50 protein-coding genes and 3 pseudogenes are annotated in these 44,331 nt (G+C 40.4%); 40 read left to right on the forward strand and 13 right to left on the reverse strand.

The window, feature by feature from the left end:
• From J8L73_RS17295 to J8L73_RS17310, 4 genes and pseudogenes are all read right to left on the reverse strand, one after another.
• Nucleotides 1-209, reverse strand: a pseudogene (locus tag J8L73_RS17295) (hypothetical protein); the annotation flags it as partial.
• Nucleotides 209-535, reverse strand: a complete 327-nt coding sequence (locus tag J8L73_RS17300; RefSeq protein ID WP_008135639.1) for a phage holin family protein — start codon at nucleotides 533-535, stop codon at nucleotides 209-211. The gene J8L73_RS17300 and the pseudogene J8L73_RS17295, both read right to left, overlap by 1 nt.
• Complete coding sequence (locus J8L73_RS17305) at nucleotides 532-1,599, reverse strand: phage portal protein (RefSeq protein WP_211018950.1); 1,068 nt, start codon at nucleotides 1,597-1,599, stop codon at nucleotides 532-534. The genes J8L73_RS17300 and J8L73_RS17305 overlap by 4 nt, the downstream gene beginning before the upstream one ends.
• Nucleotides 1,599-3,380 (reverse strand): terminase family protein, encoded by a 1,782-nt coding sequence (locus tag J8L73_RS17310; RefSeq protein WP_211018952.1) that lies wholly within the window; start codon nucleotides 3,378-3,380, stop codon nucleotides 1,599-1,601. Before J8L73_RS17310 ends, J8L73_RS17305 begins: the two co-directional genes overlap by 1 nt.
• A 205-nt stretch (nucleotides 3,381-3,585) precedes the next feature.
• On the opposite strand from J8L73_RS17310, the gene J8L73_RS17315 reads away from it, so the two are divergent.
• The 22 genes and pseudogenes from J8L73_RS17315 (at nucleotide 3,586) to J8L73_RS17420 (ending at nucleotide 21,008) form a co-directional block, all read left to right on the forward strand.
• Nucleotides 3,586-4,467, forward strand: coding sequence for a GPO family capsid scaffolding protein (locus J8L73_RS17315; RefSeq protein ID WP_211018953.1), 882 nt, complete (start codon nucleotides 3,586-3,588; stop codon nucleotides 4,465-4,467).
• Nucleotides 4,468-4,510: 43 nt separating this feature from the next.
• Complete coding sequence (locus J8L73_RS17320; protein ID WP_211018956.1) at nucleotides 4,511-5,548, forward strand: phage major capsid protein, P2 family; 1,038 nt, start codon at nucleotides 4,511-4,513, stop codon at nucleotides 5,546-5,548.
• Between the two features lie 84 nt (nucleotides 5,549-5,632).
• Entirely contained in the window at nucleotides 5,633-6,361 is a 729-nt protein-coding gene (gene gpM / locus J8L73_RS17325) for a phage terminase small subunit (protein ID WP_211018958.1), read from the forward strand.
• 111 nt (nucleotides 6,362-6,472) lie between these two features.
• Nucleotides 6,473-6,910: a head completion/stabilization protein gene (locus J8L73_RS17330; RefSeq protein WP_211018960.1), complete on the forward strand. Its 438-nt coding sequence runs from the start codon at nucleotides 6,473-6,475 to the stop codon at nucleotides 6,908-6,910.
• Nucleotides 6,907-7,380 carry a phage tail protein gene (locus J8L73_RS17335; protein ID WP_211018962.1) on the forward strand — a complete coding sequence of 158 codons (474 nt, stop codon included), beginning with the start codon at nucleotides 6,907-6,909 and terminating at the stop codon, nucleotides 7,378-7,380. The genes J8L73_RS17330 and J8L73_RS17335 overlap by 4 nt, the downstream gene beginning before the upstream one ends.
• On the forward strand, nucleotides 7,373-8,005 hold the full coding sequence (locus J8L73_RS17340; RefSeq protein ID WP_211018964.1) for a phage virion morphogenesis protein: 633 nt from the start codon (nucleotides 7,373-7,375) through the stop codon (nucleotides 8,003-8,005). The genes J8L73_RS17335 and J8L73_RS17340 overlap by 8 nt, the downstream gene beginning before the upstream one ends.
• A gap of 21 nt (nucleotides 8,006-8,026) precedes the next feature.
• Nucleotides 8,027-9,127: a DUF2586 domain-containing protein gene (locus tag J8L73_RS17345; RefSeq protein WP_182738608.1), complete on the forward strand. Its 1,101-nt coding sequence runs from the start codon at nucleotides 8,027-8,029 to the stop codon at nucleotides 9,125-9,127.
• A gap of 10 nt (nucleotides 9,128-9,137) precedes the next feature.
• Complete coding sequence (locus J8L73_RS17350; protein WP_149614051.1) at nucleotides 9,138-9,587, forward strand: phage protein; 450 nt, start codon at nucleotides 9,138-9,140, stop codon at nucleotides 9,585-9,587.
• Nucleotides 9,587-10,219 (forward strand): hypothetical protein, encoded by a 633-nt coding sequence (locus J8L73_RS17355; RefSeq protein ID WP_149614050.1) that lies wholly within the window; start codon nucleotides 9,587-9,589, stop codon nucleotides 10,217-10,219. The genes J8L73_RS17350 and J8L73_RS17355 overlap by 1 nt, the downstream gene beginning before the upstream one ends.
• Nucleotides 10,209-10,496: a putative phage tail assembly chaperone gene (locus J8L73_RS17360; RefSeq protein WP_007378140.1), complete on the forward strand. Its 288-nt coding sequence runs from the start codon at nucleotides 10,209-10,211 to the stop codon at nucleotides 10,494-10,496. The genes J8L73_RS17355 and J8L73_RS17360 overlap by 11 nt, the downstream gene beginning before the upstream one ends.
• Nucleotides 10,497-10,666: 170 nt before the next feature.
• A complete protein-coding gene (locus J8L73_RS17365) occupies nucleotides 10,667-13,213 on the forward strand; it encodes a phage tail tape measure protein (RefSeq protein WP_211018966.1) in 2,547 nt (848 codons plus the stop codon).
• Entirely contained in the window at nucleotides 13,213-13,539 is a 327-nt protein-coding gene (locus tag J8L73_RS17370; protein WP_149614048.1) for a DUF2590 family protein, read from the forward strand. The genes J8L73_RS17365 and J8L73_RS17370 overlap by 1 nt, the downstream gene beginning before the upstream one ends.
• Nucleotides 13,529-14,677: a baseplate J/gp47 family protein gene (locus tag J8L73_RS17375; RefSeq protein ID WP_211018968.1), complete on the forward strand. Its 1,149-nt coding sequence runs from the start codon at nucleotides 13,529-13,531 to the stop codon at nucleotides 14,675-14,677. Before J8L73_RS17370 ends, J8L73_RS17375 begins: the two co-directional genes overlap by 11 nt.
• Nucleotides 14,670-15,377 (forward strand): hypothetical protein, encoded by a 708-nt coding sequence (locus J8L73_RS17380; RefSeq protein ID WP_211018970.1) that lies wholly within the window; start codon nucleotides 14,670-14,672, stop codon nucleotides 15,375-15,377. Before J8L73_RS17375 ends, J8L73_RS17380 begins: the two co-directional genes overlap by 8 nt.
• Complete coding sequence (locus J8L73_RS17385) at nucleotides 15,374-16,804, forward strand: phage tail protein (protein ID WP_211018972.1); 1,431 nt, start codon at nucleotides 15,374-15,376, stop codon at nucleotides 16,802-16,804. The genes J8L73_RS17380 and J8L73_RS17385 overlap by 4 nt, the downstream gene beginning before the upstream one ends.
• On the forward strand, nucleotides 16,801-17,169 hold the full coding sequence (locus J8L73_RS17390) for a phage tail assembly chaperone (RefSeq protein ID WP_211018974.1): 369 nt from the start codon (nucleotides 16,801-16,803) through the stop codon (nucleotides 17,167-17,169). The genes J8L73_RS17385 and J8L73_RS17390 overlap by 4 nt, the downstream gene beginning before the upstream one ends.
• Before the next feature lie 4 nt (nucleotides 17,170-17,173).
• Nucleotides 17,174-17,803, forward strand: coding sequence for a hypothetical protein (locus tag J8L73_RS17395; protein WP_211018975.1), 630 nt, complete (start codon nucleotides 17,174-17,176; stop codon nucleotides 17,801-17,803).
• Complete coding sequence (locus tag J8L73_RS17400) at nucleotides 17,800-18,285, forward strand: hypothetical protein (protein WP_149614043.1); 486 nt, start codon at nucleotides 17,800-17,802, stop codon at nucleotides 18,283-18,285. The genes J8L73_RS17395 and J8L73_RS17400 overlap by 4 nt, the downstream gene beginning before the upstream one ends.
• On the forward strand, nucleotides 18,282-18,986 hold the full coding sequence (locus tag J8L73_RS17405) for a hypothetical protein (protein WP_211018976.1): 705 nt from the start codon (nucleotides 18,282-18,284) through the stop codon (nucleotides 18,984-18,986). The genes J8L73_RS17400 and J8L73_RS17405 overlap by 4 nt, the downstream gene beginning before the upstream one ends.
• Nucleotides 18,959-19,906 (forward strand): hypothetical protein, encoded by a 948-nt coding sequence (locus J8L73_RS17410; protein ID WP_211018978.1) that lies wholly within the window; start codon nucleotides 18,959-18,961, stop codon nucleotides 19,904-19,906. Before J8L73_RS17405 ends, J8L73_RS17410 begins: the two co-directional genes overlap by 28 nt.
• Nucleotides 19,907-20,126: 220 nt before the next feature.
• A complete protein-coding gene (locus J8L73_RS17415; RefSeq protein ID WP_149614040.1) occupies nucleotides 20,127-20,306 on the forward strand; it encodes a hypothetical protein in 180 nt (59 codons plus the stop codon).
• A gap of 363 nt (nucleotides 20,307-20,669) precedes the next feature.
• Nucleotides 20,670-21,008, forward strand: a pseudogene (locus tag J8L73_RS17420) (hypothetical protein).
• 556 nt (nucleotides 21,009-21,564) lie between these two features.
• On the opposite strand, the gene J8L73_RS17425 reads toward J8L73_RS17420, so the two are convergent.
• Entirely contained in the window at nucleotides 21,565-22,023 is a 459-nt protein-coding gene (locus tag J8L73_RS17425; RefSeq protein ID WP_211018980.1) for a hypothetical protein, read from the reverse strand.
• A 127-nt stretch (nucleotides 22,024-22,150) separates the two neighbouring features.
• Between J8L73_RS17425 and J8L73_RS17430 the strand changes: the two are divergent.
• From J8L73_RS17430 to J8L73_RS17500, 15 genes and pseudogenes are all read left to right on the forward strand, one after another.
• Nucleotides 22,151-22,520 (forward strand): annotated as a pseudogene (locus J8L73_RS17430) (alpha/beta hydrolase); the annotation flags it as partial.
• Nucleotides 22,521-22,708: 188 nt separating this feature from the next.
• Nucleotides 22,709-23,113, forward strand: a complete 405-nt coding sequence (locus J8L73_RS17435; protein ID WP_210999580.1) for a hypothetical protein — start codon at nucleotides 22,709-22,711, stop codon at nucleotides 23,111-23,113.
• Between the two features lie 156 nt (nucleotides 23,114-23,269).
• Entirely contained in the window at nucleotides 23,270-24,523 is a 1,254-nt protein-coding gene (locus J8L73_RS17440) for a sodium:proton antiporter (RefSeq protein ID WP_211018982.1), read from the forward strand.
• Between the two features lie 278 nt (nucleotides 24,524-24,801).
• The gene (locus J8L73_RS17445) at nucleotides 24,802-25,209 is read left to right on the forward strand and encodes a hypothetical protein (RefSeq protein WP_211018984.1); all 408 of its coding nucleotides are present in this window, start codon (nucleotides 24,802-24,804) and stop codon (nucleotides 25,207-25,209) included.
• Nucleotides 25,210-25,493: 284 nt separating this feature from the next.
• Nucleotides 25,494-25,832 (forward strand): hypothetical protein, encoded by a 339-nt coding sequence (locus tag J8L73_RS17450; protein ID WP_058548935.1) that lies wholly within the window; start codon nucleotides 25,494-25,496, stop codon nucleotides 25,830-25,832.
• Nucleotides 25,825-27,168 carry an SPFH domain-containing protein gene (locus tag J8L73_RS17455; RefSeq protein ID WP_210999577.1) on the forward strand — a complete coding sequence of 448 codons (1,344 nt, stop codon included), beginning with the start codon at nucleotides 25,825-25,827 and terminating at the stop codon, nucleotides 27,166-27,168. The genes J8L73_RS17450 and J8L73_RS17455 overlap by 8 nt, the downstream gene beginning before the upstream one ends.
• Nucleotides 27,169-27,354: 186 nt before the next feature.
• A complete protein-coding gene (locus J8L73_RS17460) occupies nucleotides 27,355-27,621 on the forward strand; it encodes a YrhK family protein (RefSeq protein WP_210999576.1) in 267 nt (88 codons plus the stop codon).
• A gap of 74 nt (nucleotides 27,622-27,695) precedes the next feature.
• On the forward strand, nucleotides 27,696-28,211 hold the full coding sequence (locus J8L73_RS17465; protein ID WP_210999575.1) for a M23 family metallopeptidase: 516 nt from the start codon (nucleotides 27,696-27,698) through the stop codon (nucleotides 28,209-28,211).
• Between the two features lie 256 nt (nucleotides 28,212-28,467).
• Nucleotides 28,468-29,121 carry a hypothetical protein gene (locus tag J8L73_RS17470; RefSeq protein WP_247659702.1) on the forward strand — a complete coding sequence of 218 codons (654 nt, stop codon included), beginning with the start codon at nucleotides 28,468-28,470 and terminating at the stop codon, nucleotides 29,119-29,121.
• Between the two features lie 3 nt (nucleotides 29,122-29,124).
• The gene (locus J8L73_RS17475) at nucleotides 29,125-29,799 is read left to right on the forward strand and encodes a Crp/Fnr family transcriptional regulator (protein WP_211019013.1); all 675 of its coding nucleotides are present in this window, start codon (nucleotides 29,125-29,127) and stop codon (nucleotides 29,797-29,799) included.
• Between the two features lie 71 nt (nucleotides 29,800-29,870).
• Nucleotides 29,871-30,278 (forward strand): hypothetical protein, encoded by a 408-nt coding sequence (locus J8L73_RS17480; protein WP_211018988.1) that lies wholly within the window; start codon nucleotides 29,871-29,873, stop codon nucleotides 30,276-30,278.
• Nucleotides 30,279-30,362: 84 nt separating this feature from the next.
• On the forward strand, nucleotides 30,363-30,866 hold the full coding sequence (locus J8L73_RS17485; protein WP_210999572.1) for an Mpo1-like protein: 504 nt from the start codon (nucleotides 30,363-30,365) through the stop codon (nucleotides 30,864-30,866).
• Between the two features lie 26 nt (nucleotides 30,867-30,892).
• The gene (locus J8L73_RS17490) at nucleotides 30,893-31,684 is read left to right on the forward strand and encodes an SDR family oxidoreductase (RefSeq protein ID WP_211018989.1); all 792 of its coding nucleotides are present in this window, start codon (nucleotides 30,893-30,895) and stop codon (nucleotides 31,682-31,684) included.
• A 61-nt stretch (nucleotides 31,685-31,745) separates the two neighbouring features.
• A complete protein-coding gene (locus tag J8L73_RS17495) occupies nucleotides 31,746-32,336 on the forward strand; it encodes a DUF2238 domain-containing protein (RefSeq protein WP_211018992.1) in 591 nt (196 codons plus the stop codon).
• A 31-nt stretch (nucleotides 32,337-32,367) separates the two neighbouring features.
• On the forward strand, nucleotides 32,368-32,820 hold the full coding sequence (locus J8L73_RS17500; RefSeq protein ID WP_211018993.1) for a GNAT family N-acetyltransferase: 453 nt from the start codon (nucleotides 32,368-32,370) through the stop codon (nucleotides 32,818-32,820).
• A gap of 49 nt (nucleotides 32,821-32,869) precedes the next feature.
• Here the strand turns inward: J8L73_RS17500 and J8L73_RS17505 are convergent, their stop codons facing one another.
• From J8L73_RS17505 to J8L73_RS17540, 8 genes are all read right to left on the reverse strand, one after another.
• Nucleotides 32,870-33,235: a hypothetical protein gene (locus J8L73_RS17505; RefSeq protein ID WP_211018994.1), complete on the reverse strand. Its 366-nt coding sequence runs from the start codon at nucleotides 33,233-33,235 to the stop codon at nucleotides 32,870-32,872.
• 100 nt (nucleotides 33,236-33,335) lie between these two features.
• Nucleotides 33,336-33,902: a hypothetical protein gene (locus tag J8L73_RS17510; RefSeq protein ID WP_211018996.1), complete on the reverse strand. Its 567-nt coding sequence runs from the start codon at nucleotides 33,900-33,902 to the stop codon at nucleotides 33,336-33,338.
• 25 nt (nucleotides 33,903-33,927) lie between these two features.
• A complete protein-coding gene (locus J8L73_RS17515) occupies nucleotides 33,928-34,968 on the reverse strand; it encodes a putative phage abortive infection protein (RefSeq protein WP_211018998.1) in 1,041 nt (346 codons plus the stop codon).
• A gap of 131 nt (nucleotides 34,969-35,099) precedes the next feature.
• Nucleotides 35,100-36,056 carry a hypothetical protein gene (locus J8L73_RS17520; protein WP_211019000.1) on the reverse strand — a complete coding sequence of 319 codons (957 nt, stop codon included), beginning with the start codon at nucleotides 36,054-36,056 and terminating at the stop codon, nucleotides 35,100-35,102.
• 644 nt (nucleotides 36,057-36,700) lie between these two features.
• Nucleotides 36,701-37,675 carry a transposase gene (locus J8L73_RS17525; RefSeq protein ID WP_211019002.1) on the reverse strand — a complete coding sequence of 325 codons (975 nt, stop codon included), beginning with the start codon at nucleotides 37,673-37,675 and terminating at the stop codon, nucleotides 36,701-36,703.
• A gap of 457 nt (nucleotides 37,676-38,132) precedes the next feature.
• The gene (locus tag J8L73_RS17530; RefSeq protein ID WP_211019004.1) at nucleotides 38,133-38,546 is read right to left on the reverse strand and encodes a helix-turn-helix transcriptional regulator; all 414 of its coding nucleotides are present in this window, start codon (nucleotides 38,544-38,546) and stop codon (nucleotides 38,133-38,135) included.
• Nucleotides 38,547-39,233: 687 nt separating this feature from the next.
• Nucleotides 39,234-39,413 (reverse strand): DUF6435 family protein, encoded by a 180-nt coding sequence (locus J8L73_RS17535; RefSeq protein ID WP_211019006.1) that lies wholly within the window; start codon nucleotides 39,411-39,413, stop codon nucleotides 39,234-39,236.
• A gap of 152 nt (nucleotides 39,414-39,565) precedes the next feature.
• On the reverse strand, nucleotides 39,566-40,726 hold the full coding sequence (locus J8L73_RS17540; protein ID WP_211019008.1) for a PQQ-dependent sugar dehydrogenase: 1,161 nt from the start codon (nucleotides 40,724-40,726) through the stop codon (nucleotides 39,566-39,568).
• Between the two features lie 258 nt (nucleotides 40,727-40,984).
• Here J8L73_RS17540 and J8L73_RS17545 point away from each other — a divergent pair, with 258 nt between their 5' ends.
• The 3 genes from J8L73_RS17545 to J8L73_RS17555 all read left to right on the forward strand — a co-directional run bounded on the left by J8L73_RS17545 (nucleotide 40,985) and on the right by J8L73_RS17555 (nucleotide 44,271).
• Entirely contained in the window at nucleotides 40,985-42,028 is a 1,044-nt protein-coding gene (locus tag J8L73_RS17545) for an FAD-binding oxidoreductase (protein WP_211019015.1), read from the forward strand.
• The gene (locus J8L73_RS17550; RefSeq protein ID WP_211019010.1) at nucleotides 42,025-43,077 is read left to right on the forward strand and encodes an acyl-CoA desaturase; all 1,053 of its coding nucleotides are present in this window, start codon (nucleotides 42,025-42,027) and stop codon (nucleotides 43,075-43,077) included. Before J8L73_RS17545 ends, J8L73_RS17550 begins: the two co-directional genes overlap by 4 nt.
• A 192-nt stretch (nucleotides 43,078-43,269) precedes the next feature.
• Entirely contained in the window at nucleotides 43,270-44,271 is a 1,002-nt protein-coding gene (locus tag J8L73_RS17555; protein ID WP_348771991.1) for a branched-chain amino acid aminotransferase, read from the forward strand.
• Nucleotides 44,272-44,331: the final 60 nt, after the last annotated feature.

Here is a 44,331-nt window from a genome sequence, read left to right on the forward strand (position 1 = left end):
ACAACCAGTAAGTCATAGTCAGCGTCGTTTTGCTCGGCCTGCATACAGCGTTTTGCTTTGGCTTCAAACTGGGCAATTTTAAAGTTGTTTTCAGCACGTGCTACATCAGCGGCCATTTCTGCCGCGATGCGTTTACGCTCAACATAGCCGCCGGTTAAATCGGCTATTGGGTCTGTGATGAACGATAATACTGATTTAAGCCATCCCATTATTTTATCCCCCGTATAAATTTAATAAAGCTTTTAGGGTCTTTACTAAACGATTTAATTAGCTTGTCGAACCCTTCTAAAATGTGTGGTGCTGCATATGCTGTTACGCCAATCACACCTGTTTTTAGGCTTTCATCAAAGCCGCGCCATTCACAAAACATAGCGGCTAAGTATGCTGCAAAAATAGCAACGAGCACGTTCATACAGTAATGAAAAAACGTAAATTGCTTTTTACTTAAATACATTTGAATAGCGGCTGCTAAAAAGCTCAACATAAATAAACGCCCCCATTGTTTAATAAACTCTGTTACATCTATCCAGCTCATGCGGCTTCCTTAGGTGTTGGGTTTAAGTCTGAATACTCAGGCTCTTTAAATTCAATATGCTGTGCGGCAGGTAAGTAGTTATTAATGCCTAATACGTCTTGTTGGAGTGGCACAACTTCATTGTTGTAATAAGCGCGGGTGATTTTGTCTAAATCACCAAAGCCTGGGCTATCGCCAGATGATTGGCCGCTCAGTGCTTCTTGCGCACGGTGCATGCTGAGCATGTCGTTAAGCGTAATTTTTTTAATGCGCTCAAATTCGTCTTTTGTTGATATGTCGCCCACCGGTGTAATGTTTATCGCTTTTTCAGCATCGGCTTTATTACTGCGAAAATTAAAAAACAAACTTCTAAAGTTACCCACACCTTTGCTGTCGCGTATGGCATTTTTAAGGGCTGTTTCATCATCAGCACTTAAATTAGGGTCAGCCATTGAGAATATAAAACCCATGTGCGCGCCGTTCTTGTAATAGCGACGTCTAAATAAAGTGGCATCTTCATTTAATAATGCTGATTGAATACCGCCGTAATATTGCGGTATGCCATAAATGCCTTGCCCGGGGTCGTATTCTTTTACGTGTATTATTTCGCCCGCATTAAAGTAAACAGGCTCATGACTGCGATTACTTAATTGTGCGTACACACCGCGTTTATCGGTATAACGCATAGTCAACGCAGGCAAATGGCGCAGTTTAATAACTTGCCCAAATGAATTTTTAATAACCTGCAAATAGGCGTTACCGCTCCACAGCAAATCAAACGCAAATTTGCTAAGGGCTTGATGGCTTAAAAGCGGGTTAGGCTTATACCATTTTAAAATCATGTTGCGTTTAAAGTAGAGTATTGGCCCATGCTGGGCATTTACACGCAGCAGTTTAACCAAGCCTTGCAAATTAATGGGCGGGGCGTAAATGCCGTTACTGTCACTAAACACCCCAACGTAATCGGTTAGCCGGTTGTCTAAGCATGGCTCAGGATCGCCAAAGCTAAACGTATCGGTTACCGCTGTGCGTTGGTTGTAGTTTGGCGCTTGGCCGTTACTTACTTGTAATCGTGGTTTACTCATTAAGCTGCAATTCCTACAGATGTTTGACGGCTATGGGCGTTACCGTCGAGTGGTTCAAATAACATGGCGTGCATAATTGCCCACGCAATATCGGCATGGCCTGTTGTCGCGGTGCGGTTTGTCGCATAGGTAATTTGGTCGCCTACCACTTTGCGGCGAATATTAATGAACGAGCTGGCAATATTTACCGCGTCCTGGTCAAACTCAAAGCGGCGGTTTTGAATAACGTTAATGGCTTTAATTACCATGCGGTTTTTAATAATGGGGTTGTAATGAATCGGCTCGGCATTAGGGTAAAACTTAGTAATAAGCTCCCACACACCATAGCCAATGCCAGTGGTATCTACGCCAATATGCACAACGTTGTATTTTTCGGTGAGGTGTTTTATCTCGTTTGCCATTGCTTCAAAGTCGTTGCCGCTTAAATCAAGTGCTTCTAGCAGTAAAAACTTTTCGCCTGGCTTCATGGGTGCACTTAAAATGGCAACACTTGCTTTATCGCCAAAGCGGGCAGGGTCAAAACCAATTACAACAGGGCGCAAGCCAAACGGGCGCTCGTAAGCTAAATCAAAGTCGCTCCACTTAGTCGAGTCGCCCACGCAGTTCATCAATTGTTTAAGGCTAAACGCACTGTGCGCATCATCAATAAACTTACACATAAACAAGTTATTAAACTCATCTACGCTGTATTCGTTTTCAAGTACGCCAATATCAATACGGTCAAAGCCACTGGTTACTACATCGTAAACCGTGAGCATTTGTCGCCAAATACCGTCGTCACACAGTTGGCCGTTTTTTAGGTTTTTATGGCTTACATCTATGGCAAATTCAGGATCGTTACAGGCTTTGGTTTTACGAAACCATTTACCGTTCCAATGATCATACGCTTCGTGGCTGGTAACACTTGGCGTACTAAAGTAGGTAATACGCAAATGCTTATGCGTGGCCATGGCTTGTGCAAGGCCGCGCAGCGTTTTGTATTTAGGTATCCAAAACACTTCATCAATATATAAATCGCCGGATTCTGATTGTGCAGTACGGGCATTGGTTGACTTAAATATTAGTTTAACGGTTTTACCGCCGGCTAAATTAAGCACCATAGGCGAGCCGCTAAGTTCGACATTAAAATGCTCACGCACCAACGCCACAATATTGGCTTTAAATACTTCGGCCTGATCACGGCTCGCCGATATAAATATTTTATTACGGCCATTTAGCACAGCATCGTAAAACGCTTCGAATGCAAAATAAAATGTAGCGCCAATCTGGCGCGGTTTTAATATAAAGCGGGTGCGGTGGTCTTGGTTATCAAACCAATGTTTTTGGTGAGGATAAAGTAATGTGTCTTTAAGCTCGTTGAGCATTTCAAGGGTAATGCCAGAGCAATCGTTTTTCTTTTTCTTCTTCGATTTTTTGTCATTGCCGTTATGACTGTTGCCGCTGTTATTGTTGGCGGGGTTGTCATTACTTGCGCGCTGTTTTGGGGCTGGGGCTAATTTACTTTTATTAAGTGCGCACAACTGGCGCGTGCAAAAGTCGAGCTCTTTATAGTCAGCATCGGTTTTATTGTCTTTATCGGCCAGTACATTAATGCGTTTGCTAAAGGCCATTTCGGCGTTATAGCTTGGGCACATGTCCTCCCACTTGCCAGCCTCCGACCAACGGCGAATGCTACGCGCACTGGGCATGTCGTCAAGCTCGGCTATTTCGTCCACCGTGTAGCCCTCAACAACATACAAATCTTGTGCTTTTTTGCGTATCTCTGGTCCGTAGTTCGCCATCTATTGCGCCGCTTTTATTAATCCATAGCGGCAGTGTATTCGTTATAAAACGCTTAATCTGTCAGTCAAAAACCTGTCCATTCCTAAAAGTTAAATATAGGAATTTCAAAAAGTTAAACCGTTGGAAAGGAATAAAAAGAGGGTGCAAACTGCAATCACTTTAAAGCAATACGCTTAATTTGCACATATTTAAAAAGGGTTGTTTATGCCAGGTCAACTACGTACTAAACCGTTATCGATTGCCGCTGTAGGTATGACCGTTGACGGCCGCGAAATATCAGAGCAAGACGTAGCCGATATAGTAGAAACATACAACCCGCGTAAATACGGTGCACGTATTAATGTTGATCACGAGTTTAATTGGTCAGGTTGGGCCGCTAAAAATCTGCATAACGTAGATATTCCCGGCATGTTGGGCGATGTAGAAAGCGTTGCAGCCTATGAAAACGAAGAGGGCGTTGTGTGCTTATACGCAGTGCTTGCGCCCAATCAAGGGTTTGTAGAGCTGAACAAAGCAGATCAAGCTGTTTATTTTAGTATCGAAATTAGCCGCGATTTTATGGGCACAGGTAAAACCTACCTAACCGGTTTAGCAGTAACCGACTACCCAGCCAGTTGCTATACCGACCGTATCCATTTCAGTAGTAAGAGTAAGCCAGATGACACGGACGTCTCTTTATTAAAAGTTGATTTAGGATCATGTGAGCCTATCGACGCCACACCTAAAAAACCATTTTTTAAACGACTATTCGCAAAGGAAGAACCCGACATGAACGAAACACAATTAGCCACTGCATTAAAAGATGCGCTGGGCACACCGCTTAGTGAGTTTGCTAAAAAACTAGACGGCTTAGCCACAAAGCTTGATTCGTTTTCAACCACAAAAGTGGAAGGTGAAGAAACGCCGCCAGCTGATGATGAAAACACTGAATTAGCTCAAGTAAAAGAAGAGCTATTAAAAACAAAAACAGCATTAGGTGAACTTAACGACAAGTTTACCAAAGCGTTGAAAACACCTGCGGGTGATACCACTGACGCCGACGAAGAACCCGAAGGCGATGAGGGTAAATACAGTAATTTGTACTAATTGCATTCACTCTAACTTAACTTAGCTAAACGCAGGAAAGAATATGAAAACCAGAACTAGAGAATTATTTGTCGCCATTATGGCAGGCATGGCCGTTAATTACGGCGTTACATCAATGAGTGAACAGTTCAACGTTGAGCCTACAACTGAGCAGCATTTATATGATGCTGTTTATGAATCGGCTGAATTTTTACAGATGATCAACACCGTACCGGTAGACGACTTAGTTGGTCAATCGGTGATCATGAGTGTAGACGGTGGTGTTACAGGTCGTGCAGGCGTTGAAACCGACGACACCAAAGAGCGACAAACTCGCGACGTATCAAAGCTCGCTAAACGTGAATACCGTTGTTACCCCGTTGAATGCGACATTCATATCACATGGATAAAAATGGATCAGTGGTCTAAGTTCCCTGATTTTCATAATCGTTATCGCAATCACGTACGCCAGGCTATTGCGCTCGATATTATTAAAATTGGTTGGAATGGTACGCGCGCAGCTGATACCACAGATATTACAGCCTATCCAATGATGAACGATGTAAACATTGGCTGGCTACAACTAATTCGCCGCGATGCACCCGAGCGCGCAATTAGTGAAGGCGCAACCGCTGGCGAAATTCGTATTGGTGCTGGCGGCGATTACGAAAACTTAGACCAAGCGGTGCACGATGCATTGCAAGGTATTCCAGAGCACAAACGTGCAAACATGGTGGCTATTATTGGCGACGAGCTTTTAGCACAAGACAAAAATAAGCTGTACGCGAAGCAAGCACATACCCCAAGTGAAAAAACCAAGATTGAGCTGCAACAGGTGATTGATACCTATGGCGGTTTAATGACATACAAAATCCCTTTTTTCCCTGCTCGTGGCATTTTAGTCACCAGCTTTGACAACTTAAGTCACTACGTACAAACAGGATCAACGCGTACCAGTGTAGAAAACAACGCTAAGAAAAAACGCGTTGAAGACTACCTATCACGAAACGATTGCTACTACGTAGAAGACCTTGAAAAAGTCATGTATTTCGAATCAACCAGTATCAAGTTACCAAATTCAGACGGTAGCGCCTGGGTTTAAATATTCGGTAAATTCCCATTTGGCCGGCTTGTTTAATCCAATTTTCGAGTCGGTCTTTTTAACCACATTAAAGAGTGTTTTTAAATGAGCTTAGTCAAAAAATCATTAGCCAAAGCAGCAGGCAGAGTACCAGCAAGCACTGACAAAAAAGCGCCAACGGTCGTGGCAACAGCCACGAATACCCATGCGCCAACCACTATCACTAAGCAAACCGAGTACCAGCTTTATGCAGCAGCCATCGAATCTGACTTAGCTCAATTAAAAACATTTACTGATATAGCAGATAAAGCAACTTACAAGTCTGAAGCGTTAGAACGCCAAGATTATTTAGGGTATATCAATCAATATCGACTAAGCGGCCAGTGCCACCCGAACACGGTTTTAGCATGGGTGTTTATTTGGTTGGTTGACTTAAAACGCTGGGATGCAGCGCTAGAACTCCTGCCGTTTATGATTGAGCAAAAGCAACCACTGCCAACGGTATTTAATACCAAACATTGGCCTGCATTCGTTATCGACCAACTCTACGATGACGCTAATTACTACCTAACAGAATCAAAGCAGCAAGGCTTATTTGATATTAGCTATGTACTGCGTGGCTTAATCAATACCGTAAAAAACCAAGACTGGAACGGTCTTGAAGTAGTGGGCGGTAAATTGTACGCCATTGCTGCCAAGGTTGATGCAGCCCAGCACAACTATGGTAATGCTCTGTTATTTGCAGAGCACGCCCAAGCCATTAACGACAAAGCAGGAGTTAAAGGTTTAGTAGATAAGCTAGCAAAGCAATTAAAAGCAACGGTTAGCGAGTAACAGCTCCAACGCCAGCGGGCAACTTAGCACAGTGCGAGTATTAATTATGTCGCCAGTGTGACTAAGTGGCGCCCGCACCTAATTTAATGTGTGTGTTTTTACAGGTGCAATATGAATTTAAGCGGTATGCCACAAGCAGATTTACAAAGCATCAATGTTGATGTGCCAGGTAATGGCTATTACCCAGCATTAAGCACCGCGTATTTTATTGAGCACTACGCAGTTGCCCAAGAGTACGCCAGCAAAAGTGCGCTGCTTGTTGAAAAGCTAAAGCGTGCACAGGGTGAAATTAATCAAGAATTAGAAGATGTTCAGCTTACTCATGGCGAGCCACTAAACGCACAGCAAGTAATTTTTTATAACGATGCAGTTTACAGCAAAGCTAAGGCGCATTTATTGGTATCAAAGCTCGGCAGCACACACCGCGACAGCGCCACAGCACAAAGCCAAACCGCTATTGATAATTATGCTCACTGGCAAAGCCAGAGCATCAATGCATTGCGATTACTGCAATCGCTTAGCCCTAATTTATCGGTAGAGCTGTTATGAGCAAAAGCAAAATTGAAAAGCTTAAACAGCATTTAGTGAGTGTTGAGTACCAAGGCCATAAGTTGGCGCTTAATACCCAGTTTGACAGCTGGATAGAAGGCGGGCGCATAGAGCCAAGTAGTAAAACAATGAATGGTAACGGGTTATTAGCAGCGCGGTTTTATTACTCAGGTGTGATCAGCATTAATCCATGCTTTGCGCCGGCTGCGTTAATTTGTGCCTTTGCATCGTTTTGGTTGCAAAACAATGGCGGGCGTTATGACAGCACCGATATTGAATTTAGCGCCGATGTAAACGACGACAACAGCAATGAAGTCGAGCTGACTATTAACCAGCTGTGTGAAGACATAGAACTAATACAAACAGACAGCGGCCCTTTTGAGTTAAACGGTAACTGTTACGACTTTGGCGAGCAAAGCCTATGGGTTGCTGAATCATTTTTACTGCAAGGCACTGTAAGCCGTGCTTAACGTCAAATTTGACGAAGGGCGCAGCAAAGAACAATTAGCGTTTTTACAGCTCAAGCCTAATAAGCGGCGCAATATATTACGTCGTGTTATTCGAACAACGAATAAAAGCAGTAAAGAGCGGATCACCAAGCAAACGGATTTAGCAGGCAAAACATGGCAAGGCAGAGCAAGTGGTAAAAAAAAGAAAATGCTCACCAAGCTTAAAAAGTTTATGAAGGTTCGCCACAGTGCAAACGACGCCAGTGTTTATTTTTCAGGGGGCAACAGCGGAAAAATAGCCCGTGCCCACCAAGAGGGCATAAGCCTAGATGCAGGCAAGCCAAAAGGTAAAGCTAGACAAAATAAAGAAGGGCCAGCCACGCGAAATTTAGCCAGGGCATTAATAGCCGAGGGTTACAAAATACCGCGTCGTAAAGGCAAGGGCAGTAAACGCCCAAGCATTAAATGGATAACAGAGAATTTAAGCATTAACCAAGCAGGGTTTTTACTTCGCGATTTAAAGGGCAGCTCAAGTAAGAGTACATGGCAAATTGACTTGCCGGCCCGCTCATTTTTAGGGCAAACGCAGGGCGAAGAAAAGCAGCAAATGAATTTTATTTTAAACCAGGCTATGCACGTTGCGTAGCGCAAAGCAAAAGGAACGATCATGGCACAAGGTAAAGTAACCGTTGCCGCCATACAAACAGGCAGTGGCGCTACGAAACAGATTGAACGCAGTGTGTTGTTTATCGGTCAAGCGAGTGAGAACAACGGCAAAATTTTATCTATTAATGCACAAAGTGATTTTGATGTTGAGTTTGGCGCCGCCGACTCCCCACTAAAAACACAAGTAAAAGCATGGCAACGCAACGGTGATGACTTAGTGAGTGGTTATGCCATCCCGCATGGCGCAGGCGATAACGTAATGGCCCTTATTGATAAAGCAATGGATCAGGATGTTAGCCCTGAAATTATTGTTATTTGTACGCCAGTTACAGGCAAAGCCGACATTGAAAGCTACCAAGCGAAAGCGCTTGAAATTTTATCGAGCCTTGCTCGTCGTGTTCGCTTTTTACTTGCAGCACCTGGCTTAACGGCTGAGCAAAATTGGCCTGATTTAGTGACTTCATTGCAACCGTTAACCGATGGCGTAGTAGGCGATCGTGTGGCTGTTATCCCGCTTTTATTCGGTGACGAACTAGGCGCAGTAACAGGGCGTTTATGTAAAAGCGCAGTCACTATTGCCGACAGTCCAATGCGCGTGCTAACGGGTGCAATGTCATTGATGCCACACCCAGAAGATGCCGCCGGCAACCCCTTAACCAACTCAACCACGGCGGCACTTGATGCGCTGCGTTTTAGTTGTACACAGTTTTATGCTGATTTTGATGGTACGTATTTTGGCGATGTAAACATGCTCGACGCTGAAGGCGGTGATTTTCAAAAAATTGAAATTGGCCGCATTGTTGATATGGCTGCACGTGCTGTGCGAATTATTGGAATTCAAAACGTTAAAAATCGTCGCTTAAACAACAGCAGCACCGGGATTGAATTTGGTAAACGCATTATGGGTAAACCGCTGCGCGACATGGCACGCTCTATCAATATTGGTGCCGATAAGTTCCCTGGTTTAATTCGCGCACCAAAAGACGACAGTATCAACCTAACGTTTATGAATGCGACCACCTTACAAGTCGTACTTAAAGTTAAACCAATCGATTCACCCAACACCATCATTGTTGGGATCATGTTAGATAACGCAGAGTAGGAGCGCAAACATGCAAAAAGTACTAGGCGGTAAAGACTTCGATATCTTCATTGGTGATTCAATGGTGCATGTAATTGAAGCGACTTGCAAAATTACGGATGGGCGCACCGTTAAAAAAGTGCGCGGTATCCCAAAGGGCTTTATTGATGGCGATGTTGAAGGCGAAGTAACACTAAAGCTTGATCATGAAAATTGGTTAATCGTGCAAGCGCAAGCTGAAAAGGCAGGCAGTTGGAAAGGTATTGAACCGTTTGATATTGCGTTTAATGCAGAAGTAGCTGCAGGTAAAAAGAACGTTGAAGCATTTGGTTGCCTGCCGCAGCTGGACGAAATTTTAAACATTAAAGCCGATGGTGGCGAAGAAGACACCACATCAATCAAGTGTCCGATTACTAGCCCTGATTTTGTCAAAATTAACGGTGTGCCATACCTAACTGACGATGAAGTGAGAGATTTGTAATGACTAAAGCCATTCGCACACTAACTGCCACAACATTACTAAGCACCCTGCAAGCATGTGGGCATAAAGTATTTGAGGGTGAACTAAACCTAAACATTATAGGCATTCGCCATGCAAACACCCGCGCCAACACGTTTAACGATGCAATTTGTGTGTTGTATCAGCAAAATGGCGAATGGCAGTTAAAGCAGTATAAAGCCACAACAGATGCCGGTATTTACTGGCGTAAAAACCCAATGAACATAGACGGCACAGCGGTGCTAGTTGCAGGGCAGCATAAAAGCTTATGGACGTTGGGTTATCACCAGGGCAAGTATCGCGCCCTTGTACAGCATAAACCGGTTGTTGTTCTACGTGACAACAACAAAGACACCGAGTTAGACACGGACGTCACACCCCAAGCAGAGCTACAACAAGGTTACTTTGGTATTAATTGCCACCGTGCAAACAGCAAAACCACATCAACCCAAGTTGATAAATGGTCTGCCGGTTGTCAGGTGTTTGCAAATCCCAATGACTTTGATGAATTTATTGCTTTGTGCGAGCAATCAGCAGCCAAGTACGGCCCTTATTTTACCTACACACTGCTAGAACAAGCAGATATTAAAGAGAGTATTGATCATGGCGTTTGAGAAAAAAATCACATTAGAAACCCCCGTTGGCGAAATCACATTTAACGTAAATGGCGCCGACTACAACAAATACATTAATTCGACTCAGCCAAATAACAAAGTGCAGCCGGCAACTAATTTTTTATTAAACACAGTGGTTGAAGCCGACGCTAAAAAGCTCAAAGAGCTGGTACAGCAACCGGGTGCAGCGTTATTTTTAGTGGGTGCAATTGTTGAAGAATACCAACCTGAGTTTAATTTTACGGTAAAAAAATCGAAAGCCGAGCCAAGCAAATAGGCAAAAGCAGGCTCGATCAGTTACTGGCATACCACGCTAAGTATTTTGGCAACCAACCAGTAACTGATGAGAGCTTGGCACAGGCGCTCTACCTTGAAACATCACAGCAAGAAAACTTTGTAACAGCCGTAAATAACGGCATTTGCACAGCATTAGGCGGCGAGTAATTAATGGCAACACTCAGCAAATTAGACAAGCTTACTTATTCAATCGGGATCATCGATAAGGTGACGGGTCCGGTTAATAAAGTGATGGCTAAAATTAATCAGCTGAGCCAGCAAACCGCCGCCGCACAAGATCTAATGATGCGCGGCGCAGCCACAGCCGTAGCAGGTGGTTATGCGCTTGCCCGTTCGCTTGCGCCAGCAATAGATCAAGCCGCCGCATTAGGTGAAGTGAAGTCGCTTGGCGTAGTTGACGAATCATTACAAAAATTAAACAAAACTTCATTAGAGTTTACCGCTAACTTTGGCGGCAACGCATCCGACTTTGTTCGCAGTGCCTACGACATTCAATCAGCAATGTCAGGAATTACAGGCGACGAACTATCAAAAGTTACCGAAATATCAAACACCTTAGCCAAAGCCACTAAAGCTGATGCCGCAACAGTGACCGACTACATGGGAACGATGTACGGGGTATTTAAATCAACAGCCGACAAAATGGGCAAAGTAAAGTGGGCGGAAGATATAGCAGGCATTACCGCTAAGGCAGTAACTGATTATAAAACTGACGGTAAAGAAATGGCTTCCGCGTTCAGTGCTTTGGGAGCCTCATCGTCTGCGCCACTGGCAGAACAAATCGCAGTAATGGGGCGTTTGCAATCGACTATGAGTGGTAGTGAATCAGCAACAAAATATAAAGCATTTGAAGCTGGAGCAGGTAAAGCTCAAAAAGCACTCGATTTAGATTTTACAGATAGCTCGGGCAAGCTATTACCGATGGTAGATATACTTCAAAAAATAAATGAAAAAACAAAAGGATTAACTAAGCAAGCGGACATTGATGCAATAGCAACCGCGTTCGGATCAGCTGAAGCATCATCATTAATTAAACTATTAATAACTGATATTGATGGGCTAAACAATCAGGTTCAAGACTTAGGCAGCGTAAGCGGTATGGCAAACGTTGCAAAAATGGCAGACGATATGAGAACGCCATGGAACAAATTAAGTGGATCATTTAATGCTGCATCCATAGCACTAGGCCAGCGTTTGTTACCTGTGGTTGAGCCGTTCGTTGAAATGCTCGCCGCCGGCTTTGCTTATATCGTTTCGTTAACTGAGCGCTTTCCGATTTTATCCAGTGTGATTGCAACACTTGTAGTGGGCATTGTGGCGCTTATCTCTATTTATGGCGTGGTCATGTTCATGATGGGCCTTTACAAAATGGCGCTGATAACAAGTGGTGCGCTCACAATGGGTTTAACAGTGATAACTAAATTATGGCAAGGCGCACTTATTGCGTTACGTGTATTGGGTTTTTTATCACTCATTACAACGATGGGCGCGGCGGCCATAGCCATGGGTACATTTAAAGCAGTTATGCTCGCAGGCCAAGCGGCTACATGGTTGTTTAATGCAGCGCTTTGGGCAAACCCAATTACGTGGGTAGTAGCGGGTGTTATTGCGCTCATCGCGGCGGTTGGTGCGCTTATCTATTACTGGGATGACTTAGTGGCTGCGTTTCAAAATACCGCATGGGGGAAAGTATTAATGGCGGTGTTTGATAGTGTGAAAGCGGCCTTTAATGGGGTGATTGATAGCGTAAAATGGGTGCTCGAAAAACTCGGCCTGATTGACGATACCGAGGCAAAAATAAAAACAGAAGCGACCTCAACACACGAAAACATTAACCGTGCTCAGCCTAGCAATTTAGTCATGCAAAATGCAGATCAAGCGTTCAGCCGCGACTACGGCCAAGCTGTGATCAACAAAGCCGCCCAAGTACCAGGCAATAAAGCCAGCACTAACTATGGTGCAGTGAATGATGTTACGTATTTGAATCGAACGCAGTTAAACAAAGGTCAAACTAATAACGCTATTAACTCAACATTGCAAAGCAGTAATGCCATTGAGCAAACAAACAGCACGTTGGGACAAACGAACACATTAAATAACCGCTATGTAAGTTCAACTGTGGCGAATAGATTAACCAATATCGCGCCTGTAAACACCGCTATTAATAACAATGCTTCAGCAAACGATGCTGCTTATTCAACAACGGGCAACATAAATAACAGCGCTACTAACTCAGTATTACAAAGCAGCCCAGCTACACATAACGATGTTGGCCACAATGCACAATCAACACAGTTCGTAACACAATCAGCGATAGAAAATGGCAATACACGCACAGCTAATCATTTTACTAACGCGGCCAATTCACCTGTTTATAGTCAAAAATATGAACAACTGGCCCGCTTTAATCAAGGTGCAGCGCCATTACAACGATTGCCAATGGTCAAAACAGATCAGGCAATTACTAACACAGCGAACGCGTACAGCGTTGAGCAATTAAATACTGAGCAACAACACACGAATAGCTATAAAGCCAAAGTACAAAAATCAGCGTTTTTACAAAGCCTAACGAGCAGCACCAGCCAGAGCAGTTCAAGCGAGAGCGATAACAGCAAGCGTGTGCACATAGACAACTTAACGATTAAATCTGACGACTTAGCGCAAAGCTTTGAACAAATGATGGAGCTAGCAAGCTGATGAACTTTGATATTGCACTGCACATAGATTTAGCCGTTGAGGATAATGATTTTGTACTTAATGACTCGCTGACACCCAGTACATTAAGTAAATCGAATGTGGTGGCGCAAGATATAAAGCATCGAATTTTAGAAAGTGGCTTGCTAACCAAGCTTGTTGGCCTGCGCAATAAAAACGGCATAGCGCCCATTTTAACCGAACTCGAATTACTAACCGAGCAAGACAATCGCGTAAAGCCAGGCACAATAAAAGTGCACCGCAACGACGATGGCACGCTAAGCATTAACGCACAAACGCGACAGTATGGGAGCAGCAATGAACTTTAAAACAATGATGCAAAATGCAGGCTTGCCAATGGACGAGCAAACAGCGCAAGCGCAGTGGCAAGCACAGTTAAAAGAGCAAAACATACAAGTTGCCAACAATTCACCCTTTGGCCCATTTTGGCGAACCGTTGAAGCGTTGCTAACAAAGCCAGTCGTGCAGCTGTTTAATTGGCTAGCAACGCAGCTAATGCCTGATTTATTCATTATGACAGCAAACCGAGTTGCACTGATTGAACGCCATGGCCCTGCACGTAATGTGTTTATTCAAGCGGGCGTAAAAGCACAGGGAATACTCACGTTTACGAGACTCAATACCGAAGGTGAAAACGCTATTGTTGCTGGTACGCAGGTCGTTACTGATGTACTCGGCGATAAAACGTACACGCTCACATTGTTGCAAGATGTTTATTTTAGCGACGGCCAAAGCATCGCGTATGCACTGGCTGAGGCTACTCATACAGGCGCCGGATTTAATTTACCAGCCCATGCTTATCGCTACTTTACCGAGCAACAAGACGGGACCACCGTAACCAATAATGATGATTGGTTAATTAAGCCAGGTTCCGACGACGAAGACACTGAGCATTATCGCCTACGCATTCGTAACGTATTTGGTACTGCCTCCCGCTGGCATATCAATGCCGTGTATAAACAAATAATTGCAAGCTTTGGCGTGCCAATAGATAACATCTACATTCAAACCGGAGCGCCACGTGGACCAGGCACGGCTGATGCGTATATTTACTTAGATGTTGGCCCTGTACCAACACCACTATTGAGTGCCATTAACCAACATATTCGTACCGCAGGCCACCATGGTTTAGGGGATGACTTTATGGTTTACGCTATGGCAACCAACGGGTTTGATATCACCGCAACCTATAAGTTACATGACAACAGCCACGCTATTCAAAGCGATTTAACCGCGTTTATTCAAGCCGCTTTTCGTCAAAATGCAGCGTATGCACCCACACGCGTAACGCATCAAACTGTGTTCAGCATTAGCCAACTAATAACACAGTGCCATGAACAATTTAATGAACTGCAATCAATCAAGTTTAATATTGACGACATAACCGCCGCCAACTGGTTACCGGTACTTACATCATTAACCGTTAACGAGGTGGCAAATGGCTAACGAAATCGCCACTTGGTTAAACAAAGGCTACGCCGAAAAACTTGTAAAGGCAGCAACAGGATATTGGAGCCAGACACGTAATTACGTTATGTGGGCAGTTCAGCAAAAAGACGAGCTACAAAACGAAGAGCCAATACTCGGGATGCTAGCATGGGAGCGATTAACAACACGTTTACCAAACGAGCCAACAGAGCTTTATAGGAAGCGCGTGCAACACGCATTAGTAAACACAATAGACGCCGGTGAAATGACATCATTAAAGCGCATTTTTAAGCGGCTAAACTTAGAAGTAATAAATGTGCGTGAGCGAATAGGCGGGCGTGACTGGGACATTATTGCTATTGATATGAGCGATACAACGCTTGCTAATGCAAACTTGCTATTGCCAGAATTAATACAGCTTTATGGCCGCACGTGCAGGCGCTACGAGTTAACAGTGCATAGTAAAACATCAATCATGCTGGGTTTAGATAGTTTGTTTATTCAGCACGATCACACAAATATAAATAACCCCACGCAAATAGCAGCAAAAACAAAGCCGCAATCTCAATTAAAATTAGGTACTTTAATCGTTCAACACGACCATATAAATATATTAAACCCAACAAAAATAGCATCTAAAACCCATCTCGACTCAAAAGCGCAATATGGTTTTATTAACAAAGTTAGCGGTATAAGTATCGCAAAGGAGGCAACATGACAGAAGCAGTTTTAGGCATAATGACCAACGCAGGTACTCAATATATTGCTGACAAAACATTAGCAAATCAAGGGCTAGAAGTAGCCGAAGTGGTTCTTGCTAATATCAATAGTATCGACGAAAACACTCCGCGAGATAAAGACCAAGGGCTACCAACCGCTTTGCAAATAGTACATCGTCGAAATATAGATGCTCAAGGTAAAGTAGACGAAAACACGGTTGCCTGGTCGGTTGTGCTAGACCAAAACATAGGCGACTTTGACTACAACTGGATAGGCCTAGTAACGAGTGACGGCACACTCATTGCGCTTGATTACTTGCCGTTGCAACGCAAAAGAGCGGGTGTTAATAACGTGCACAACCGATCGTTTGTATTGCAATTTGCAGGTGCTGCCGCGCTTTCGCAAATAACAATACCGGCAGAATCATGGATGTTTGATTACACACCACGTATTGATGCGTTAGATCAGTCGTTAAAAAAAACAGTCGCTGAATTTAAATTAGATCATAAAAACGTAATAGTTGATGGGCGTTTCGACTTTTGGTATGAGGGCGTTAGTCAGAATTCGAATGGTTACGGTAGCGATACAATGTGGGTTAATGAACATGTCGGCTCTACAAAAACACATACAAGAGAAGAATTAACCCCTAGTGTTGATTTACCGTGTGTTGACAACCCTACAGCCAAATATTTTAGCAGGACAATTGTTAATAGCGTTGCAGGCCATGCAAATAAAGTTAGTAAAATGCAAAAAATAGAATGGGTTAGAACGCTTGCCGGAAAAAAAACAACACTATCATTTTATTTTAAAGCTGATTCAAATAAAAATATAGCGGTTGAGCTCATACAAAACTTTGGGACTGGTGGGACTTCATCGGCAGAGGCTTTAGCTGTGGGCAGCAAATTGATAGCTGTAACTAGCAAGTGGAAACGCTACGAAATAACGATAGATTTACCTAATTTAATTGGCAAGTCGATTGGTACTGATTCAAACGATTGGTTAGGGCTTAGGTTCTGGTTTGATGCGGGAAGTCATTACAATAAATATGCAGGGTTTTTAGGACAACAATCAGGTGTTTTTGACCTAGCATGTGTGCAGTTAGAAGAGGGTAATGAAGCCACAAAATTTAAAGAAGAACAGTTTAGTAAGAGCTCCATAATTATAGGTAGGTATTATGAGCTAATAAGGTTAGATGAACGCAGAAAAAGTACAGTAGAAAGTAGTTATGTTTCAACGGCTACAGTAGTAAAAAAAAGAAATATTTCTGCTCTTTCTATTAACAATATTAAAGGCGCTATAAGCTTCAATGATACTTTCATAGCAGAAGAATTGAACACTTTTCAGTATAGGGTAGATATATGGGCGACAGAGTCTGGTTGGTCGTCGTGGTTTAGAACGGATATAACTATGGATTCAAGATTATGAAAATTAATACCGCGCAGATAATTGAAAATGGCATATTAATAAATGGCAAAATTTCGCTGCCTGACTCAAATACTGGCCACATTCGTAATAGCTATAATGAGTGGTTATTGCAAGGTAATAAGCCAGAGCCTTTAAAAAAAAATGACCCATGGCCATCTATAAGAGCTGATCGAGATAGTAAAATAAAAGCAGTTCAGTTTGAATATGAGCGTTATAACCGTGAGCTTAGATTAAATATAACCCCGACCCGTGACTCTAATTGGATGTTAGCACTTGATGCTTACGTACAAGATTTAGCAAATATACCGCAAGTTTATGAGCAAAATCCTGATGCTATAAAGTGGCCCACTTTGCCTGAGAATTAAAGCAATGCATAACCTAGCGCTTTCTTATCACCAAACAGCCGCCCCTTGCTCAATGCAAGCGGGCGCGCAGTTACTTGCATCGGCAATAAAAGACGGCTCACGCACAGATAAGCCAGCACAATATAGCGCGCTGCTCTTATCTGTTAGCGCAAATGACCCTGCCGCACTGGCTAGCAAGCTCAGCATGATAAACGAATATTGCCCAATACCTGAGTTTATTAGCTGTGCTCAATACGGCCAAAGTCAAAGTGCACTAGAGCAAACTCAGCTCGTAACCTATGACGGCCAAAGTATCGAATGGCAAATAAACACATTGCAAAACTTAACGCCAATACGTGAGCAACAAATAGCGGACGAAATTGCTACTGTAAACGACAGTGGCAAGCAATTAATAAACACCATTGACGATGCATTGACTCAAACCGTTGAGCTAAAAACAGCACGCGACGAGCGACTAAATCAGGCGCAATTTACTGCTCAAAGTAGCGGGGTCGATATGCAATTAATAACAGCAGGCACAGCAAAGCAGCTAGCCGACTCAGTTGCTAGCAAAGGCAATGAGCATAACTATTGGGCGATGTGTTTGTTTGTTGGCGAACCAAGCGAGCTTAATCATATTAAAGAGGTGTTATGAGCATATCGTTAGATGGCTGGAATATCCCCGGGTATGAAACGCGGGTCAATGCTGGTATAAAATTAGCCGGCGGCGATATGTCAGGCATGGGAAGTTTTGCGCTCATTAGCGATCAAGGTGTTAAGCCTGGCATGTTAACTGTGAGCACTAAAATACCGCTTAATGAAGAGGGGACTTTAGCATTACTTATTAGCAAAGCGAAAGCACTTGATGAAAACGGCGCCCGTATTATTTACACAATTAATAATGCATTGGCAGAGGCTTATAAAATACGTAAAGCCAAATTTGATGGCGAGGTAAAAGCTGTAGAACTTGAAGAAAAGCGTGCATGGCAAATCAGCTTTAAACTTATTGAAGTACAATCCGTATCAGAGCGTGAGCAACAACAGCTTGATGGTACAGCAAACCAAAATGCACAGTCGCAAGCAGTCACTTCAAATAACGATGTACAAAGTAAATTTGCAGCAGTGGAGGGGCCATGAGTACTCGCCTATCTGATACGCTAACAATTGGGGGTAAACCAGTAACGAGCATCGTTACTAAAAGTGTACAACTTGATATAGCCAGCACTGGTCGTGCAAAGTTTGAAATAGTGACAGAGGAAGTGCCAAGCGGATTAGTCGAACTGCATTTAGGTTACACACTAGATAATATGGTCCCGTATTTTCTCGGCGTTATCGAATCAAAACACCAGGCAAACGGCCGTTGGTATTTAACTTGTCGCGAATTACTCGGCGCATTAAGTTTCACTGCCCCCCTTGCAGTTCGCCATGCAACAATCAAAGCGGTGCTTGATGAATTGGCAAAGCTCGGTGTTGAATTTGTGACACCAAATAACGCCGGTTATTTAAATAAAACGATACCCGCGTTTTACCATAACGGCACAGGTATTGAAGCACTAAGGCAAATAGGTAAAGTGTGGGGCATTAGCGATTTTATATTTCAGCAACGCCCCGATGGTAAAATATTTGTCGGCAGCTGGCATGACTCGCGCTGGCCACTCGCAGCAATAAACGACTTTCCAGAGCACACAATAGCAGCCAAAAGCTCAACCACCGGCGAGCTAATAGCCATCCCAAAATTAAGACCAGGCATACAAATAAACGGCCGGCACATAACCGAAACAACCCTAATCAACGACAGGATGCACATACGATGGTCAAACAAGCCATTAAACGCCTAATACAGCGCTACTTCCCAGAGTTAAACGAGCGTAAACACCTGCCGCAACTTGCACGTATCGAAAAAATATACGACCTACCAAGTGACGCCGCAGCAATCAGCACCGCGTTTAGGCCACTAAAAGCGGCCGACGTACAGCTATTAAACCCGCTCACAAATGAGCCATTAGCCGTGCCCGTATTTCAGCAAGTAACACTCGGCACAGGGCAAGCATCCGATCATGGTTTGTTGAACGAACCGATGCCAGGCATGCAATGTTTAATACAGTACATCGATGGCCTAAACAGCCATCCCGTCATCACCAGCTTATTACCATGGCAAAGCTTAGTGCCCGAGCACAAACGCACCGATGTTACGCTACAGCAAAACAGCCGCAGCAAAATACAAGGCCGCGACGGCAACTGGCACACCACAACCGACGGCGACATAACCCAAACCAGCGACACGAGCAAAACAGCAGCACGCAAAAGCGAACAAAACTATCACCAACGCACATGCAGCATAGACAGCCACGACATTGCAAAAATAGATGGTAATCAAATCAACGAAGTCATGGGCGCATTAAAAACCGTGGTCGGCGAAAAAGCCTTAATAATTGCACTTGAAGGGTTATTGCTAGGCAGTAAAAAGCAGGTAGATATTGAAGCCACCGAAAACATGAACCTAACCACACTAAAAACCCTCCACGCTAAAGCTTCCGAGGTAGCAAAGGTAGAGGGCAAAACAGTGTGGCTTGGAGATAGTTCAGTAAACGTAGCGCAAGTCCTGCTTGATTTAATAAATGTAGTAAGCAACATGAATCAGACTCTAGCTAATCATACCCACGCAGGCGCTGGTGCGACGCCAGAAAAATCCGATTTTAATGGGTATAAAACAAGCGCAGATTCACTCAATAATGCACTTTCACCCATAACAGGATAAAAGTATAGGCAATTGCTTTTACAGTGTTATTTGTGAGGTGGTACTTTTTCTGAAGCTTTTTTTATTTGCTTCATCTTTGAGTTGTTCACTTTTGAACAGACTCGCTAGGGTTCAAAAATATAGAGTTAATGTAACCATTATTAACCTGGAAGGGTTATTAAATTGAAAACTACGCGATTTTAAAAGCTACATAGAATAAAGTTTTTATAGGAGAAGTTTGATGAATGAGAAATATATAGATCTTGCAGACAAAGTACGAAGTTCATTATTTGAAATTAATACTAGGCTACGTTTGATTATGGACGAATCCAGAGGCTATGATTTAGATAAGTGTGAATTGGATGCATTATTAATGCGTATTCATAGTGATCTTAAGGAGCTCTATTTATCTGCCGCCTAAAATTTGAAAAATAAAACATGCCTGCCACGCGCAGGCTTTTTTGTGTGTATAAATATGTGTATAAATTATTTTTAGTTGAATTTAAAGTTGTTTAAAATTAGTGTTTTGGGTTTATTTGATTATAATCGTGCCAGTAAATAGTTGCTTGATTTTGCTCTTGATATGCCATGCTGAAACCCTGAGTAGTTAACTTAAAAACGCCTAAATGCGCGCCAAGTTACTAAAATAATGAATTATTTAGATTATGGCATATGGGCGAGGGAGTTTATAGGTTTGCGATTGATAAGGGAGTTAAATTAGTTGGTGTTTACTAATTATATTTAATGTACTTGCTATGAATTGATTACTTGTTCAGCTGCTGCAATGGCTGATCAAAGTGATTACAAATTAATGGTTATTGAAACTGCGACACAGCCACTTGAGCAATCATTTAACAACTGCGCACTGAATGTTAAGTCAAAAAATTATGCACAAGCTGAAGCAATTTGTACTAGATAAATCGCACTTTTAAAAGACGCAGATGGCCCTAAATTTAAAGTTCGCCAACTTACGTCATTCGCATTAAGCAACCGTGGTGTTGCACGTTTAAAAGCGCATAATGACACTGCTGCCCTTGCTGATTTATACGAAGCATCAAAATTATTTAACAGCACAATGGTATCGCACAACTTATCTCGTGCTAAAGAAGAATTATCTCTATAAGGTCTTTTTATAAAATGCTTATTAAAAGCATGATATAGATAGCGAGAGTAAAAAAGCCTATATTAGGTTAGCGCCTAATACGAGCTTTTTTGTGTTATTTGTTTTTTTGGATTTATCGTACGAGATTGAATTATGCCTATGTTAGAGTGGTTATATAATGAATGTGCTAGATAAATTAGATTATACAGAATATTGCTGGTTTATAAGATAGGATAAACTATATTGACGAAGGTAGAAAATAATGAGTAGAACCACAAAACCAGTGATGATTTATGAACAGTGGGTACAATTTTTTTAAACCATACTGGAAAATATTAAAATAACGTAAAGCCTGACTCAAGCTCAGGCTTTACGTATCAGTAATGACCAGAGGAAACGTTAAAGACAATAATTAAAAATTACCCTCACATAATATGAGCTGTCCTCCGCGAGAGCATGTTTGCATTATTGGCGGGTAAACTGTAGTTGATGTTTCTGTTACATTGCCATCGTTATCAGTTACTTTTAATTTAACTTCAGAGGCTGATGTAATATCAACATGACTTTTGGTTGTACTTTATCCATTTACCCATTTCTCTACTTTTTGAACCTCGCCATCTCTATCGCTAAACGTAAATTGAGCAACAATAACCCCCGCAGCATAGTATGTGGTATCTGTTCTGCTATCGTAACTTTCTTCTACATAATGTCGGTTGATACTTGCTTTTGGAGTATATTGACAGGATTCATCTGATATTGTTTCGTATGCAGAATTAGGCAAGTTACTACTACAACGGTAGTTTTTCCATGAACCATTATCATATTTGTCCTGAATTATTGTATACCATTGGCTATAACTTTTAGAAACATATTCACTCAAAAAATGACCATCAAATGTACTACAACTTGCTAATCCGTAATAGTATTCTAATTGATTTGTTGTTGTTTCACATTTTACTTTTTTATCACCAGCAGCAGATGCCAAAAATGGCAATGCGAACAATAAAGAAATAGTTGTTGAAGTTAAAAATTTCATAGCTACGTACCTGTATAAAAACAAGCCTCAATGTTATATAGTTGTTTATTTTTTGTAAGGTGTTGGCGCGTTGATTTGAGGCTAAATTTTTAGCTATATTAAATCGATTTTTGCATATAAGAGCACGATGTAGATATTATGCGCGATTGATTTGCCACGCGCTGAAAAAGAAATTGCAGCAATAAAGCTCGACGATATGGTAAATGTAATGCCGAATCAGTATTTAGATTTTGGGCAAAACGCCCGCTACCTGATTATCCAAAATTGCTGACATACCCGTGACAGTAATTGCCTCAGTTAAAAAGTACAAAAAGCCATCTGTATTATTTTTTACCGACAAAGCGCGTGAAATGTGGGGCGACTTACACTCCAAATGGGCTAATGCATTTCCTCAAGGTGAAATAGTTGTAACAAATAAGAGCTATCACTACCCGCAAAATGATGAGCCAGAAATGGTTATAGCCCAATTAGTTAAGTTGCTTGAACGTACTCAATAAGGTGTGGATTTGGTTACTAATTGTTTAAATACCAATTCCCGTAAATTAGTAGTTTGGCATTAGACTAAAGTCTATAGATTAGATTTATTCACTCATTAGGTTTGTTTTAATCGTTTGTCGTTTTTATGGTAATTCTCTAAAGTTCAATTGTCGGCAACAAGCACGACTTAACCAACAGGATTATGACCATGAAAACCTTTATCAAAACTATCGCTCTTAGCTCACTACTTACTTGTTCAGCTGCTGCAATGGCTGATCAAAGTGATTACAAATTAATGGTTATCAAAACTGCAACGGCGCCACAGCCACTTGAGCAATCATTTAATAGCTGTGCACTTAATGTTAAGTCTAAAAATTACGCTCAAGCTGAAGAAATTTGTACAAAAGCAATCGCACTTTTAAAAAATGCTGATGGCCCTAAATTTAAAGTACGCCAGCTTACTTCTTACGCTTTAAGCAATCGTGGTGTAGCGCGTTTAAAATCGAATAACGAAACCGCAGCAATAGCCGACTTATACGAAGCTAACCAAATGTCTAATAGCACGATGGTATCGCACAATTTAACTCGCGCTAAAGAAGAGCTTTCTTTATAAAAGATTGCTCATAAAGTGTTTTATAAAACATTTTAATTAAGCGACGGTACAAAAAAGCCATGTTAGGTTAGCTCCTAACATGGCTTTTTTGCGTTTTTACAACAAGCGTATGCGGCCTAACAAAACAGTAAACTAATGTTATACGGATTAATAAAAATGGAACCCACGAGTAGCTTAACTATATTTGAAATTAGCGCGATATTTTTATCGATTACTGCCTTACTTACCTATGTGAATCATCGGTTTATTGGTTTGCCAACCACAATTGGTGTGATGGCTATTTCTATGCTGGTTTCTATTACCGCGATATTTTTGGGCTTTTTAGGGTTTGATGATCTGATAGATTATGAGGTGAGCTTACTCGATCAGCTGAATTTTACGGAGGTTTTACTTGATGGCATGCTTTCTATGTTGCTATTTGCCGGGGCGCTGCATGTAAATGTAAGCGATTTAAGGCGTTATAAATTACCGATTGGTATTTTGGCATGTGTGGGTACGCTTGTATCTACCGTTATTATTGCTGGTGCGCTTTATTTATTACTGCCATTACTTGGCTTTGATTTATCGTTTATTTGGTGTTTATTATTTGGCGCGTTAATTTCGCCAACCGATCCGATAGCTGTTATGGGTATTTTACGCTCAGCGGGGGCGCCTAAAAGTATCGAAACTGTGATAGCGGGTGAGTCGTTATTTAATGACGGAATAGGGGTGGTGGTATTTGTTTTATTACTGGGTATTTTATCTAGTGGTGATATTCCTACAACCTATTCTGTAGCCCATACTTTGGCTGTTGAAGCGGGTGGTGGAATTATTTTTGGATTAACACTTGGCGGCATTTTATATTACTTACTTAAAAGCATAGACAGCTATCAAGAAGAGGTATTACTTACGCTTGCAGGTGTTATTGGTGGTTATGCGCTGGCAAGCCATTGGCACCTATCAGGCCCACTTGCGATGGTTATGATGGGATTAATGGTAGGTAACCATGGCCGTAATTTAGCCATGAGTGATAAAACTCGTCATTACGTTGATTTATTTTGGGAGCTGATTGACGAAATTTTAAATGCCATTTTATTTGTTTTAATTGGGCTTGAAGTTGTAATGATTGCCTATTCGGGCAATTTATTAGTCGCTGCTGTGTTAACCATATTAATTGCTTTATTAGCACGCTTAATTGTTGTGGGTATAACAACCACCACTTTTAATAAGCAATTAGCGTTGCCCTCTGGTGCGTGGAAGGTATTAACGTGGGGAGGTTTACGCGGCGGTATTTCGGTGGCGCTTGTTTTGCAACTTCCAGATGGAGCAGAGCGAAATATTTTACTTACCTTAACTTATGCTGTGGTGGTGTTTTCTATTTTGATCCAGGGTTTAAGTGTTGGCAAAGTTGCTAAAAGTATTCGTAAGTAAACTTAAATAAATAAGCTGTATTTTATTTATACAGCTCATGTTGCAAAAAATAGCGTGTTTTACTGGCATTACTTAAATTTTGTTTAGAAATCAGTTGCTAATAAGGGCTAATTGTTACTCGATTTTATAACAAATCAGCTCACGTATTAGACTAAAGTCTATAGGTTAATTTTATTCACTTATTACGTTTGTTTTTCTCGTTTGTCGCTGTTGAGCTAATACTCTAAAGTTCAGTTGTCGGCAACAAGTACGACTAACTTAATTAGGAAAGACAAACCATGAAACGTACACTTTTAAAAACCATCGCTCTTGGCTCATTACTAACTTGCTCAGCAGCTGTAATGGCTGATTCAAGTGACTACAAACTAATGGTTATCAAAACCGCTACTGCGCCATTGCCACTTGAAGAGTCATTCAATAGCTGCGCACTTAACGTTAAATCTAAAAATTACGCTCAAGCTGAAGAAATTTGTACAAAAGCTATCGCACTTTTAAAAGATGCTGAAGGCCCTAAATTTAAAGTACGCCAGCTTACATCTTACGCGTTAAGCAACCGTGGTGTTGCACGATTAAAAGCGCATAACGATACAGCAGCACTTGCCGATTTATACGAAGCAGTACAGGTTTCTGACAATTCAATGGTAACGCATAACTTAACTCGCGCTAAAGAAGAGCTTTCTTTATAATAAGTTTTAGCTAGCGCAAGTTTCAAAAAAGCCCCTGTAAGGTGTAACCTGCAGGGGCTTTTTTGTGCACGATATAAAAGTTCATCATTGTTTGCGGACCCTCGCTTGCAAAAAACTTCATACCTAGACTCTTATTTAGATAGATTTAGTATTTAGCGATTGGCTAATGTTTTATTTTTTACCTGTTTTTTAGACGGTTATTCTGTAAAATCACGCATTAACATTTGTGAAAAAATTTACACTTGTGATTAAGGTGATTATTCAACTAAATATAAGTAGGAATTATGATTTTTTATATTGTTGGGTTGAGTACATTGGTTATTATTTTGTGTTTAGCTATTTATGTCATTTATAGCAATGTACGCACAAGCCGAGTAAGAAAAACAAAAGAATACAATGTGTTATTTGATAAAGATACCATTGTGGATGATCTTATTACTCAACTTACTGATAAAAACCAAGCCCAAGCAGACGAGCATAAAACAATTAAAGGCAAAGAAGAGATCCTTGCAACATTTATTGAATTGCATCGCTCAGGTAGTTTTTGTGCGCATTTAAGCGAGCAAGAAATTATTTACTTTGTTAAGAAAAAATTAAACATGGAGAGTAGTAACAATGGATAACGAAAAAGCAATCCCAGCAGAAAAAAATGAGTCGTTTATGAGCCGTTTTGGCCGCCGTAATGTCATTGTGGTGTCGTCAATTGTTGTTGTATTAGCGGTTATTGCCACGCTTACATCGCAGGTTATATCGTGGAACGAAGCAGATGAGCGATTAGTACACCAATCAGCATTTACTGGTAATTTAACGGTGATAAATCAGGCTGGCCCTTATTTAAAAGCATTTGGTACTACCTCGGCCTATAAAAAAGTAATTTCTATTAACTTTACTGGTGATAGTAGTGCAACAGCAAGCGCGATTGTACCGTTAATTCCTATTCGCTTTTTAGATACAACAACCGGTGGTGCCCGTGGTGTATCGCGTTTTAGATTACCGGGCAATGTGCCAGCTAGTGAGTCTGGCGCATTACGTGGTTTACTTAAAATACACGAAGAATTTGGCTCGCAAGAAACCCTAATTTCTAATCTACTAATGCGTGCTACAACTGAAAATGTTAAAGCGTCTGCACGTATGATGTCGGTAGAGCAACATTACTCAGGTGGTAATGGCCAATTAAGCCAAGATTTTTCTGATCAGCTAACAAACGGTATTTTTGTGACTGAGCAAATTATTAGTACTGGTGAGCGTGATAAAACTGACGATTTAAGTAATTTGAGTAAACAGCAACGCGTTACTATTAATATTAAAAAAGACAGCGAAGGCAATGCACTGCGTAACGCACCTATTTTGGGCGCATACGGTATTACAGTCGTTGATGCGAGCATTATTGATATTGACTACGAAAGTAAAGTAAACGCTCGCCTAGAGGCGCAAAAACAAGCGGCAGCAGATGAAGCGCTTGCGCGTCAAAACCTTAAAAAAGCAGAGCAACAAGCGCGTACAGAGGTTGCACTAGGTGAGCAAGCCATTGCTAAGCAACGAGCTGAATCTGAAAAGCTAAAAATTAAAGAGCAAATTGATGCTGAGCGTATTAAAGCAAATGCGATTATTTCAGCGCAGCAACGAGTGGCTGTAAAAGCGGAGCTTGCAAAAGAGCAAGAAGAGATATTAAAGCAACAACGTTTAGAAGCACTTGGTATGGATGTGTTAGCTGAGGCACGTTTACGTGCTAAGTCGGCAGCGCTTGATCCTAAATACGTTTTTGACGAAACATTAAAAGCTGAAGTTAAAATTCAAACTGCTTTATTTACAAGTTTAGGCAATAGCCGCCTAGTACCTGAAATTGTTATTGGTGGTACAGGGCAAGGCGAGCAAAGCAACGGTTCTGAATTTATGCGTTTACTCGCTGCTGATGCCGCTTTAAGTCTTAAAAAGCGTTTAGAAAAAGAGAAAAAATAAACGATTTATTAAATTTAAAAGTTATGCTTAGCCTTAGATTATACAGCCTATACAAATCAAAACGCTGCCTGATATTTCAGACAGCGTTTTTTATTATGTGCAATTTGCTATTGTATTGTGCAGATAAGCCTATATTTTTGTAAAAATAGTTTTTTAATTACACAGTAAAAAAAGTGAGCAGTATTGATGGATAGCAGAAATCAGCTTAATTTAGACTTAGGGCAAGAGCATATTACCATCCAACGTCGTTATGAAGCGCTGGGAGCATTTAACGATTTTTTGATTGCAGTGTGGTTTTTAATTGGTAGTTTTTTCTTTTTAAATGACTCATTAGTAGAAAGTGGAACATGGTTATTTATAGCTGGCAGTGCGCAATTGCTTATAAAACCTGTTTTAAAGTTGATAAGTCTAGTGCATGTTAGTCGGGTATTTCACTCAAACAATGCACCGTAAATACGACTCACAATGCGTTCATGTATTATGGTTAATAATTTAAATTAACGACTATTAATATTAAGGATAAAGCTTTGAAAGTACTTAAGTGGGTTTTGGCCGCAATCATTATTTTATTAATAGTCGGTTTATTAATACCTGAAAAAATTATGATTCCAGTAAAAGGCGCTACAGGCAAAGATTGGAACCACAGCACGTTTTGGTATGAGCCGTGGGGTAAGTCGGGTGTGCATAAAGGCATTGATATTTTTGGCACTAAAAACACGCCCGTTGTTGCCTCAACAAACGGTATTGTAATATTTGCAGGTGAGTTAAATCGAGGTGGTAAGGTAGTTGCGGTACTTGGACCTAAATGGCGCGTGCATTATTTTGCACATTTAAATGACTACAATGTAAGTGCAGGGGATGTAGTTAGCATAAACAGTCAAATTGGCTCATTGGGTGATACCGGTAACGCTGCAGGAAAACAGCCCCATGTGCATTATTCTATATTATCGCTTTTGCCTATGCCGTGGCTTTTTACAACGCAAAGCCAAGGTTGGAAAAAGATGTTTTTTTTAAGCCCACATGAAAAGCTAACAGCTAAGTAGCTTCGTTTTTTAGGTAAGCGAGTAAAGCCATTTATAAATAGTTGAGCCCCGTATTACTGTAACTTCGCATTTTAAGAATCGATCATTAAAAAATCAGCAACGTTTTAATAAATCGTTAAATAAAGCATTAAAAAGTAAAGTAATTTTTGCAGAAGATGGTCTACTTATAGATTTATAGTGGTTATATGAATTAGGGTATTGCGAGCACTTTATTTTATCGCTATGTTAAAGACTGATTTTTTACATGGACTTTCTTATGCGCATATCTTTTTTAGCGAGTTTTTACTCTTTTGTGCTTATATTTTTGTTTGGTTGCGATAACCAAACCTCTTCGCATAACAAAGCACAACTTGACCATATAATAAAACCTTCTTCAAACAACTCACAATCAAAAATCCCAGCTGCAAAAGTGAACGAGCCAGCAATTGTTTTAGGCTTACTTGCCACTCATTGCAAAACTAACGAAACGGCTTACATAAACGCTAAAATGCAAAAAGTAATGCGTAATCCTAGCAAAGATAAAGCGTACACTTTAGAGCCTACCGAAAATGTACTTTCTGTATGTCTTGCCAAAGATGGCTCTGCACTGAGTTATCGCTTTGGGCGAATTGACGACATAGGACTTGAAAAAAAGGCGAGTATAGATGCTCCTTTTGGTAGCTATTATCGTCAAGTTGGTCGAGTTGGAGAAAGTATTTTGTTTTTTAATAATGGGCCGTACCATTATTACATTATAAACTCTGGCGGTATGGGGAGTGGGGTATCGGTTAATGTATTTAAGGACCAGGCACTAATAGCGGAGCTATTTTCTGGGAACGAACCCTATAACGATTTTATAGTGGCCACAGACTTACAATTACCAAAAAACCTAGTTAAAGAACTACAACCTTTTAATCAGCAAATGCAATAAATGATGAGCCCCGAGCAACAACGTATAATTGAACAAGGCGAATGGTTTAAAAACCGTAGCCCTTATTTAAAAAGTTTTTTACTCACGCAAGGTAAAACACTGTCGCTTAATGCTCAGCAGTCTTTGTTTTTACGCGGCGATCAGCACGATGGGCTGTATGCTTTACTCTCTGGTGTAGTTAGAGTGAGTGGCGTAAGTAGTGAGGGTAAAGAAGCTGTGCTTAGCTTTATCGATTCGTCACTTTGGTTTGGTGAATTAACGTTATTTGATGGCGGCTTACGGACTCACGACGTACACGCACAAACTAATGTAACGTTATTTTTTGTACCACAGCGCTGCATTGGACAACTTTTAAATGAGCAACCCAAATATTGGCAAGATTTTGGGTTATTACTAGCGCAAAAACTGAGAGTCATGTTTACCTCCATGGAAGATCATGCCCTGTTAAGCGCTGAACAAAAAGTATGTAACCGACTTTTAATGTTAAGTGAACATGCAGAGCACTTAACACCACTTGTTTTATCTCAGCAGCAACTTGCTGATATGACCTACCTAACACGTCAAACTATTAATCAAATTTTGCAGCACCTAGTCAGCCTTAAAGCAATAAGTTTAGGCTATCAGCGCATAACTGTTTTAGATAAACAAAAGTTACAGGCGCGTGCTACACAAGCTTAAATAGAGACTTTTTTATTTAGTTGGAACCAAAATTGCTACAGATAATGTAACGCAACAATGGATTTGAGCTAATGACTACAATAACCTTTAAAAATCAATATAGTAACTATAACTCCCCTGCAGTAAATAAAGCGGTAGGACTAAGCGAAGTTGCGGCAACTAATGCCCTCCCGAACGAAAAAACAAAAGATATTAAAGGCATTACCTCAGCTCCTAAAGAACCAACTTTTTTAGAAAGTGCCCAAGAAGCGCTGGTTTATAAGCGCTTAGGTGTAAACAAAAACAAAATAGACGAGCTAAAAGCGACAATAGAAGAGCTTATTAAAGAGCAGCAAAGTGAAGGCGCAGACCCTAGCGCAATTGCTGATAAAATTGAGGAGCTACAACAAATGCTTGAGCAAGAGTATCAAAAAGGGCGCGAGCAAACGGATATGAAAGGTGAGCATGAGCCGGGTAAAATAATTTCTGCATTTGTTTAATTTACAAAATGTCGGATACCTGACATTGTTGTTGTACTTACTTTTGCTAAAGTAAGTTTTATATATAAAAATAAAGGCAAAACAATGAAAACCCTTCAACAACAACTAGGTACCTATGGTTCGTACCATCGCTCTAAACGTAATGTGCTCACTCACTTTTTTGGTATTCCGCTTATTGTATTTGCAGCGCTGTGTTTATTGGCACGCATTCAAATTCCGCTTGGTAGTGCAGTGATTGATGGCGCACAGCTGTTTGTACTCGCCTCTGTTGTTTATTATTTTATGCTGAGCTTTTCGCTTGGGTTTATTATGGGCGTACTATTTACGCTACTGCTAGTTGCAGCGCAGCCCATTGCCGCTATGGCTTTTTGGCCTTGGTTAAGTATTGGTGTGGGCGTGTTTGTGTTTGGTTGGGTGCTGCAGTTTATTGGCCATTATTATGAAGGTAAAAAACCGGCGTTTGTAGATGATTTAATCGGTTTAATAATTGGCCCGTTATATGTAACTGCTGAGCTGTTATTTTTAATGGGTTTTTATAAAACCTTAGAAAATGAAGTTAACAACATAGCAGGTCCTACAAAGGCTTAACTAATAAAAATTAATGACAGGTGCTTATGCATTATAATAATAAAACCGTGTGGATCACCGGCGCATCATCAGGAATTGGCAAGGAGCTCGCAATACAGTTTGCAGCACTGGGTGCCAACGTTATTTTATCTGCTAGAAGCGTTGATAAACTTAACGAACTAAAGCAAAGTTTACACGGTGATGGGCACAGTATTGTGCCTCTTGATTTGTCAGCGCCTGAGGCAGTTTTGGCTCAGGTTACTGATTTACTCGACACATTACCTCCTATCGATATTTTAATTAATAACGGCGGGGTGTCGCAGCGCAGCTTATTTTTAGAAAACGACTTTACTGTTTACCGCCAGTTGATGGAGGTTAACTACTTTGGCCTCATTGCACTTACCAAGGCGGTAGCACCTAGTATGGTAGCAAGGCAAAGCGGTTCAATCGTCTCTATTAGTAGTGTTGCGGGTAAAGTAGGCTCTAAATTTAGAACGGGCTATTCAGGCTCTAAATATGCGGTAGTGGGTTTTATGGATTGCCTGCGTGCAGAGCTTGCTGAGCATAACATTCATTGCTTAACTATTTGCCCCGGCTCTATTAAAACAGCCATTGCACATAATTCGTTAAACGAGCAAGGAATAGCGCAAAACAAGCCAGAGCACTCAATAGAAAATGGTATGGATGTAAGCGTAGCCGCTAAAAAAATGCTCCATGCAATTGATAATAAAAAAGACGAAGTGATTGTTGGCAAAGGCTTAAGCGGCTGGGCACCGACCATTAAACGGTTTTTTCCTCGCTTATTTAATCGATTAACCGCTAAAACAAACTATAGGTAGCACCGGACGATTTAGAGATATAAAATGCTGTAAATTTGATCAGTTTAGACAAGGATTCTAAATGAAGTATTTATGGCTTGGCCTGTTTTTTATTGTATTGATTTGGTCCGGAATTAACCCAAAAGATCAGTTTACTTGGCTGCTAGAAGTTATCCCCGCAATCATTGGTTTAGTGCTTATGGCAAGCAGCTATAAGCACTTTAAACTCACCCCCATTTTATATGGCTTTATACTAGCGCATTGTATTGTGCTAATGGTTGGCGGGCATTACACCTACGCCGAAGTTCCTTGGTTTGATAACTTACTTGGCAGTGAGCGCAATAACTACGACAAAGTAGGGCACTTTTTTCAAGGGTTTGTGCCTGCATTATTAGCGCGTGAAATATTACTACGTAAAAACGTAGTAAATGGTAAAGGCTGGCTAAATGTGTTTGTTGTATCGATATGTTTAGCATTTAGTGCTTTTTACGAACTAATAGAGTGGTGGGTTGCAGTATTAAGCGGTGAAAACGCAGAAGCATTTTTAGGTACGCAAGGGTACGTATGGGATACTCAATCTGATATGGGAATTGCGTTACTTGGCGCTATTTGCTCATTATTGCTGCTTTCAAAAGTACACGATAAACAGCTAAAAAATGTTAAAGATTACTGATTCAAATTTTATTACTAAAAGGCTATAGATTATGGCTGTAAATACCCACAATTTCACGATTAGCACTGACAAAAGCAAACTTAACTTTAGCGTTATTTATAGCTTTATTGCTAATAGCTATTGGGCCAAAGGAATACCTAAAAGCGTGATGCAAAAAGCGATTGATAACTCAATGTGCTTTGGTGTTTACAGCGCTCATAACGAACAAGTGGGTTTTGCCCGCGTAGTGACCGATAAAGCAACCTTTGCCTATTTAGCCGATGTTTTTATTTCACCGCACTTACAAGGTAATGGGCTGAGTAAGTTACTGGTTAAAACGATAGTTGAGCACCCTGAGCTGCAAAGTCTCAGGCGTTTTTTATTAGCCACTTCTGATGCGCATGGGCTTTATGCACAATACGGATTTAAGCCAATAGACAACCCCGCATTGCTAATGCAAATAAACCCTGAGAATGTGTATGGTAAAAATAATCGTGATACCTAATAAATGGGGGGAAGAGCAAATTCCGTTTAATGTTCTTGTTAGGTTTTCTTTACCCGTAATAGACAGGCAATAACCTTGCCTTGAACCCTTTAGCGCAAATCCACCATTTAGCACCTACATCATCAGTAAGTTGGTAGAAATTGAGCTCGTTTTCAAGATAATTAGAATCTAATACATTTGCCGCTAGTTCATTCGATTGTTCTAGTTTTGCAGGAGCTAATAGGCGAAATGAAAGACACAATGAATCAACACCATAAAACTCTAGTTCTATTTCACCATCATCTTTGGTTCCAGTATCACCATTAAATTTTATTAACAATGATCCCGTAACATCGGACTTCTCTACTGATATATTTTCTATGTCAGCAGGACCTTCGAGTTTGGAAAGATAACCGTTGACTTGCTCTAATTCCATCTTGAAAACCTAACGCCTAATTAACAGGCAAAAAATAGTTGGTTAAAATAAGCGACGAAGGAGCAAAAACCAACTGTTTTTGTCCTTGTTTAATTTCTTGTTATGTTTCAACTGCCAATTCGCACATAGCTTGAGATATTCTTGCTGATAAGTCTTCTGGATCTGCTAATGATGCCAAACGAGAACCTACATGTTTAGCAAAGTCCTCTAAAACTACTAAGTTATCAGAACTTGGAACATCAGGCTTTGCTAACGCTTCTCGGAGATAACGAAATGAATGAAGTGATAACAGCGACTCTTTATCTTGGTCAGTTACTTTGGCTTCCAATCGATGTGCCAATTGATTACGTATTGTGTTTAACCTTCTAATGCCACTCGCCAATTCTTTGGTTTCGTTAGAATGATTTTCCACAAGTGATAATTTTTGTGAAAAGGTTAAACGCGTACCCTTTAAATCACCAAGATTTGGATTTAGGGCAATAAGATACTCAGTTAGAAAGTGTTCAACAAAAAGGTGTGACCTTAAAATTCTTCCTATAGCATCTACATCTTGATTCCATTTTTCGTTTATTAGCGAGAGCTTACGATCCATTTCTGCATTCAGTGCATCTTTTCCACCAGAAAGCTCAATGACTTTCTGTGCTAGTTTTAAATGTTCGATATCCACTGGACTCCTTTTGAAACATAACGCCTCAATCAGCCGAAGCGTCAGCGGTCGGCTGCATTGATTTGTTAGGGCTGAGATTATAGGGCACGCCGCCGTTAGTGCCGAAAGCCCCACCATAGTACTTCTTCAGATTAACGCCTACCTCCTTCTTTTCTTTGTACTGCAAAAGCATGTCTTCACTAGCTATTGCTACTTTAGATCCAGCTAATGAATAGCCATCCTTGCGCTTTTGTATTGGCAGGTGCTCTAACATTTGAAACTCCACCAGAAGGTTTTTAAATTGCCCTGAATCTGACACACTCTCTAGACAATTAACAAATAATAACGCTAGTTCTTTCGTAGAAAGTTGTGCTCTAAGTATGCTTGAGTACTTTCTCTTTTCTTCGTAGGTCAATTTATTTTCTTCGTAACCATCAATAATTTTAAGGGCTTGATATAGGTTCCTGAAATAGTGACCTAGTATGTGATTGTGATGTTTCTGAAGGTTTTTATAGCGGTCCAAAGCATCATCTGGTGTTTTTGCCTCTACAGATAAGAAGGTCAAAATTTCCTCAAAGACAGCTCGTCCTTCAACTTTAGTTTTTTTAGAGGATAAACTTTCACCCTTACTCTTATAACTTAATTCTTCTAGATCAACCTTTAGGTTATCTACAATTTTATGGTGCAGATCCAGAATATTGAAAAAAGTCGTTTCGATAGCTTGTGTGCTAAGAGCATCAGCAGTCTTTTCGTATTCATGGCGGGCCAAACGGAGTTCTTGTCGCTGAATCACAATAGTGGCTATTAGACCGAACAGCGTAAAGAAAGTTAGTATCGGATTTAGGACTCCACCTAAAAAATCACCAAACACTCCACCTCGATCAGTGAACGTTATCAATGCCAAGTTAATTATTAACAACAAACCAGCACTTAACACTGCGAACGAAAGTACTTTAAATAATACCTTATTGAGACTTAGGCTTTTTTTGTCTCCATCGGACTCAGTGAAAATGGCTTCAAAATCAGGGTACTTTTGATCAAGATAGCCATTCAATCCGTTAAGCCTGTTTTTAAACCAGTCCTTCATCGTTTATTTCCTGTTCAGAAAGTTTCGCGGGTTTGAGCCCTAACGCCCACATTAACTGGATAAAATTGGTGGGCTATAATCGCGGAGCGATGCCCGCCGTTTTTATTCCAGTTAAATTGCTTGTTATATTTCTATTCATACCATGAGCTATTATCAATATCCATATGGTTTTCTGGTATGTGAACATCATCCAAATTAGTTAGTGATACATGTGCAGTGAAATTGTAAGGAAAATCAGTTTCAATTGACGCCCCATCACCATTTCTCATATCAGATCTAGAACCCCATTCTAAAATACAATAAGCAGTTCCACTTCCAACTATTTCAATTGATTGACTAGTTATGCCACTGACAGAATACTCGTCCAAATCGATATAATTAACCATTCCGTGAGTGGATAATATATCTAACCCATCCATTGTAGATTGTACTGATATATCGATGACTGTATCACTTACTTGCTCATCAATTTTCCATTGAATTTCTTTACGACAATCATCGATTAAAGAAAGAATATCGCTCGTCAATTTTAAAACAGCTTTAGAAAGCTCTTCACATTTATCATCACTTATATTGAAGTTTTTAGATGACCTAACATGAGTGAATTTACTCAATTGATTAAACTTTTTGCTAAAACCAGACAATGTCTCACTTAAAACATCATCTTCGTCTTCTTCTATTTCTAAGATCGTGCTTCTTACGTACTCTACATCCATTCCTCCGCAGACAGCATAAATAACACGTTGTAATCTTGTAACTTCGGTATCCGAGGGTTTAATGTACCAGCTACATTTCTTAATATCTTCATCACTTGAATACTTGGCAAGTATTATCCCAATAATCTCCCTCATACAATAAGCAAAATTATTAAACCGAACAGGGTTCCCATGGTCTGACAAATTTCTTAGGGTTGCTAAAAATAGATCTTTCTCAAAACCAGCATCAAGATGGGATAAAATTTTATCCGAGTAACTATCAGCAATTAGGTGTTTATAAATAGTACTTCTAGTATTTTGTAACTTAGGAGAATATGAACGTCGCTGAACTTTCGCCATTCTTTTACGCTTACGTTTAATATGATTAATCACGAGAGTTCCTTAGAAATATAACAACTTTATCAGAGGACACTTTCCTCTTTTTATGAGCAAAGTATGTCCTCTTAATTATTTTTAATATTAATAACAAATCCTGTAACACATTGCGAGTATTAAACTTTAAGTCGGGCTGTTCTTTTAATAATATGCAAAAAAGAGGAAAACGTCCTCATTTTCTGACTTAGGAGGAAAAACGCCAGCGCGGTACATAAATACAGCAATTAAATATTTAAAATGAAAACCAAATCCGATTTTAAATCATTTAATAGTCACTAAAAAACGGTGGCGATAATGCAAGTAACCGCTTTAAGTACACTTATTTGTGTAGGCGTATTATAAAAGGTGGTTTAGGGTTTGGAAGCTGTAAAAAGGAGGTTATAGATTATTTACTAAACGCATCTTCCTACTTTTAAAACAGGAAAGATTAAACTAGACGGAAAGATTAAACTAGACAGCCACTCCGAAAAAATAAAGTCAATCTAGGCTAGATTCACTTTTTAGGTTAAGAATTTATCTTTTACTACTCGGTTACTTGCTTTTCATCCATAAAATAATTCATTACCAGGCTTAAACCTAAATGACACGCATCGTAATAACTGCATGATGCAGTTGTGATTTATTACTGAGTAGTTTAAATTTTATGCCAATAGCTTTTCGCAGTTACTGATATTCGCTCGCCGCTTTCGCTTTAAGTTTTCACAATAACTTGCTTGTGAGGCTGGCCTGCCAACTGCGCCATGAAATACGCGCGTAAATTGGGTTGTAAGCTTTAACCAGTTTTCGGGGGAAATATTAACTCTTTCGAGTAAGGGTAAGTGTGTACTTTTAATATAACCGCGTTTATCCTCTCGTATACAACGCCCTGTTAATTCAACAAGTTCAAGGTACGATTTAAGCTCAAACGGGAGTCCTTTTGGCATTATCTGACGTGGCATGCCTGCAAAGCGAAGGAGTTGTTTTGGTTGTTTGACTTTTTTTGCGTATGTTAGTCGTTGTTTAACGCTGGTGTGGTCTGATTCCTCAGGCGTGTTAGCCATTTTAGCTCTAATTGGGTTTAAATCGACATACGCCATACAAGCGGCAAGTGCTGCTTCATCTAATAATGCTTGAGACGTAAAGCGTCCCTCCCAAAACCTGCCAGTGCAGTTATCTTCTTTATTTGCTCTGCGCGCAATGTCTTCATTTAATAATCGCATAAACCAGCTAATACTTGATAGGCGCTCTCGATATTCCTTTACCGTTTGATTGAAAAAGATAAGCTCAGCTTTACTTAGCTTTTCACTCTGTATGTATTTTTGCGTAAGTACAGTGCCTTTACAGAGTTTATGCCAGCGGATAATAATCGCTTTATCATTTAATCGATTCACTTTTTTATCATCAACATACAGCACTAAATGAGTGTGGTTACTCATAACGGCATAAGCACATACATCAATACAAAATACCTTAGCTAGCTCAAGCAGTTTATCTTCAACCCAGCCTCTGCGGTGCTCGTAAGATTGACCTGTAAAGTGGTCTTCACCACATAAAAATGCGCGGCGCACGCAACGCGAAATACAGTGATAATATTTTGTATCAACCAAACTTACTTGACGCTTTCTTGCAATTGCCATGTGACCCCCTGCTTTTTTTTGCACTAAATAAAGGCTAGCCTCTAACTTCGAAAAGTGCAAAATTTTAGATGGGTGTCTTGTTAATTGTTGTTAATTGCTTGTGCTCTCTGATTTATGTCATCAACCTTAGTTCCTTTAAATGCTAATTTTGTAATTACGGGTCTTAATAAAGGGGATGGCAGTAATTTTAGCTTATTAAGAAGTATTAAAGGGGAAAGGAGGAAACCTCCTAAAATAATCCTAAAAATACTCGCGTTCGAGATTACAAATTTTGTATAAGTATCCCTTGTCGTTATTGTTCCATCAAAATCGAAGAGCGCAAGTTTCAAATATTTCTCCTGACTGCTAACTTTTCAATAACGGGCGCAGGCACGTGGGGCATAATGGCGAAGCCGCCCCGCGTGTATGCGTCCCAGCGAACGAAGTGAGAGCGTTTATTGAGTTGTTATATCGCTACTCACCAATATTTCTTCGTATCAATATAATGCTTCATGTTGGAAAAGATATAAGCTAGAAGAAAGAATGCCGGCGTTGCGATAACGTCGGGTTTTATGAACCAAGTTAATAGGCCCAAGAGCACCGTCATCATTTCTAATATAATAATTTGCTTTCTTGCTTTTACTCCCCAAAACGAAAACCTGACCCATAACGGCTCTTTGTTCCATTCTTTAGATGTTTTGTCTATCACGATAATTTCCTCTTTAAGTTTAGAAATGTCAATTTCAAACACAGAGGCAAGGGCTTTAAGAGATTCTATACTGGCCTTGTTTCCACTTTCAATTCGTTGAATAGTTCTAGTACTCAAGCCGCTTAACGTGGCAAGTTGTTCTTGTGACCAGTTTCGTTTTTCTCTAAGACGTTTGACTATCATTTGGGCTCCTTACCAATGTGAGAGGAAACTATCCATGTTTTAATCGATTGTCGGTTACGAAATTCACACGACAGTGGGGCGACAGGCGATGTTTACAGCGATATAACAACTTTATTAGAGGACACTTTCCTCTTTTTGTGAGCAAAGTATGTCCTCTTAATTATTTTTTAATATTAATAACAAATCCTGTAACACATTGCGAGTATTAAACTTTAAGTCGGGCTGTTCTTTTAATAATATGCAGAAAAGAGGAAAGCATCCTCATTTTCTGACTTAGAAGGAAAAACGCCAGCGCGGTACATAAATGCAGCAATTAAATATTTAAAATGAAAACCAAACTCGATTTTAAATCATTTAATATTCACTAAAAAACGGTGGCGATAATGCAAGTAACCGCTTTAAGTACACTTATTTGTGTAGGCGTATTATAAAAGGTGGTTTAGGGTTTGGAAGCTGTAAAAAGGAGGTTATAGATTATTTACTAAACGCGTCTTCCTTCATTTTAAACAGGGCAGACATGATGTTTATACCAATCGACTTAAATATTTAGCCTTTCTAACGTGCTAAATAAAGCGTTAACGGCGTTATAAATTTTTCATGTAGAACAACTACATATCGAAATTTATGCCTTGTTATCACTTTATTTATCCGTTGCTATAAATGTCTAATAACTTAACACGATTGGTATTATTTGGATTTTTTAGCCTCTAGAGTTTCTATTTCACTCCAGATTTTTTCGGCTTCTGCGCTTAGCATGGAGTAACTTTTAATATCGCCTTTGCGCTGTGCTTGCATGCCTTGCTCTAATTTTGCGTCGTACTCTTTGCGGAGTTTTTTTGTTGGGTCTGATTTGAATATTGAAAACATGGTGACTCTCTTTAATAAATAGCAGTTATGAGTCTATCCTACGCTACAAAGAGATAAATAGTTCTTTTAGTGGCAAGGCGTTTACCTTATTAAATAAGGCAAACGCTGTATTTATTATACTTTGATGTTTAAGAGGCTTATGTTTAAGGAATTTAAGTTTGTGGCTCTAGGCGTTTAATACCTTGCCCATCAATACCTAAATAAATAAAACCATCGCTGCCTTGAGCTAGGCTGCGTACTCTGCCAATTCCATCGAGTATTTTATATTGCTTAGCAACTTTACCCTTTGAGAGTTCCAGTGCGCTAATAAAAGAAAATTTCATAGATGCGAGTAATAGCTTACCTTTCAGCTTTGGGTATTTGTTACTCGTTACATACAACATATCGGATGGGGCAATAGAAGGAGTCCAGTGTAATACAGGTGATTGCATGCCGTCTTTTTCTTTAAGGTCTGTAAACTTGGTGCCGCTGTAATTAACGCCATAACTTACAACAGGCCATCCGTAGTTAGCGCCTTTTTTTATTATATTAAGCTCATCGCCGCCACGAGGGCCGTGTTCGTGAGACCATAAAATATTATTTTGTTTATCAAACCACATGCCCTGTGGATTACGGTGCCCGTAGGACCAAACTGCATGCTTTGCATTTTTTTGTTTAACAAACGGATTATCACTTGGGATACGACCATCTTCGTGTAAGCGATAAATTTTACCGCCATCGCGGGTTAGATCTTGTGGGTTTATAGTACGCGCACCGCGATCGCCAATTGAAAAATAAACATAACCTTCGTCATCAAACACAATACGACTGCCGTAGTGCTGGCCTTTAGTACTGTTGTGTTCGCCTTTGTATAGTAATTGCTGATCAGATAACTGCGTATGATCATCACTTAGCTTGGCGCGCATAATAGCGGTGTTACTTCCACTTCCTGTGCCCTGACTGCTTGAGTAACTAAAGTACAACCACTGATTTTGATTACTGTCGGTATGTAGTGCTAAATCAAGCAATCCACCTTGGCCATTTGCGTCTATTATAGGTAGCCCAGAAACCTTAGTTAATGTGGTGGTATTTTTAGGTAATAAAAATAATGCACCACTGCGCTCAGATATTAATAAATCACCATTGGCTAAAGGTTCAATAGCCCAAGGTATGATTACATTTTCTGCGATTGTCACTGCTTTAGTGTTTAAAGAAAGTGAGTCTAGGCTTTTGTAATCTATTGCTTTAGCTGATGCTGACATTGTGAGGGCAGAGGCAGCAAAACCCGCAATTACTAGCTTAGTAAATGTATTATGTAACGCTAAATTTATCATTATGCTTCCAAAAATTAGTCCGTTCTTTAATACATTAACATGGGATAAACAATTTTGTTAAGCCTTGAGTTGAATGATAAATGTACGCTTATATTTTAATTAATTAAAAATAGACTAGAAGTGTATCACTAGAAAAAAGTTGAATATTTACTCTAATACAGTTGAAATTAATATTTTTGAGCGTACACTTGTGCGCTGAAGTTTGAGCGTACACGTGTACGGTCAAAGTAATTTAGTTTAAGTAGAGATTTATCCATGATGATGACTCAGGTATTAAACCAATTTTCTAAATGGTTTTTACACCATCAAAGTTTTGCCGGTTACATAGAACCTATCATGCAAGCTTTTAAACCAGCATGGCGCGCTAATTTAATTAGAGCGCAGGTTGCTGAAATAAATGAATTTAATGGCAGTTTTTTAAGTGTATTACTTAAACCAAGTAAACATTGGAAGGCACATACTGCTGGGCAACATATTAGTTTAACCGTAGAAATTAATGGCCGGTTACTCACGCGGGTATTTACGGTTGCCTCAAGCCCCGAGCAATTTAAAACAACGGGATTGGTGCGTTTATTAATTAAAACTAATGAGCAAGGGCGCTTTACACGCCTTTTAAGCAGTGCTCTACGAGTTGGTGAGTGGTGTAATATTTCGGCGCCTAGTGGTGAGTTTATTTACAAAAACACGCAAAAAGCAGCAACTTTTATTGCTGGTGGCTCAGGTATAACCCCAATGCTTGCCATGCTTAGTGAGCATTTAAATACTACGTCGCAAAAAGTGTCGTTAATATATTTTGCTAAAGCCACAGAGCATCAATGTGTCGATGAGCTAAGTAAACTTGCTGGCAAGTTTTCACATTTTTCTTTTTTACTGTTAACGCGTGAACAGTCAGGCGATATTACTCGCAACATTAATGTATGGGAAAATCCAGATATATACTGTTGTGGGCCAGCGGGCTTTATGAAAACGGTGAGTGATTTTGCTATAAAGCACGATTTAAATTACTACCAAGAGGCATTTGGTTTAGCACTGCCAACGTTAAACGACGACAGCCAATTTAATGTGCAGGTTAATAGCAGCGCCTATGTAGTAAGCGCCAATAATGCCTTATTGCCTCAGTTTGAAGTAAAACAATTACCGGTCAAACGTGGCTGCGGTATTGGTATTTGCCATCAATGCCAATGTATTAAAAAATCAGGCGTGGTGCGCAATTTAAAAACAGGTGAACTGAGTGATAACGGCGAGCAATTAATTCAACTTTGTGTAAGCCAACCTGTTAGCGACTTGGAGTTACAATTATGAAAAATATAAACTTTGATCAGCTTGCAAGCGATTTAGATGCTATAAAAATGGATACGCTTGGCAAAGTAGGGCAACAGGATGCTGATTACATTCGCTCTGTTGTACGCAAACAGCGAGTGTGTGAATGGAGCGGGCGAATTTTACTTATGCTTGGTTTTATTCAGCCATTACTGTGGGTTGCTGGTGTACTGTTATTAGCGCTTGCTAAAATTTTAGACAATATGGAAATTGGCCATAACGTTATGCACGGCCAATACGATTGGATGAACGACAAACAGCTTAACTCACAACATTATGAGTGGGATATAGCCTGTGACGGGCAAAGCTGGCACCGCGTACATAACTTTGAGCATCATACGTATACTAATATTATTGGCAAAGACAGGGACTTTGGTTATGGGCTTTTACGTTTAAGTGATGACTTTAAGTGGCGCTTTAAAAATGTATGGCAGTTTTTTACGTATATTAATTTAAGTGTGCTGTTTCAGTGGGGGGTGTCGTATCACGAACTGGCAGCTGAACGCGTGTTTATTGGTAAAAAGAAAGAAAACCGCGAAGGGGGTGTATCGCACGCGACTTTAAAACAACGTTTTTTTAGTAAGGGCGCTCGTCAGTTAATTAAAGATTATGCGGTATTCCCATTACTTGCAGGGCCTTTATTTTTATGGGTGTTAGCGGGGAATTTAGTGGCAAACTTAATTCGTAATTTATGGACATCAACCATAATATTTTGTGGCCACTTTACCGAAGAGACCGAAACCTTTAAAGAAGAAGACTGTATAAACGAAACCCAAGGGCAGTGGTATTATCGCCAAGTGTTGGGCTCGTCTAATATTAAAGGGTCGCATTGGTTTCATGTTTTAACGGGGCATTTGAGCTGTCAAATTGAGCATCATTTATTTCCTGATATGCCATCGTCGCGCTATCAAGAAGTGGCACCACAGGTACAAGCTGTTATGCAAAAGCATGGTATTGATTACCATACAGGTGGCTTTTTTAAGCAGTATAGCTCGGTATTAAAACGTATTATTAGATACTCGTTCAAATAAATAATGTGCCATTAAGGAGCCGATTAATAAGTGTATATTAATCGGCTTTTTTGTATGCGGTTAGTAATGTGTTTAATTTATAAACAGCACTTGCAAAAAATTCTTTTGGTTAATTAAAAAAGCCTTACTTTAGCTATGGTTAAATGATGTGTGAATGTCATACAATGGAGAAAAATAGACCACACAAGAGAGATTAAAATGGCCGCATTTGGTACCGTGTTTATGCCGCAGATGATTCAAGCTCGTTTTTCTGATAACCAATGGAGCGAAAGCTCAATTGTCCCTTCCGATAAACTTGAACTTCATGCTGGTGCGCACGTTCTTCATTATTCAAGCACATGTTTTGAGGGCTTAAAGGCCTTTCGTCGTGAAGATGGTTCTGTTTATATTTTTAGAATGGATGCAAATATTGCCCGTATGCAGCAAAGCTCGGCTTTGTTGAGCTTACCTAGTTTTGATGGCGATATGTTAAAAAACATGATTTTAGATATAGTGCGCGAATACGCAGACGAAACGCCATTACCACCGGGCTCTATGTATATTCGCCCAACCCACATAGGCACTGAGGCTGCAATTGGTAAAGCGGCAGCACCTTCTATGAGCTCAATTTTGTACACGCTACTATCGCCAGTAGGCGATTACTTTGCAGGCGGTGCAACTGCACTAAGAGTGTTACTTGAAGAAGACGGCATGCGCTGCGCACCTCATATGGGTATGGTTAAAAGTGGTGGTAACTACGCCAGTGCGTTAGCCCCAATTAGTGCTGCACGTGAAAAGTATCAAGCAGATCAAATTTTATTTTGCCCAGGTGGCGACGTACAAGAAACCGGCGCAGCTAACTTTATTTTAATTGATGGCAACGAAATTATTACTAAAGCGCTTGATAGCACGTTTTTACATGGTGTAACGCGTAATAGTATTTTAACCATAGCCAAAGATTTAGGTATGACGGTGAGCGAGCGTAACTTTAGCGTTACTGAGCTACTAGAGCGAGCAGCTAAACCAGGCACTGAGGCTGCGCTTTCGGGCACTGCTGCGGTACTTACTGCTGTGGGTACGTTCATTCATAACGATAAAGAATACAAAGTAGGTACTGGCGAGCCAGGCCCAACTACAGCTCGTTTACGCCAAGCATTGAACGATATTCAATGGGGTAAAAGCGAAGACAAACATGGTTGGTTAACTAAAATCTAATTGATTTGATAAGCTTACTTTAAAAAGCCACCGATTAGGTGGCTTTTGTATTTTTAAGTA

Origin of the sequence: Pseudoalteromonas sp. MMG006, from assembly GCF_018101025.1 — a bacterium.
Taxonomy (GTDB): Bacteria; Pseudomonadota; Gammaproteobacteria; order Enterobacterales; family Alteromonadaceae; genus Pseudoalteromonas.

Bases quoted from the DNA above. Each gene is read 5' to 3' on its own strand.
- J8L73_RS17460 (WP_210999576.1), top strand. From the start codon at position 27,355: ATGGATAGCAGAAATCAGCTTAATTTAGACTTAGGGCAAGAGCATATT.
- J8L73_RS17400 (WP_149614043.1), top strand. From the start codon at position 17,800: ATGAGCATATCGTTAGATGGCTGGAATATCCCCGGGTATGAAACGCGG.
- J8L73_RS17535 (WP_211019006.1), bottom strand. From the start codon at position 39,413: ATGTTTTCAATATTCAAATCAGACCCAACAAAAAAACTCCGCAAAGAG.
- J8L73_RS17450 (WP_058548935.1), top strand. From the start codon at position 25,494: ATGATTTTTTATATTGTTGGGTTGAGTACATTGGTTATTATTTTGTGT.
- J8L73_RS17505 (WP_211018994.1), bottom strand. From the start codon at position 33,235: ATGGAATTAGAGCAAGTCAACGGTTATCTTTCCAAACTCGAAGGTCCT.
- J8L73_RS17425 (WP_211018980.1), bottom strand. From the start codon at position 22,023: ATGAAATTTTTAACTTCAACAACTATTTCTTTATTGTTCGCATTGCCA.
- J8L73_RS17350 (WP_149614051.1), top strand. From the start codon at position 9,138: ATGCAAAAAGTACTAGGCGGTAAAGACTTCGATATCTTCATTGGTGAT.
- J8L73_RS17330 (WP_211018960.1), top strand. From the start codon at position 6,473: ATGAATTTAAGCGGTATGCCACAAGCAGATTTACAAAGCATCAATGTT.
- J8L73_RS17490 (WP_211018989.1), top strand. From the start codon at position 30,893: ATGCATTATAATAATAAAACCGTGTGGATCACCGGCGCATCATCAGGA.
- J8L73_RS17455 (WP_210999577.1), top strand. From the start codon at position 25,825: ATGGATAACGAAAAAGCAATCCCAGCAGAAAAAAATGAGTCGTTTATG.
- J8L73_RS17515 (WP_211018998.1), bottom strand. From the start codon at position 34,968: ATGAAGGACTGGTTTAAAAACAGGCTTAACGGATTGAATGGCTATCTT.
- J8L73_RS17410 (WP_211018978.1), top strand. From the start codon at position 18,959: ATGGTCAAACAAGCCATTAAACGCCTAATACAGCGCTACTTCCCAGAG.
- J8L73_RS17405 (WP_211018976.1), top strand. From the start codon at position 18,282: ATGAGTACTCGCCTATCTGATACGCTAACAATTGGGGGTAAACCAGTA.
- J8L73_RS17480 (WP_211018988.1), top strand. From the start codon at position 29,871: ATGACTACAATAACCTTTAAAAATCAATATAGTAACTATAACTCCCCT.
- J8L73_RS17315 (WP_211018953.1), top strand. From the start codon at position 3,586: ATGCCAGGTCAACTACGTACTAAACCGTTATCGATTGCCGCTGTAGGT.
- J8L73_RS17525 (WP_211019002.1), bottom strand. From the start codon at position 37,675: ATGGCAATTGCAAGAAAGCGTCAAGTAAGTTTGGTTGATACAAAATAT.
- J8L73_RS17495 (WP_211018992.1), top strand. From the start codon at position 31,746: ATGAAGTATTTATGGCTTGGCCTGTTTTTTATTGTATTGATTTGGTCC.
- J8L73_RS17395 (WP_211018975.1), top strand. From the start codon at position 17,174: ATGCATAACCTAGCGCTTTCTTATCACCAAACAGCCGCCCCTTGCTCA.
- J8L73_RS17415 (WP_149614040.1), top strand. From the start codon at position 20,127: ATGAATGAGAAATATATAGATCTTGCAGACAAAGTACGAAGTTCATTA.
- J8L73_RS17370 (WP_149614048.1), top strand. From the start codon at position 13,213: ATGAACTTTGATATTGCACTGCACATAGATTTAGCCGTTGAGGATAAT.
- J8L73_RS17385 (WP_211018972.1), top strand. From the start codon at position 15,374: ATGACAGAAGCAGTTTTAGGCATAATGACCAACGCAGGTACTCAATAT.
- J8L73_RS17390 (WP_211018974.1), top strand. From the start codon at position 16,801: ATGAAAATTAATACCGCGCAGATAATTGAAAATGGCATATTAATAAAT.
- J8L73_RS17470 (WP_247659702.1), top strand. From the start codon at position 28,468: ATGCGCATATCTTTTTTAGCGAGTTTTTACTCTTTTGTGCTTATATTT.
- J8L73_RS17545 (WP_211019015.1), top strand. From the start codon at position 40,985: ATGATGACTCAGGTATTAAACCAATTTTCTAAATGGTTTTTACACCAT.
- J8L73_RS17475 (WP_211019013.1), top strand. From the start codon at position 29,125: ATGAGCCCCGAGCAACAACGTATAATTGAACAAGGCGAATGGTTTAAA.
- J8L73_RS17310 (WP_211018952.1), bottom strand. From the start codon at position 3,380: ATGGCGAACTACGGACCAGAGATACGCAAAAAAGCACAAGATTTGTAT.
- J8L73_RS17530 (WP_211019004.1), bottom strand. From the start codon at position 38,546: ATGATAGTCAAACGTCTTAGAGAAAAACGAAACTGGTCACAAGAACAA.
- J8L73_RS17550 (WP_211019010.1), top strand. From the start codon at position 42,025: ATGAAAAATATAAACTTTGATCAGCTTGCAAGCGATTTAGATGCTATA.
- J8L73_RS17365 (WP_211018966.1), top strand. From the start codon at position 10,667: ATGGCAACACTCAGCAAATTAGACAAGCTTACTTATTCAATCGGGATC.
- J8L73_RS17300 (WP_008135639.1), bottom strand. From the start codon at position 535: ATGAGCTGGATAGATGTAACAGAGTTTATTAAACAATGGGGGCGTTTA.
- J8L73_RS17360 (WP_007378140.1), top strand. From the start codon at position 10,209: ATGGCGTTTGAGAAAAAAATCACATTAGAAACCCCCGTTGGCGAAATC.
- J8L73_RS17380 (WP_211018970.1), top strand. From the start codon at position 14,670: ATGGCTAACGAAATCGCCACTTGGTTAAACAAAGGCTACGCCGAAAAA.
- J8L73_RS17485 (WP_210999572.1), top strand. From the start codon at position 30,363: ATGAAAACCCTTCAACAACAACTAGGTACCTATGGTTCGTACCATCGC.
- J8L73_RS17500 (WP_211018993.1), top strand. From the start codon at position 32,368: ATGGCTGTAAATACCCACAATTTCACGATTAGCACTGACAAAAGCAAA.
- J8L73_RS17335 (WP_211018962.1), top strand. From the start codon at position 6,907: ATGAGCAAAAGCAAAATTGAAAAGCTTAAACAGCATTTAGTGAGTGTT.
- J8L73_RS17435 (WP_210999580.1), top strand. From the start codon at position 22,709: ATGAAAACCTTTATCAAAACTATCGCTCTTAGCTCACTACTTACTTGT.
- J8L73_RS17375 (WP_211018968.1), top strand. From the start codon at position 13,529: ATGAACTTTAAAACAATGATGCAAAATGCAGGCTTGCCAATGGACGAG.
- J8L73_RS17440 (WP_211018982.1), top strand. From the start codon at position 23,270: ATGGAACCCACGAGTAGCTTAACTATATTTGAAATTAGCGCGATATTT.
- J8L73_RS17355 (WP_149614050.1), top strand. From the start codon at position 9,587: ATGACTAAAGCCATTCGCACACTAACTGCCACAACATTACTAAGCACC.
- J8L73_RS17445 (WP_211018984.1), top strand. From the start codon at position 24,802: ATGAAACGTACACTTTTAAAAACCATCGCTCTTGGCTCATTACTAACT.
- J8L73_RS17305 (WP_211018950.1), bottom strand. From the start codon at position 1,599: ATGAGTAAACCACGATTACAAGTAAGTAACGGCCAAGCGCCAAACTAC.
- J8L73_RS17540 (WP_211019008.1), bottom strand. From the start codon at position 40,726: ATGATAAATTTAGCGTTACATAATACATTTACTAAGCTAGTAATTGCG.
- J8L73_RS17345 (WP_182738608.1), top strand. From the start codon at position 8,027: ATGGCACAAGGTAAAGTAACCGTTGCCGCCATACAAACAGGCAGTGGC.
- gpM (WP_211018958.1), top strand. From the start codon at position 5,633: ATGAGCTTAGTCAAAAAATCATTAGCCAAAGCAGCAGGCAGAGTACCA.
- J8L73_RS17320 (WP_211018956.1), top strand. From the start codon at position 4,511: ATGAAAACCAGAACTAGAGAATTATTTGTCGCCATTATGGCAGGCATG.